This is a genomic window from Mariniphaga sp. (assembly GCF_041687215.1).
GTDB lineage: Bacteria > Bacteroidota > Bacteroidia > Bacteroidales > Prolixibacteraceae > Mariniphaga.
In genome coordinates this window covers 1-53,804 of record NZ_JAWLCI010000029.1, presented here as the reverse complement: position 1 = coordinate 53,804, position 53,804 = coordinate 1, and the positions used below count along the sequence as shown (strand labels likewise).

The 53,804-nt window shown below is 41.0% G+C and carries 33 protein-coding genes; 19 read left to right on the top strand and 14 right to left on the bottom strand.

Translation table 11 applies throughout. The features are described 5' to 3' along the window. From ACESMA_RS11685 to ACESMA_RS11665, 5 genes are all read right to left on the bottom strand, one after another. A partial coding sequence (locus ACESMA_RS11685) for a class I tRNA ligase family protein (RefSeq protein ID WP_372949001.1) occupies positions 1 to 380 on the bottom strand: 380 nt, incomplete at its 3' end. An 82-nt stretch (positions 381 to 462) separates the two neighbouring features. Beyond that, positions 463 to 1,152 (bottom strand): lipoprotein signal peptidase, encoded by a 690-nt coding sequence (locus ACESMA_RS11680; RefSeq protein WP_372949000.1) that lies wholly within the window; start codon positions 1,150 to 1,152, stop codon positions 463 to 465. Positions 1,153 to 1,228: 76 nt separating this feature from the next. Then, on the bottom strand, positions 1,229 to 1,606 hold the full coding sequence (locus tag ACESMA_RS11675; protein ID WP_372948999.1) for a TraR/DksA family transcriptional regulator: 378 nt from the start codon (positions 1,604 to 1,606) through the stop codon (positions 1,229 to 1,231). A gap of 90 nt (positions 1,607 to 1,696) precedes the next feature. Then, the gene (gene ileS / locus ACESMA_RS11670) at positions 1,697 to 5,560 is read right to left on the bottom strand and encodes an isoleucine--tRNA ligase (RefSeq protein WP_372948998.1); all 3,864 of its coding nucleotides are present in this window, start codon (positions 5,558 to 5,560) and stop codon (positions 1,697 to 1,699) included. Positions 5,561 to 5,659: 99 nt separating this feature from the next. Beyond that, positions 5,660 to 6,784, bottom strand: coding sequence for an aldose epimerase family protein (locus tag ACESMA_RS11665; protein WP_372948997.1), 1,125 nt, complete (start codon positions 6,782 to 6,784; stop codon positions 5,660 to 5,662). Between the two features lie 192 nt (positions 6,785 to 6,976). Between ACESMA_RS11665 and ACESMA_RS11660 the strand changes: the two genes are divergently transcribed. The 4 genes from ACESMA_RS11660 to ACESMA_RS11645 are packed head-to-tail and all read left to right on the top strand — an operon-like array spanning position 6,977 to position 11,110. Continuing rightward, positions 6,977 to 8,560, top strand: coding sequence for a sulfatase (locus ACESMA_RS11660; RefSeq protein ID WP_372948996.1), 1,584 nt, complete (start codon positions 6,977 to 6,979; stop codon positions 8,558 to 8,560). A gap of 24 nt (positions 8,561 to 8,584) precedes the next feature. Next, a complete protein-coding gene (locus tag ACESMA_RS11655; protein ID WP_372948995.1) occupies positions 8,585 to 9,193 on the top strand; it encodes a ribonuclease HII in 609 nt (202 codons plus the stop codon). A gap of 23 nt (positions 9,194 to 9,216) precedes the next feature. Then, positions 9,217 to 10,095 (top strand): energy transducer TonB, encoded by an 879-nt coding sequence (locus ACESMA_RS11650; RefSeq protein WP_372948994.1) that lies wholly within the window; start codon positions 9,217 to 9,219, stop codon positions 10,093 to 10,095. Between the two features lie 7 nt (positions 10,096 to 10,102). Then, positions 10,103 to 11,110 (top strand): 2-hydroxyacid dehydrogenase, encoded by a 1,008-nt coding sequence (locus ACESMA_RS11645; RefSeq protein ID WP_372948993.1) that lies wholly within the window; start codon positions 10,103 to 10,105, stop codon positions 11,108 to 11,110. Between the two features lie 16 nt (positions 11,111 to 11,126). On the opposite strand, the gene ACESMA_RS11640 is transcribed toward ACESMA_RS11645, so the two are convergent. The 6 genes from ACESMA_RS11640 to ACESMA_RS11615 all read right to left on the bottom strand — a co-directional run bounded on the left by ACESMA_RS11640 (position 11,127) and on the right by ACESMA_RS11615 (position 26,465). Further along, positions 11,127 to 12,017 carry a DUF4249 family protein gene (locus ACESMA_RS11640; protein WP_372948992.1) on the bottom strand — a complete coding sequence of 297 codons (891 nt, stop codon included), beginning with the start codon at positions 12,015 to 12,017 and terminating at the stop codon, positions 11,127 to 11,129. A gap of 11 nt (positions 12,018 to 12,028) precedes the next feature. Further along, positions 12,029 to 14,374: a TonB-dependent receptor gene (locus ACESMA_RS11635; RefSeq protein WP_372948991.1), complete on the bottom strand. Its 2,346-nt coding sequence runs from the start codon at positions 14,372 to 14,374 to the stop codon at positions 12,029 to 12,031. Between the two features lie 653 nt (positions 14,375 to 15,027). After that, the gene (locus ACESMA_RS11630; RefSeq protein ID WP_372948990.1) at positions 15,028 to 15,966 is read right to left on the bottom strand and encodes a helix-turn-helix domain-containing protein; all 939 of its coding nucleotides are present in this window, start codon (positions 15,964 to 15,966) and stop codon (positions 15,028 to 15,030) included. Between the two features lie 76 nt (positions 15,967 to 16,042). After that, entirely contained in the window at positions 16,043 to 17,656 is a 1,614-nt protein-coding gene (locus ACESMA_RS11625) for a glycoside hydrolase family 31 protein (RefSeq protein ID WP_372948989.1), read from the bottom strand. Between the two features lie 237 nt (positions 17,657 to 17,893). Then, positions 17,894 to 21,835: a T9SS type A sorting domain-containing protein gene (locus ACESMA_RS11620; RefSeq protein WP_372948988.1), complete on the bottom strand. Its 3,942-nt coding sequence runs from the start codon at positions 21,833 to 21,835 to the stop codon at positions 17,894 to 17,896. A gap of 532 nt (positions 21,836 to 22,367) precedes the next feature. Further along, positions 22,368 to 26,465, bottom strand: coding sequence for a two-component regulator propeller domain-containing protein (locus tag ACESMA_RS11615; RefSeq protein WP_372948987.1), 4,098 nt, complete (start codon positions 26,463 to 26,465; stop codon positions 22,368 to 22,370). Between the two features lie 288 nt (positions 26,466 to 26,753). On the opposite strand from ACESMA_RS11615, the gene ACESMA_RS11610 reads away from it, so the two are divergent. The 15 genes from ACESMA_RS11610 to ACESMA_RS11540 all read left to right on the top strand — a co-directional run bounded on the left by ACESMA_RS11610 (position 26,754) and on the right by ACESMA_RS11540 (position 48,662). Continuing rightward, positions 26,754 to 29,360 carry a DUF4832 domain-containing protein gene (locus ACESMA_RS11610; RefSeq protein WP_372948986.1) on the top strand — a complete coding sequence of 869 codons (2,607 nt, stop codon included), beginning with the start codon at positions 26,754 to 26,756 and terminating at the stop codon, positions 29,358 to 29,360. A 64-nt stretch (positions 29,361 to 29,424) separates the two neighbouring features. Continuing rightward, positions 29,425 to 30,882: a DUF4832 domain-containing protein gene (locus ACESMA_RS11605; protein WP_372948985.1), complete on the top strand. Its 1,458-nt coding sequence runs from the start codon at positions 29,425 to 29,427 to the stop codon at positions 30,880 to 30,882. Positions 30,883 to 30,909: 27 nt separating this feature from the next. After that, complete coding sequence (locus tag ACESMA_RS11600) at positions 30,910 to 32,343, top strand: glycoside hydrolase family 27 protein (protein WP_372948984.1); 1,434 nt, start codon at positions 30,910 to 30,912, stop codon at positions 32,341 to 32,343. 10 nt (positions 32,344 to 32,353) lie between these two features. Beyond that, positions 32,354 to 34,012, top strand: coding sequence for a hypothetical protein (locus ACESMA_RS11595; protein ID WP_372948983.1), 1,659 nt, complete (start codon positions 32,354 to 32,356; stop codon positions 34,010 to 34,012). A 9-nt stretch (positions 34,013 to 34,021) separates the two neighbouring features. Next, positions 34,022 to 35,332, top strand: coding sequence for a sulfatase (locus tag ACESMA_RS11590; protein WP_372948982.1), 1,311 nt, complete (start codon positions 34,022 to 34,024; stop codon positions 35,330 to 35,332). 141 nt (positions 35,333 to 35,473) lie between these two features. Further along, positions 35,474 to 36,853 carry a glycoside hydrolase family 27 protein gene (locus ACESMA_RS11585; RefSeq protein WP_372948981.1) on the top strand — a complete coding sequence of 460 codons (1,380 nt, stop codon included), beginning with the start codon at positions 35,474 to 35,476 and terminating at the stop codon, positions 36,851 to 36,853. Between the two features lie 2 nt (positions 36,854 to 36,855). After that, positions 36,856 to 38,442, top strand: a complete 1,587-nt coding sequence (locus ACESMA_RS11580; protein WP_372948980.1) for a sulfatase — start codon at positions 36,856 to 36,858, stop codon at positions 38,440 to 38,442. Positions 38,443 to 38,475: 33 nt separating this feature from the next. Then, positions 38,476 to 40,620 (top strand): glycoside hydrolase family 20 zincin-like fold domain-containing protein, encoded by a 2,145-nt coding sequence (locus ACESMA_RS11575; protein ID WP_372948979.1) that lies wholly within the window; start codon positions 38,476 to 38,478, stop codon positions 40,618 to 40,620. Continuing rightward, on the top strand, positions 40,617 to 42,635 hold the full coding sequence (locus tag ACESMA_RS11570; RefSeq protein WP_372948978.1) for a T9SS type A sorting domain-containing protein: 2,019 nt from the start codon (positions 40,617 to 40,619) through the stop codon (positions 42,633 to 42,635). The genes ACESMA_RS11575 and ACESMA_RS11570 overlap by 4 nt, the downstream gene beginning before the upstream one ends. 57 nt (positions 42,636 to 42,692) lie before the next feature. Further along, the gene (locus tag ACESMA_RS11565) at positions 42,693 to 44,366 is read left to right on the top strand and encodes a hypothetical protein (protein WP_372948977.1); all 1,674 of its coding nucleotides are present in this window, start codon (positions 42,693 to 42,695) and stop codon (positions 44,364 to 44,366) included. A gap of 7 nt (positions 44,367 to 44,373) precedes the next feature. Further along, positions 44,374 to 44,925, top strand: coding sequence for a hypothetical protein (locus ACESMA_RS11560; protein ID WP_372948976.1), 552 nt, complete (start codon positions 44,374 to 44,376; stop codon positions 44,923 to 44,925). Next, positions 44,918 to 46,102: a permease gene (locus ACESMA_RS11555; protein WP_372948975.1), complete on the top strand. Its 1,185-nt coding sequence runs from the start codon at positions 44,918 to 44,920 to the stop codon at positions 46,100 to 46,102. The genes ACESMA_RS11560 and ACESMA_RS11555 overlap by 8 nt, the downstream gene beginning before the upstream one ends. A gap of 65 nt (positions 46,103 to 46,167) precedes the next feature. Continuing rightward, complete coding sequence (locus ACESMA_RS11550; RefSeq protein ID WP_372948974.1) at positions 46,168 to 46,440, top strand: hypothetical protein; 273 nt, start codon at positions 46,168 to 46,170, stop codon at positions 46,438 to 46,440. Between the two features lie 384 nt (positions 46,441 to 46,824). Continuing rightward, positions 46,825 to 47,553: a DUF1080 domain-containing protein gene (locus ACESMA_RS11545; protein WP_372948973.1), complete on the top strand. Its 729-nt coding sequence runs from the start codon at positions 46,825 to 46,827 to the stop codon at positions 47,551 to 47,553. Between the two features lie 161 nt (positions 47,554 to 47,714). Next, a complete protein-coding gene (locus ACESMA_RS11540; protein WP_372948972.1) occupies positions 47,715 to 48,662 on the top strand; it encodes a CPBP family intramembrane glutamic endopeptidase in 948 nt (315 codons plus the stop codon). Positions 48,663 to 48,674: 12 nt separating this feature from the next. Here ACESMA_RS11540 and ACESMA_RS11535 read toward each other — a convergent pair whose 3' ends face one another. From ACESMA_RS11535 to ACESMA_RS11525, 3 genes are all read right to left on the bottom strand, one after another. Next, the gene (locus tag ACESMA_RS11535; protein WP_372948971.1) at positions 48,675 to 50,672 is read right to left on the bottom strand and encodes a T9SS type A sorting domain-containing protein; all 1,998 of its coding nucleotides are present in this window, start codon (positions 50,670 to 50,672) and stop codon (positions 48,675 to 48,677) included. A 37-nt stretch (positions 50,673 to 50,709) separates the two neighbouring features. Further along, complete coding sequence (locus ACESMA_RS11530) at positions 50,710 to 52,731, bottom strand: T9SS type A sorting domain-containing protein (protein WP_372948970.1); 2,022 nt, start codon at positions 52,729 to 52,731, stop codon at positions 50,710 to 50,712. A gap of 106 nt (positions 52,732 to 52,837) precedes the next feature. Continuing rightward, complete coding sequence (locus tag ACESMA_RS11525; protein WP_372948969.1) at positions 52,838 to 53,578, bottom strand: hypothetical protein; 741 nt, start codon at positions 53,576 to 53,578, stop codon at positions 52,838 to 52,840. Positions 53,579 to 53,804: the final 226 nt, after the last annotated feature.

Genomic DNA, 53,804 nt, shown 5'->3' with positions numbered 1-53,804 from the left:
CGTGGTTCTATATTTGGAGGTAAAACATTCAATTGCTGCATATTCCGGTGGAAGGTGTTCATGTATTTTTGCACCACTTCCATAGGCTCGAGCTGTTCTACCCGGGCCTTTTTTGAAATTTTGTCTTCACCCGATTCATCAGCTTCGTTTTCCAAGTGGCCAACATCAGTAATATTACGTACATAACGCACTTTGTAACCCAAAAAGGTTAGATACCGGAAAAGTAAATCGAATGTAACATTAGGCCGGGCGTGCCCCAAATGCGAGTCGCTGTAAACCGTAGGCCCGCAAACATACAAACCTACTTTGCCTTCAACCAGCGGTTTAAACAGTTCCTTTTTTCGCGTTAATGTATTGTAAATAACCAGTTGGTTCTTCATAGCGGTTGAAAATTGTACCAGGTGTTGCAAAGTTAAAATAAAATGGAGGAAAACAGTGAAATAATTGCTGCCTGCAAGTGACTTATTCCGGTTTGGGAAACTGATCTTCGGGTGTTTCTTCCGATACCAAAGATTCCTCTTCTGAATCTTGTTCTGTTTTATCGAGTGTATTAAACTGTTTTCTGTAAAAAAGCAAAATGGAAAAAATGCCAACAGTTATTGATGAATCGGCAATGTTAAAAACCGGACGGAAGAAAATAAAATCGTTTCCACCCCAAAATGGAAGCCATTCAGGCAGAGTGGTTTGAATAATTGGGAAATAGAACATATCGACCACCCGCCCATGCAGAAAAGTTTCATAACCGCCACCCTCGGGTAAAAAGTCAGCCACCTGCCCGTAACTGTGATTAAAAATCATTCCGTAAAACAGGCTGTCGATTATATTGCCGATGGCGCCTGAAAAAATGAGTGCAATGCAAACCAAAAATCCAAATGGAATTTCTTTATGCCTGGTTAGCCTGAATAGGTACCAGCCAATTGCAATTACAGCAATTATTCTGAAAATACTTAAAAACATTTTCCCGTATTCGCCGGCAAATTCAAAACCGAAAGCCATTCCGTTGTTTTCCACAAAATGGAGAATAAAAAAATCTTTTATAATTACTATTTCCTCACCCAGCGAAAGGTTGGTTTTAATCCACACCTTCAGCACCTGATCAATAATCAGCACCAAAAAAATTATTATAAGTAATCTGCTTGTACGATTCTTCATAACATGTCATAAAAAAACTCCCGGATATTTTCCTGATAAGAAAACTCCGGGAACCTGTAAATGTTTATTAGAACAATTATCCCAGGCTTCTCTTTGCGTCGATACACAAAGTTGCATGTGGAACTGCGCGCAACCGTTCCTTGGAAATTAGTTTTCCGGTTTCGCGGCAAATGCCGTAGGTTTTGTTCTCAATCCGTACCAGGGCAGCCTGCAAATGCTGAATGAATTTCAACTGTCTTTGCGCCAACTTTCCAGCCTCCTCTTTCGACAGCGTGGCAGCACCTTCTTCTAATACTTTAAACGTGGGTGAGGTATCCTGTGTATCGTTACCATCACCATGAGTAATGGAACTTTTGTACATGTCATAATCTTCCTGAGCTTTTTCAAGCTTCTTAAGTATGATTTGTTTAAATTCCTTCAACTCTTCATCCGAATATCTGGTTTTTTCTCCCATAACAAAAGGGTTTAAATTTATTTTCTTCTAATTCTAGTTTGGCCCAAAATAGTAAATTTTTATTACGCTTTTTAGGCCGAATAACATATCCTAAGCCTGTTTTTCAACAATAATTTTTACAGAAATATCTTTATCTATCTCCACCTCTTTGGCATTTTCAAGTTTTAACTCTTCAACCAACTGAAGATCAACTGCCAAAGTTTGGGCGCAAATATAGTCTTTAAAATTAAATACAGCTTCATTTATTGCATCGTGCTTTTGAATACTCAGCTTAATACGATCAGTAACCTCAAATCCACTTTCTTTCCGCAGGTTCTGAATTTTATTGATGAATTCGCGCGCATAACCTTCCTGCTTTAATTGTTCCGTAACATCAATATCGAGAGCAACAGTCATTTGTCCCTCGGTAGCTACTGTCCAGCCGGGAATGTCTTCTGTAAGAATCTCAACATCATCTTTCGAGATGGTAATGTTCTCTCCGCCGGCTACTATCTCAATCGCACCTGCATTTTCCAATTCAGCAATTTTATGCTGATCGAACTGTACGATTGCGCCCGCAATTTGTTTCATCAACTTCCCGTATTTGGGCCCCAGCGTTTTAAAATTGGGTTTTATTTTCTTTTTAATGATGCCTTCGGTATCGGTCAAAAATTCCACCTCTTTTACATTAACTTCGGCAAGAATGATGTCTTTTACTGCTTCGAACTGTTCTCGAAAATGCGGATTGAGCACCGGCACCATAATTTTAGCGAGTGGCTGACGCACTTTCAGTTTTTCTTTTCGACGAAGGGCCAGAATCATGGAAGAAGCCTTTTGGGCAATACCCATTTTTTCCTCCAAATCTTTATCAATCATTTTAACATCATAATCCGGGAAGTCAGCTAGATGAACACTCTGATCGGGTTCCTTTCCAGTAACTTTATTCAAATCGAAGTACAATAAATCCGCGTAAAATGGTGCAATGGGCGCCATCAGCTTGGCTACTGTTGCCAGGCAGTTGTATAATGTCTGGTAAGCCGAAATTTTATCGGTAGAATATTCCCCGCCCCAGTATCTTTTGCGGCTGAGGCGAACAAACCAGTTGCTCAGGTTTTCAGTAACAAATTCAGAAATGGAACGACCTGCACGGGTGGGCTCGTAAGTTTCGTAACTTTCGCCCACTTCTTTCACCAATGAGTTCAGCAGCGATAAAATCCAGCGGTCGAGTTCCGGGCGTTGATTCACCGGAATTTCTTCCTCTGCAAACCGGAAATTATCCACATTGGCATATAATGCGAAGAAATTATACGTATTGTAAAGCGTCCCGAAAAATTTTCGTTTCATTTCTTCCACGCCTTCCACATCGAATTTCAGGTTATCCCAGGGTTGAGCGTTCGTAATCATGTACCAGCGAAGCGGGTCAGAGCCGTACTTCTCTATGGTATCAAACGGATCGACTGCATTGCCCAATCGTTTCGACATTTTGTTGCCGCTCTTGTCGAGAACCAGGCCGTTGGAAATGATGTTTTTAAACGAAACCGAATCGCTGACCATAGTTGCAATGGCATGTAGCGTAAAAAACCAACCGCGGGTTTGATCAACACCTTCAGCAATAAAATCGGCAGGAAAAAGCCGAGCCCCACCCCAGCCCTCCCCTAAGGGGAGGGTGTTCAGGGCAGTGGTTATTTTGTGAAGTACTTCTTCAATATCATTGATAATTTTTTCATTTTTAAAACGAAGTACTTCAAAACCCAGTTGATTCAGAATTTTGGTTCTCTCATTATCGGAAATTTCAATTTCAGGTAATGTATGATAACCACCGTCCACCTCAAGAACTAAATGTTTTTCCAGACAAACAAAATCAACAATAAACTGATCAATTATATGCTGACGTCTGAATTGGTAGCCTTCTAATTGTTTTCCTTTTAAATTCTTCCACAAAAAAACTTCAGCATCCGTTGGATTTTCTTTTTGTTTTTTTGCCAGTTCTTTCAAAAGACCATAACTTGAATCTCTCGCAGTCTGCCACTTCGGAGTTCCAAATTCTCCCCCTTTGGGGGAGTTAGAGGGGGCTTTTGTTTCAAACGGGAAATGATGTTGCGCGTAAGGCATGGCGCCCGAGTCGAACCAAACGTCAATTAAATCGGGTTCGCGAAACATTTTTTTGCCCGAAGGCGAAACCAGCACCACATTGTCAATGTATGGTTTGTGCAGGTCAATATGTTCATAGTTTTCTTTCGAATTTTCTCCCGGTTTAAAATTTTCATAAGGATTTTCAGTCATAAAACCGGCCTCCCTGGCTTTTTCAATTTCAGCCATCAATTCTTTGGCTGAGCCGATACAGATTTCTTCGGAACCATCTTCGGTACGCCAGATGGGCAGCGGGGTTCCCCAGAACCGCGAACGGCTCAGGTTCCAGTCCACCAGATTTTCGAGCCAGTTGCCAAACCGCCCGGTACCGGTTGACTGCGGTTTCCAGTTGATGGTGTTGTTCAGTTCCACCATGCGCTCTTTTACCGCCGTGGTTTTTATGAACCATGAATCGAGCGGATAATAAAGCACCGGTTTGTCGGTCCGCCAGCAGTGCGGATAGTTGTGCGTTAATTTCTCAATTTTGAATGCTTTGTTCTGGAGTTTCAACATCACCGAAATGTCCACATCCACCGTGGGATCGTCTTCGGTTAGTTTTTCGCTGTAGTCGTTTTTCACATAACGACCGGAAAAATCGTGATATTTTTCAGTATTTACGAATTCTTTCACAAACGAATCGGCCAATTCCGAAATCAGGAAAAACCGTCCTTTTTTATCGACCAGTGCCTGGGTTTTTCCGTCGACATCTTCCACAATAAGCGGCGAAATTCCGTTTAGTTTGGCTACACGGTCATCATCGGCGCCAAATGTTGGGGCAATGTGCACAATTCCGGTACCATCTTCAATGGTCACAAAATCTCCGGTAATTACTTCAAACGCTTTCCCTTTGGGCTTTACCCACTCAATCAGTTGTTCGTACTGAACTCCGGCCAGTTCTTCGCCCGAATATTCAGTCAGAATTTTATACGGAATATTTTTATCTCCCTGAATGTATTCTTCAAATAGAGCATTTTCACTTTCAGCATTAAAATAAACATGTAGCAGGTCTTTGGCGAGAATAAGAGTTGCAGGAGTTCCGGTATATGGATTGAATGTTTTTATTTTCACGTATCGAATCTGCGCACCAACTGCCAGCGCCGTGTTCGACGGCAGTGTCCATGGTGTGGTGGTCCAGGCCAGGAAATACAAATCGGTGTCCACGTTATCAAAAAGAAATTCCGAACGTTCGTTGCGGATGGCTTTAAACTGGGCCACAATGGTGGTGTCTTTCACGTCGCGGTAGCAGCCCGGCTGGTTCAGTTCGTGCGAACTCAATCCGGTTCCGGCGGCAGGCGAATAGGGCTGAATAGTGTACCCTTTGTAAAGCAATCCTTTGTTGTATATTTGTTTCAGCAGCCACCATACGGTTTCAATATACCGGCTGTCGAAAGTAATGTATGGGTCGTCCATGTTTACCCAGTAGCCCATAATGCGGGTGAGTTCTTCCCATTCACGGGTATATTTCATCACCTCTCTGCGGCAGGCAGCATTGTATTCTTCAACCGAAATTTTCTTTCCAATGTCTTCTTTGGTAATATTCAGCGACTTTTCCACGCTCAATTCCACCGGCAAACCATGGGTGTCCCAGCCAGCCTTGCGGTGTACGCGGAAACCTTTCATGGTTTTGTAGCGACAGAAAATATCTTTGATAGCTCGGGCCATCACATGGTGAATTCCCGGCATCCCGTTGGCCGATGGTGGACCTTCGTAAAAAACAAATGTGGGTTTCCCTTCGCGGGTGGAAATACTTTTATGAAACGTATCGTCTTCTTCCCAGCGTTTTAGAACCTCTTTATTAATCTGAGAAAGGTCTAACTGCTTGTATTCCTGAAATTTATTCGTCATAAAACTCCTAACTCTGCTGCTTTCGTTAAAAAAATATGCAAATATAGGAATTTTTTAAGGTGGGTGTTTGAAATGGGTTGGTAAAACCAGATTCAAAAACTATTCTTCCACGCCAAACTTATACACGCAAACCGAATAATACTCTTGGCCGGGTTCCAGAATAGTTGATGGGAAATCGGGCTGGTTGGGACTGTCGGGAAAGTGCTGTGTTTCCAGGCAGAATGACGAACGGTGAGTGTAAACTTTTCCCGCCTTTCCGGTGTCACTTCCATCGAGGAAATTGCCGCCGTAAAACTGTAAACCGGGTTCGTTGGTGTAAACTTCCAGCGTTCGGCCCGAAACGGGTTCCACAACCCGTGCAGCAAATGTCAGTTCATTTTCAGCAGGAAAAAGAACCCAATTGTGGTCGTAGCCCAAACCGTATTTCAATTGTTCAAAATTATCGTCCACCCGGTCACCAATTGCAATTGGCGTGCGGAAATCCATAGGGGTACCTTCCACCGCAGCAATTTCGCCGGTGGGAATCAAACCCTCATCAACCGGAGTGTAAAAATCGGCATTGATTTGCAGAATATGGTCATTAATGGTTCCGCTTCCGTCGCCTTTCAGATTAAAAAAAGAATGGTGCGTCAAATTTACCGGAGTGGGCCGATCGGTGGTTGCCCAATATTCAATTTTCAATTCGTTTTCATCCGTTAATTGATACTGCACTTTCACATCCAGGTTTCCCGGATAACCTTCTTCCATGTGGGGCGAAGTGTAAGTTAAAACAAGGGTTTTTTCATCTGGTTGAGAGGCATTCCAAACCACGTCGTTAAATCCTTTGGTACCTCCGTGCAGGTGGTTTTCATCGTTGTTCTGTACCAGCGAATATAAGGTATCATTCAGTATAAACTGCCCTTTGGCTATGCGGTTTCCGTAGCGGCCAATCAGTGCACCGTAATAGATTTCATTGGAATTCAAATATCCTTCCAATGTTTCGTAACCGGTTACAATGTCGGCAAAATTTCCATTTTTATCAGGAACCCACAGATTTACTACGCGTCCGCCAAAATTAGTGATTTGGGTAACCACACCATTTGCATTCTCTAAAGTAAACATTTTCACCGCTTTGCCGTCAATTATCCCTGCAAAGGTTTCTGCATTTATTTTTTCGGGTTGTTTGGGTTGCGGAGTACAGGAAAATAAGGCAATAATTATAAAAAACAGGACTGTATTTTTCATCTCATTATAATTTAATATTTAAACGGTATTCGATGGAACTCGCTTTGTGATGTTCTATTTTTGTGGTAAAATTATACCATGCTCGTTTCATTTTAAGTTAATTTTGTTTTTTATGAATGATGCTGCTAATTTACGGGTAATTTTTACACCTGAAAATAAGTTTGAAAAAGTAAATCTAAAAAAAGATAAACCATGCAAAAGTTTCACACTTCTCCTATTTTTTTCCTTTTCATTTTAATTCTTCTGGCAGGTTGCCAGTCTCAAACTGAACAACCCCAGCGACCCAATATTTTATTTGCCATTGCCGACGACGCCTCGTGGAAACATTTTGGCGCTTATGGCTGCGACTGGGTAAAAACGCCCGCATTCGACCGCGTGGCCAGCGAAGGGATTCTGTTTACCCGCGCTTACACACCCAATGCCAAGTGCGCTCCTTCGCGTTCGTGCATTTTAACCGGCCGCAACAGTTGGCAACTGGAAGAAGCTGCCAACCACTCCCCGCTTTTCCCAGCAAAATTTAAAACCTATGCCGAGGCACTTGCAGAGCATGGTTACTGGGTGGGCAGCACGGCCAAAGGATGGGCTCCGGGCGATCCGGGTGAAATTAACGGGAAAAGGCGCGAACTCACCGGGCCTAAATTTGATGAGTTTAAAACCGAACCGCCGGCAAAGTTTATTTCGAATAACGACTACGCCAGAAATTTTGAAGCATTTCTGGAAAAACGACCCGAAGGACAGCCTTTCTGTTTTTGGTACGGAAGCACCGAACCGCACCGGGCTTATGAATACGAAGCCGGAATAAAATACGGCGGGAAAAACCTCGATGAAGTTGACGAGGTGCCAACTTTCTGGCCCGATGTGGATACCGTCCGCACCGACATGCTCGATTATGCTTTCGAAATTGAATATTTCGACCTCCATCTGCAGCGCATGTTGCAAAAACTGGAAGAACTGGGCGAACTGGAAAACACGCTGGTAATTGTAACTGCTGACAACGGCATGCCTTTCCCGCGCACAAAAGGGCAGGTATATGAATATTCCAACCACCTGCCACTGGCTGTGATGTGGCCCGACGGAATTAAAAATCCGGGGCGAATAGTGCATGATTTTGTGAATTTTATCGATTTCACTCCCACCTACCTCGAACTGGCCGGACTCACTGCTGAAGTTGCAGGAATGCAGCCCGTTACCGGGAAAAGTTTAACCGATATTTTCTTTGCCGAAAAGGATGGGAACGTGGTTACTGACCGCGACCATATTTTGGTGGGAAAAGAGCGCCACGATGTGGGGCGCCCGGACGACCAGGGCTATCCTGTGCGGGGAATTTTTAAAGGCGATTACCTTTACCTGCGTAATTTTAAACCCGAACGCTGGCCCAAAGGAAATCCGGAAACCGGGTATCTTAATTGCGATGGCAGTCCCACCAAAACTTACATTCTGGACACCCGGCGTAAAAAAGGCATCATGGAATACTGGCAACTCAACTTCGGGAAACGGGTGGCGGAAGAAATGTACAATGTGGTGGAAGACCCGTTTTGTATGAATAATCTGGCCGATGCTGAAGCTTATGCAGAACTGAAAACTGAAATGGAAACTGAAATGGCTGAGCAACTTACTGCTCAGGGCGATCCACGCATTCTGGGCAACGGCGATATTTTCGATAATTATCCTTACCAGGGTGCCGTTCAGAATTATTACAACCGTTACATGGCCGGGGAAAAAATACCGGCGGGCTGGGTAAACGAAACCGATTACGATGCTGATTTAATGGAGTAAAACAATCAGAATCATTTCAGAAGAATGAAACTTCATCTTTTACCTTTTTTTAAAGAAGGAATTTTGGAAGCCGGATGCGACGAAGCGGGCCGCGGATGCCTGGCCGGCCCGGTAGTGGCGGCTGCGGTTATTCTACCTCCGGATTTTGATTACGGAGTATTGAATGACTCCAAAAAACTTTCGGAAAAACAACGGAAAGAACTTCGGCCACTGATTGAAAACGGGGCGCTGGCATGGGCCGTGGAAATGGTTTCCAACGAGGAAATCGACAAGGTGAATATTCTGAATGCCTCATTTCTGGCCATGAACCGGGCGGTGCAAAAACTGAAAAAAAACCCGGAACACTTGCTCATCGATGGAAACCGGTTCAGGCCGCAAACCAAAATTCCCTTCACCTGCATGATAAAAGGCGACGGACGGTTTTACTCCATTGCAGCGGCTTCGGTGCTGGCCAAAACCTGGCGCGATGAGTATATGGAAAAAATCCACCTGGAATTTCCCCGGTACGATTGGGCCCGTAACAAAGGTTATCCGACATTAAAACACCGCGAAGCCATTATGAAATATGGTGTGACCAAATACCACCGTTTGTCGTTCAGGTTATTAAACGAGCAGTTAAAACTGAATTTCTGAGCGTTTTTTCTTAAATTAACCGCATGAAATATTTGGCACACATCTTATTTTTTTTTCTGCCGCTTTTTCTTTCGGGGCAAAACGATACGGTTTTATTTTTCGGACCGAATGGTAAAATGAACTCCGGGGAAAATCCGGTTTTAAAAAAAGAAATTAAATACCGTGGAAAAAACCGGGTGAGAATCAATACGGAAAAGCTTGCAGATGATGGTTCATGGACTTTTTTATTCACCGAGCGGGTCAGAAGAAAAAGTACTGAGCTGTTTCATATCCGGATTAAAGGACAGGAATTTTCGGAACAAATTGAACGCCGGTTTGAACCGCAATCCGACGGAACCCAGATATTTACGGACCTGCAAAATGATCAGATAAAACGTACGGGTTTAACCCAATCAAAAATTCCACTCATTTTCCACGGCAAACTTACCGAGTATTATCCCAACGGAAATGTAAAATCAATTTCGGTTTACGAAAACAATGAGCTTATTTCGAACCAAAACTGGAAGGAAAACGGAGATAATTACATCGACAATATTTTTTATTCGGTGGAACGCGAGCCGCGGTTTTTGCGGGGAACACAGGCATTACACCAACATGTTTTGAAAACGTTCAAAGAATCGGAGGTTGATCTCTCGCAAATGGAAGGCCGGCTAGTGGTGGGTTTTGTAGTAATGGAAAACGGAGAAATCGACGGCATTCGGATTGAACGTGGGTTGGGACTTGATTTGAACAATCTGGCGCTAACTGCATTTCATACCCTGAGAGGTGAGTGGCAGCCTGCCATGCTCAATGGCGAAAGTGTAAGATTTTACCAGTTGTTTCCCATCAATTTCATTTACAGGAAATTTGATTTCGACTACCTGGAAATGAGAGGGAGCATGTTGTACTGGGAGATAAATTAACGAAACAATGAAAGTAGCATTTTTTAGTTCAAAGTCTTACGACGAAGAATATTTCAATCAAATCAATAAAAAGTACGGACACGAATTGCAGTTTTTCGAAACCCGGCTCGACAGCCACACCGTGAAACTGACCAAAGAATTTGACGCGGTTTGCGCTTTTGTGAACGATAAGGTGGACGCCAAAACCTTGAAAGGACTCAGCAAAAGAAATATTAAGCTGCTCACGCTGCGTTGTGCCGGATTCAACAATGTGGATTTGGAAGCTGCTGAAAAACACGGCATCACCGTTTTGCGCGTGCCGGCCTATTCGCCCGAAGCTGTGGCCGAACATGCACTGGCGCTTATTCTTACCCTCAACCGTAAAACCCACAAGGCTTACAACCGCGTACGCGAGGGTAATTTTTCGCTGGAACGGCTCACCGGTTTTAACGTCAGCGGCAAAACCATCGGGGTGATTGGTACCGGCGCAATCGGCCGCGCATTTATTCAGTTGCTTAAAGGGTTCAAAACGAAAATTAAGGCTTATGATCCTTATCCAAACGAACAACTGAAAAAGGAAGGCGTGGAATATGTTTCGCTGGAAGAATTGCTGACTGAATCGGATATTATTTCGTTGCACTGTCCGCTCACCCCGGAAACCCACCGGATGATAAATGGCCAAACGCTGAAACATGTAAAACAGGGCGCTATGCTGATTAACACCAGCCGCGGAAAACTCATCGACACCGAAGCGGTTATTGACGCATTGCGGGAAAAAAAGCTGGGCTCGCTGGGCATTGATGTGTATGCCGAAGAAGAAAAACTGTTTTTTAAAGACCTCTCGGAAATGATTATTGACGACGATACCATTTCACGGCTCATTGCACTGCCCAATGTGCTGATTACCGCCCACCAGGCATTTCTTACCCGCGAAGCGCTGGAACAAATTGCCGAAACCACCCTACAAAATATTTCAGGTTTCGAAAAAGGACAAATAAACAAACAAAACCAGGTGGGAACGGAGAATTTGGGGTAAAGGAAACCGGGCATCTTTATTTTCGTAAGTTGTTTTCTATAGCCTGGTCAATCACAACAACATTCGAGTTTGAAACATCGTGTGCGGTGAACAGGCCCAAAACCGGTTTTCCGTCGGAGGCAGTAAAATTACCCTGAATGTTGGCGGGAGGAACACTGAACAAATTGCCGGTTTGCGCCTGGTTGAATAGCTGAAAATAAAAATCGTAGGCAAATGCCGAAATCGAAGTTTGTTTTACCAGTACCGTATCGCCCAAATTCAGTTTCCGGTCTTCCGGATTGGAAGGCTGGTGAAAATCGGTAAAAATTTCGAAACTGTAAATATAATTGCCGTCCACCAGTTCGTCGCTGGCAAAAACGAGGAAATCCGATTGGCTCAAAAGGATGTCGTTTATGTAAATATCCCATTTGTAATAGTTGCCCATTCCGGGGGGTTCGTTTCCGTAGGTAAAAATACCCAGAAACCGGTTATCGCCTCGCAACGATGGACGCACCTGAATAGAATCAATGGGTTCAACAGCCGACAGAAAATCACGGGCGGTAAGTTCAATGCCGTCCACGTTTATGGTAACTGTATATTCCTTTTCCGTTTCTCCTTTAAAATCCTGCCCATCGGGAGTGGTGTACCATCCCCGTTTTTCAGCGCTTTCAATTAGTTCGACTGATTTTGGCGGTTGGGCATCGTCTGAAACCGTCACCTTTGCCCCGCTGATCCCGATGTATTCGTTATCGTTACTCACTTTCTGACTTTTGTAGAGGTAAACAAAAGGATTGCTTTCGGTGGTTATTTTGGCTTCAACCGCGTAAAATTCAAATTCCTCTTCGCTCAGTTTCACATCTACAATATCTTCGCACGAGTTGAACAAAGCGGAAAATAATATCAGGATAACAGTTATTTTATTCTTCATGGCATTGCTTTTTAAAAATTAATGTTCCAGGTTATAGCCGGAATAACAGTTCCGATTATGGAAAGCCGCGTAGCTTCTGTTATCCGGGGATTTTCTTCGTTCTGTCTGAAATAGATGGAATAGGCATTGCGCCGGGCATACACGTTGTACAACGAAATATTCAGCGACCGTTTGACTTTCCGGGTTTCGTTTTTCCGCGGATTCCAGGTGGCTGAAAGGTCGAGCCGGTGATAGTCGGGAATGCGGTTGCTGTTCCGGTCGGCATAGTAAAACAGCGTATTCCCCTGAACATTGTATTTGGCCACCGGGTAAGTCACCGGGCTACCGGTTGAAAAAACCCAGTTGGCCGAAACCGTAAAGCGGGAATTCAAATCGTGGTTCAGCACCACCGAAACATCGTGGGTGCGGTCGTAAGTTGACGGATAGGCTTTGCCGTTGTTGATGCCCGGCACTTTTCGCATGGAGCGGGCCAGAGTGTAACTTACCCAGCCGGTAAACTGCCCTTCCTGCCTTTTCGCCATCAACTCCATTCCGTAGGCATAGCCGCTTCCGCGCAGCAACTCGGTTTCCAGGTTTTCGTTTAAAAACAGCTCGGCGCCGTCTTTGTAATCGATGATGTTTTGCATATCCTTGTAGTAAACTTCAACAGAAGTTTCAAATTCATTCCGGTTGAAATTGCGGAAATACCCGGCGGCCACCTGGTTCGAAATCAGCGGTTTGATGTATTTGTTTGAAGGCAGCCAAATGTCGAGCGGGGTGGGCGAATTGGTGTTGGAAATGAGGTGCAGGTTTTGGACCATCCGGTTGTACGAAGCTTTTACCGAGCTGGTGGAACCGGTAGTAAGCCTGGCCGAAAAACGCGGCTCAAGGTTTACAAACGGCGAACCAATCCGCTCCCCTTTTTCGTAACTGATTTCATTAATCACCTCATTGCCCCGGGGTGAATCAGGATTCAGGTATTCCCGAACCTTCCCCTCGCCCACCTGCTGAAACACACTTAACCTGAGGCCGTATTCCATCGAAAACAGGTCGCCAATTTTCTGTTCGTTGGAAATATAAGCCGAACCGTCGATGGCGTTGTAACGTGTAAGGTTCAGGGTTTGAAAAAAGGAATTTTCACTGGCCTTAATGTTTCCGGGCTCAAAACGGTGGCGAATCAGGTTCAGACCAAAATTTATACGATTGTCGGTATTCAGGAACCACGAAAAATTCTGCTTGAAATTGTAGTCGCGTACATGCGAACTCCAGTCGAACTGATCGGCTGTATTGCCCGGCACACCCAGGTTGTAGTCGTAATTAGAATAGATGAGCGACGTATTCGAAAAAAGTTTTCCGTTAAAAATATGATTCCAGCGAACGGTTCCGGTAATGTTTCCCCAGCGCATGTAAAGCGATTCGCCCAGCTTAAAATAATCGTCGCCCGTGTAGGCAGAAAAATAGAGTCTGTCTTTGTCCGAAAGCTTCACATTGGTTTTCAGGTTGAGGTCGTAAAAATACAACTGGTTTTCCTTCAGCTCCTCAATTCCGATAAGCCTTCCCACCACATCTGCATAAGTTCTACGGCCCGAAACGATAAAACTCCATTTATCCTGAATAATTGGACCTTCGAAGGTTAACCGGCTCGAAATGTTACCAATCCCCGCCTGCCCGCTGAAATGTTTGCTGTTTCCTTCCTTCATCCGGATATCGATAACCGAAGAAGCCTTTCCGCCGTATTCAGCCGGAATGCCGCCTTTATAGACATCGATATCTTTGATGGCATCGGAATTAAAAACCGAAAAGAAACCCAGCAGGTGGGAAGCATTGTACACCGGAGCTTCGTCGAGAATGAGCAGGTTTTGGTCGGGCCCGCCGCCGCGCACGTACAAACCTGAGCTGCCTTCCCCGCCGCTCTGAATTCCCGGCAGCAGGGTAATGGTTTTCAGCACATCGGTTTCGCCCATAAACGACGGTAGCTTTTCCACCATTTTTACCGACACGCGTTCCATGCTCATTTCCGTGCCGGTAATGTTCCGATCTCTCCGTTCGGCCATAACTACCACATCACCCAGTTGCGTGGATTCTTCCACCATAAAAACATCAAGGATTTGGTTTTCTTCAAGGTCAATTTCCACGATTTGCGTTTCATAACCAATAAACGAAAAACTGATCCGGTGGGTGCCCTGCGAAAGTGTAATGGAATAAAATCCGTATGCATTGGACGTTACGCCCTTCTGAATTTCGGGAACATAGCAGGTTGCCCCGGTAAGTGCCTCGCCGCTTTCCGCATCGCGAATGTACCCGCTCAGGGTAGCGGTTTGCGCATACGCTTCAAGATAAAGGCTTCCGAGAAGGACAACCAGAATAATTTGTTTCATGTTTCCTCGTTGAATTGTTTTCGTTGCTGTAATCCGCTTAATGCAAAGCATTAAATTGTTTAATGAAAGTTGAACAAATCTACAGCTAAAAAGGATTAAAAATCGATTAAAATTTCGTGAGAAATAGGTTTTTATCGGCAAACCCCCGGATATACCTTATCAAAATGGACTTGAAAAAAATGAGGGTAAGCTGGAAGTCTTTTCGTTAAGGTTACCAAGAAAAAAGGAGTACAATCACTTTTGCACTCCTCCTAACCGGGTTGTCCCAGCCGGCGAAGTATCGAACTTTTTGCTGGAGGATTTTGATGCGGTATTGAGCTTTATGGATGCTGAAATGCAAAAGAAAATGCGTTAGATATGAGTAGTGATCCCTGTTTGTTGCATTTGGTGAAAGTGAATGAATAACGGATTTGTTAAAATTTTCGCTAATAAATTCAGACTTTTCACCATCATTGTTTCTAACAGGTATGCTTCATTTGCTATTGGGTTATTGAAACAAGAATTTCTAACCTGAACTATTCATAAACTTTTAAAAATATGAATAAAGTTTAGGTTAACTTCGACTTAGATGAAGTTAAACTTTTTTCAAAAGATTTACTGAATCTTAGTCGCTGCAGGAGACAGGAATATCTCATGAATTATTCGGGCTAAATTTACCCCACACTTTTATAAAAGCTGTATTTGCTGTTTTTTATATTTTGGACCAGGGGCCTCGTTAAATTATCTTCATTATTAGCAAAGCTATTTACTATGTTGGCAGGTGTTGAACCAAACATTCTTTTAAAACATTTTATAAAATACGATACATTATTAAATCCCGATTGGTAACAAGCTTCAGTGACTGATATGTCTTTGTGGTTTAATAATATATGTGCATTTTGTAATCGTAAAATTCTGATAAATTCTACAGGAGAATGACCTGTAATTTCTTTCATATTACGGTACAATTGCGTGGTACTTGAGTTCATTTTCCCGGCCAGTTTTTGCACGTTGAAATCGGGATCAGCTATATTCTCCTTCAAAATTTTTCTTACAGTTTTTACAAATCGTTCCTCCTTCGATTCGTTATTGCCCTCAAGTTCAATCATATAATTTTGTGACAGGTATTTTTCTTTTATAAGAATCCTGTTTTGTATTAATCTGTTTACCTGGGCGGCAAGTAAGTTAATGTCAAATGGTTTGGGAATGATGCTGTCTGCACCAACTTCGTATCCTTTTATTTTTTGACTAATCGTGTTTTTTGATATGAATAAAATAAGCGGAATATGGCATAATTTTAAATCACTCTTTATTTGTCTGCATAATTCAAAACCGTTCAACCCTTGAATTGCAAAAGTTGTAAGGATTAATGATGGATTTATTTTCCATGCAATCTTCAGTGCATCCAATCCATTTGAAGCTGTAATAATATTGTAATTTTCTGAAAAATAATTACTTAAAGTGTTAAGTGAGCTTTTATTAACATCAATTATTAATAGTGTTGATTTTTCTTCTGAAATTGGAATATTCACAAAGTTTCTTTGAAATTCAGTAAAAAAAGGATTTAAAAAATTATTTTTTAAATCCTCATTATATTTTTCGAATCCTTTCATTTTTTCCTCTCCTTCTTTTCAAAACCCTTTGCTAATCTGCGATTTATATTCTTTCAAATCGTTTTTAATAATCTGGTTACATTTTTTTAAAGTAGGGCAATCGTTCCAGGGGTACCTGAATTTCCAAAGTTTTTCCACCTTTTATGATTCTGCCATCATCTCCTTCCCATTTACCTTTTGGAAACGCAACGGTACGGGAACGGGCTCCTTTTTCTACCACAGGCGCCACCAAAATTTCATCTCCCAGCATAAATTGATCTTTGATTGTTTCAAACCCACTTTCAGGAAAAGCCAGCGACATAGGCTTCACAATGGGTTCTCCGGTTTTTGATGCATGTTTTGCCAAATCCAGAATCATTGGACCCATTTTTTCATGAAGTTTAGCCATTTCAAGACATATTGCCTGATTTTCTTTTGAAAGAACTCTCCATGGAGCGACAGAAAATTGCATCATTGGCATTAAAGCATGAACCTGGGCAGACCTTACTACCAATTCTTCATCCATGGTAGATGCCTGTAGAAATGACTGATACTCACCCCCACCAATCATATCGGGGCAGGTATAAGTATATCCCATAACACTTTGTGACATCTGGTCGGGTATCAGTTTTTGCAAATCTTCCCAGTTGTGTGCTTTATCTCTCAACCGCTGAACCAAAGGCAGTCCGGCCATTTTCCATGATGCCCTGTATTCATTAAGGGGATATTTTAAGCCGATTTCAGCAAAATAGGTGGTGTGATCGTTTGGTGTACTTTTGTTAAATGAAATAATATCGCCGGTATAAAAGCGGGCGTCTCCGGCATCTAATTTAAACCCGTCAACTCCATATTCATCAACTAGATAATCCATTTGCTCCTGATACCATTTTTGCGTTTTCGGGTTGCTTAAGTCGAGACATGCGCTGGCCCCGTTCCACCATCGTATAATAGCCGCTTTGTTTTGGGTATTTTCCCAATGAACATCCGGTGTATTGTCTCCCTCCAAAAGCAGCATACCTTCTTTGGCAAGATACCTGAAAACTTCCGAGTCGGGACTAACAAACGGACATATCCATAACATAACCTTAAAACCCATGCTATGCAATTTATTAATCATTCCTTTGGGGTCAGTAAAACGACGGGTTGAAAACTTCCAGGTACCATAATTCTCCTGCCAGTTGTCGTCAATCATAATAACTCCCGGCGGATACCCCTTGCTGATTATATCTTCTGCATATTTCAGAATATCGTCTTCGTTCTGATCATACATTAATTCAATCCATGTATTGTATTGAGGATGAGTGAATAACATTTCGTCGGGTATTTCTCCGTTGGAAGGAAAAAACTTCTTGCAAACAAATTCGTATGCATCTCTCAGGTTATCTCCTTCTTTTCCATGATGAATTTTTCCTACTCGTCCGGTAACGGTTAGTTTCCCTTTTTCGAACGAATATTTAATGGGGTCTTCGCTCCAGATGTATCTTCCTTTGCTTGAAAGCAAAAGCGGCTGCGCCTGATTGCCCTGATTGTCGCCCCACAAATCGTAAGTAACATCAGATGTGGCATCATACGGGGTTTCATGACCTTTTGAACTAAGACCTCCCCACCAATACTCATCCTGGTCAATATTCAAAACTACTTCATCGCCCTTTTGAGCAAATAAATGGGTTGCAATTAATAGCAGGGTAATAAATAGAATTCCTTTATTCATTTGATTATAAAGTAAAAAAGTTTTTTTGTATGGTTGATTGTTTTAATTGGTACAGGCAAAATTTTAGTTTAAACACTTGCAGATTATACCAATAAAATATGGCTATTTATATTCTCTAACAACAATATTCCCCAGTTTAATTTATTGAAAGTTAGTCACTTTAACAAAACAGCTAATTTTAAGTGAAAAACCAGACCGCCGCGTTGGACGGTCTGGTAAACTTTTATTTGTTACTTGTTATTTTTTAATTGCTTTATACCTGCCAATCAGGCGGTTTTCTTTGCTGACAACAATCAGGTACATGCCTGAAGGCTCATTCTGGAGTGAAATAACCTCGCGGTTACTGCTCACATTTATATCCAAAACAGCCGTTCCAACGGCGTTGTAAACCTGAATCCGCTGTCCTTTTTCAACACCCGAAACATTCAGTATTCCGTTTGTTGGGTTCGGATAAAACTCTATCTGGTTTTGAACACGGAAGTCGTTTGCATCTGTTAACGGACCAAAAGTGTAAATAACTTCTATTTTACCATCAGCCGAAGTTACTTTTACCTTATCGTTTCTGTTAAGTGTTCCGCTTGTTTTCTCTGCTCCGTTTTCATCAACTACAACTGCTGTTGCACCCAAGGCTGTTCTGATTCTTGCATAGAACTCACTGATATCTGCAATACCGGATGCTCCGTGAATTTTATATTCCACCTGGTCTATTCCGTACACATTGGACAGAATATATGCCAGGTAAGTTGTTTCCTGAATGTATTGCGTTGCCAGTTTTGAAATATGATAGACTGTTGTAACCATCTCGTCTGGCGATGTTACCACCAGTTTATCATCGTCTGCAACAGTGCCATCAACCCTTTCAAATCCCCACTTATCTATAAGTTTCATACTGGCTCCCAATGATGGAACCAGGTTGGAAAGGAAACTCTGAACGTTTGTTCCGCGTGGCACATACTCAATCAGCAAATCACCTTGACTTACTGAATACAAATCAGATAACACAAATGCTGCTGATTCAGAAGCTCTTGGAAGCAACTGATACGTAATAGTGGTTATTCCATTTTCTGCAACAACTTCAAAATAAGTATCGGCATTTACCGTAACTGAAACGTAGGCAGTATCATAATTTAACTGTTTAAAAGGCACATACTCCCCGTCTCCGCTAATAACAGTCATTGTAGCGCCTGCCGGTACCGTTACATTGTTTACTACTGTTTGCAGCGTGGTACCATACTCGAATCCGGTAATTGACCCGGAGCCGGGAGTATGCTCATCGCCGGCGCTTTTGGGCTCGGCATCGATGGTAATTTCATAACGGGTTGAAGTGAGTAAAGCGTCTGAACTCAATCCTTCATCTGAAACCTCCAGAACATATTTTGTAACATTGATGCTGTCTGCTGACATGACGGTTAATGTGTCATTTAAACTCAACAAATCATCCATAGCCAGTACAGTTCCATCCTCATTACTGGTTAAATTAAGTGACTGGCCTTCATTTGCTTTGATAATATTGTCAAGAAAACCAGTTACGGTAGTTCCTGTTGTTATTCCTCTGATGGTTTGTGGCCCGTGTGGTGGATTGGACTGATATCCTTCGCTCACTTTATAAACGACTGAGCTTACCGTAGATATATAGTGATTTGGAGCGAACATAAAGTGTTTGCCAATATCGGAAACTATATTCAGCATTCTCCATGGCCAGCCCTGGCCCTGACCAGCGTAGTAGTCTAAATTATATGCACTATATTCAGCATCCTCAGGCGACGTACCCAATGCACCAAAATTCGGATTTCCTTGATAAATATGCGGTTTTCTTCTTAGTGAAAAAGGATTGTTTATACCCTCCTCTCCCAGCGTCCAGAGTGAGCCATCTTCTTTCCCTAAAACGTCAATCAATTCAAAGTCGAGTGGATCGGTTGCCGGTTTTAATCCTTGTTTTATCGAGTCATTAAGTATTTTGAACAGATAAATAATATTAGCATGCCATTTTCCAAAAGGAGTACCGTTATTGTCTATTTCTTCTCCCCACTGATTTTCCCAGAAGTTACATGAAGTTTCTCTGGTATAAAACTGTACATTGGCATTTTTTGCCGGATTAGTCCAGTCAGGCCTGCACATTGGTGCATTTTCATTATTTATAGCAGCCATTACAAATACTTCTCCCGGGTATACCATTGCATCAACCGAAAGATCAAGCTCAGCTTTGTAGGGATCTACAACCCAGGATCCCTCATTGGGAGCCCATTTGTAGCCCGGAATGTATTTTTCGTATCGCATTAACCAATTGTCTTCGTTGGTATTTGCTATAATGTCAGCAGGGTTGGCAGAACCACTCATTGCTATCATATAATTACTTAAATCAACCGGCTCATTACCAGGATTATAAATTTCCGCAAAATCGTTACCCATCCAGTATAAATTATGTGAAACTTCGGAAATAAATGGATCTGCCACAAAAGGCTGCAGGTTGTTAGGGTCTTTTTCTTTTGTGAGTAAAATATTATAATTATTAGTGGTTGAATCATCTTCTGCAGTAACCGTAAAATCAACAGTACGATCTGCCTCAGAACCTGAAAGGCTGGTTGCCCGTTTTACTTTCACTTTGGCATTGGGATCGGACTTGGTAGGTACCAAAGCCGGAATGCCCTGGGCCATTAGAGGAACTTCAATGTTGTAATTGAATACCTGCGGGCCAAAACCTGGAATAGTATCGCCAATCCAACCAAAAAGACCTTTGTAAAATTCCGGAATGTCGGGCCACTGGATAGCAGTTAAAGTGGCATCGCCATTTGCCCTGTAAGGTATTACAGAGATAAAGTATTCTTTTGCAGAGCCATCCTGGGCAGTTACCCTAAGTATATCGCCATCTGATAAATCGGGTTTTGCGACTCCGCTGGCATAAACAATTTCCCATTCTGCATTGGATGGTTTTTCCAAACGATCCAGTAATAAGGTATCCACACGGGTTGAATACGGAATTCCTCCGCGGGTCCCCCAAATAGTGTCATTTCCGGATTCATGCTGAGTAACTCTTGGGTATTCCAGATACCCGTTATCAATAGTTTCTCTCCAAAATCCCTCAGGGTCCTCATTTGTTAAAGGAACAACTATATTTGCATTTGCTGCAGGATCTTGCACTACAATGTCAAAAGCCTGCAGATCCAAATCATTTCCACATACGTAGATTAACAATTGATCTCCTGTTTGTGCCGCCCAGGTTAATGAATCTGCATCGGGAGCCATAATATATTCCCAGCCAACACCAGGTTTTTTTTCGAAATAGTTCATGATATCATCACCCCGGCGAACTCCCCATGGTACAGTTAGTGTTTTGTTTTCAAAATCAACATCAATAACGTCAGACACTAATGTATTTTCATCCAGGTTGTAATCACCATGATTGCCCATAGTCCACATGGGTGCTCTCCATTCTCCTCCGTGCATCGGAACTGGAATCCATTCTGAATCATCTAAACCAACTCCACGTGCTTCGGCGAAATTAAGGTTGCCTGTTTTAACATTAAACCTTCGCACCAAAATACTGTTTCCTGTTGCCTGAGGGACACCGGCAACATCGTAACCACTTCCACTCACCCTGTCCAGATTTGCACCATCTACACCAGTAAACATCCCAACTACCTGGTCAACAACCATACTGTCGCCGTCAGGAAAATGTTGTTCAATAAAAAACCCATTCATGCCGGGCCCCCATTGTTCATTGAAAGGCTGGTAAAAATTTTCTGTTACCAGGTCTGTTTCATCACCTTTTTCTTCGGGTAAATGAACAAGGAAGTCAGCATACTCCCAGGTTTTTGGATGGTTTACTCTTTCCGGGAAGCCTTCCAATCCTTTGGCAAACATTCTTGGGCCAAATTCTTTCACTGCTGCGAAAACAAAAGCTTCACCTGGTTGTAATACGATATCTCCCGGTATCCAATAACCGGGACTCGTATCTGTTACTTTTCCAGTTGCATAATCCAATTTGTCACCACCTCCCCAGTGTCCAATTTTAAATTGGTTCAACTCAACGGGTTTATCTCCCATGTTGGTTAATTCCAAATAGCACCTGTTGGTATTATCTCCGCGATATTCGGTGATAACCAAATAATTAATTGTATCCTGAGCGCTTACAACACCGCCCAGCAACAAAAAAGCAAAAAGTAAAAATTTTAATCTCATAACTGTAATTTTTATTGGTTACTACTACTACTATTGTTATTTATTTTTCCTTTTATATCATTTTTTTATTGCTACCGTTACTAAATGCCGGTGGTATTGACCACCGGCATTATATACTATGAAATTAAAACCTGAACTTTAGTCTTTTATTTATTATTACAAAAAGCATCAATTCATTTTTTTGGTGTTCATAAAAAATGTGTCTTATCATCTTAAAAAAATATTTTCGTAAATCAATTTTGTTACAATAAAGAGTAAAAGTAGACCAGCTATTAAATAGGGTATTGAACTGTAATTATTTTTCAGTACCCGCCGGGTTATTCTGGTTCTTTTAATTCGTATAAGAAGTGTTTTCATAAACAATGAATTGATACAAATTTAAGCACCGGAAAAATTATTCATGTGATTTTAATTGCTCATTTAAGTGTTGTGAATTGTTCGGTAGAACAAAAGTTGTTCATTCAGGTATAAAAAAATGTTCATTTGCATTAAAATATACTGTAAATGTATTGTTTACAGTATGGGTTAATGCTTATTTTATTAACGCTGAAGGTGCAAATCCGAACGTTTCCTTAAAACATTTACTGAAATATTTTGGGTTTGTAAATCCAACCATGTAAGCTACTTCTGCTATACGCAAACCTTTGTTCTCCGACAATATCTGATATGACCGTTTCATGCGCATACTAAGTAAAAGTTCCTGTCCGGACTGGCCGGTTAAACTTTTGATTTTCCGGTAAAATTTGGCATGGCTCATGGCTAGTTTTGATTCCAGTGTATGAATTGAAAAATCGGAATCGGAGATACCTTCATTTATGGCTTCCATAAGTGTAGTTAAAAATTTCTCGTCAACCGAAGTAACGGTTACGGCAGAAGGTTCCAAAACACTGCTTTTTTGAAATAACCTGCGCAGTTTTTCCCTGGATTCAAGCAAATTTTTTATCCTGATTTGCAGATATTCCATTTCAAATGGTTTGGGAATATAATCGTCTGCACCTGTTTCTATTCCTTCGTATTTTGTTTCCAGGTCAACTTTTGCAGTAAGAAGAATAAAAGGAATATGGCTGGTTTCAATATTGGATTTAATTTGTTCACACAGTTCAATGCCATCCATATTGGGCATCATCACATCGCAAACAATCAGGTCGGGCATAAATTTTTTAGCCTTTTTCAAACCTTCCATACCATCACCAGCTTCAATCACATTGTATTCCTTTTTAAGTTCGTTTCTAATGAAACTTCGCATATCTACATTGTCTTCTACAATTAAAACAGTTTTATCCAAATCTTTAACCTGGTCAGGTTCATCAGCAGCTACTGCATCACCATTAAAATACATATCTTCAGTGCTGGTTGTACTTTGGATTGCATTGCCGTTTGTGTTTTCAATGTTTGGCAGGAAAAACTGCATGGTGGTTCCAACTCCCTCCTTGCTTTTTGCTTCAATGTAACCACTATGGGCATCAATCAATTCTTTGGTGTGCGATAACCCAATTCCATAACCTTTTCCTTTTTGTTCTTGTCCCTGGTAAAAGCGGTCAAATATTTTTTCACATTGCTCCTTTGAAATCCCTCTGCCTGTATCACTTATTTCTACTTTCACAAACGAACTGAAAGAAGAATTTTTTAATACTTCTATTTTACTTGAATCTTTATCAACTATCTCAATATTAATATCAATTTTTCCTTTATCTGTAAATTTTATGGCATTCGAAATGATGTTAAAATATATTTTTGACATCATAGCCGGATCGAAGCAAACAATTATCTTTTCGGGGTTAGAGGTCAGGTTTAATTCCAGTCCTTTTTGCTTAACAGCATAGGTAAAATGAGCAATTTCTTCATTTGTAAAAGTAACTATATCTTCTTTGTTCAATTTTGCTGTTAGTTTCCCGCTTTCAGCTTTTCTTACATCGAGAAGCTGTTCAATTAAATAGTTCAGGCGTTTTACATTTCGCTTAATTAGGTCAAGCTTTTCTCTTACATCGATGTTTAATTTTTTATTTTGAAGCAGAACATCCAGTGGTTCCCTGATAAGTGTAAGAGGGGTTCGCAAATCATGGGAGATGTTAATAAAGAACTTTGTTCTCAGTAAGTCAAGTTCATGAACCTTTTCATTGTGATTCTTTTCAAGCAACAATTTCTTTTTTGTAGTGTACCGTATAATTGTGTAGTGCGAAAAATAAGTAAATATTAAAGTAATAATCAAAAAGTAAAGAATGTAAGCAAACCAGGTATAAACAAATGGAGTTTGAATATGAACAAATATTTGTGTGGGAGTGCCTTCCCAGATTCCGTCAGCGTTTGTTGACTTTACCTTAAAAATATATTTCCCGTGCCTCAGATTGGTGTAACTTGCCATTCTGTTGGTTGCATCGGTATATTGCCAGTCGTTGTCAAAACCTTCCAGCATGTAAGCATAACGTATTTTTTCTGCATTGGGGTAAATCATGGCTGAAAATTCAAAACCAATGTTTTTTTGTTTGGGAAGAAGAACAATAGAATCAGTTAATGTAATGCTTGATTTTAGCGGAGATTTTCTTCCTTTTTTTTCAAGTGCATTCACTTTTTCGTTAAACAAATAAAAACCAGTAACGGTTGTTCCGGGCATCAATGAGCTTAAATTGATTTGTTGGGGATAAAATGCATTTATTCCGTTAATACCACCCATAATAATTTCTCCGTCGGTTTTTTTATAAACAGTATGCTCCGAGAATTCATTGCTTTGAATTCCGTCGGTTACCGTATAATTTACAAACCTGTTTTCTACGGAAATAAATTGCGATAGTCCTCCATTGGTTCCAATCCAAAGATTCTGATTATCATCTTCAACGATTAACTGTATCATATTATTAGGTAGCCCGTCCTTTTTGGTATAACTTTTAAAAGAAATTTCCCCTGAAATGGAGTCGGTTATCATTTTGTTTAAACCTTCGTAGGTTCCAAGCCATATATTATGGTTGCTGTCTTTTATAATAGAACGGATGTAATTATTGCTTAACGAGTTCGATTCATTGTTTTTTTGATACACTTTAATCTTATCAGGATAGTGCCTGTCATCCAGTGAAATAATATTCAATCCTCCGCCTTCCGTGCCAACATAGAGGCTGTTGTCTTTTGGGTCATAAAAAAGTACCCTGCAATTGTTTGTTGAAATACCGGGCGTGGCGTTATGGGTGTATTTTTCTGCTGCAATAATTTTGTCATTCTCAATTTTTATCCGCGTTAATCCGGTAAGCGAAGCAACCCAATACACATCAGATTTACTTTTTTCAATATAAAAAACAGGACTGCCTTCATAGCCGCTAAGAATTTCTATCCCATTGTTGATCCATTCAACGAGGTAAGCACCCGAGCTGCAGCAAATAATTTTTTTGTTCCCCTCATAATTTGAAATGTAAAAAACAGACTGCGTTTCGAAGCCTAATTTTTGAAATTTATTTTTTTCTCTGATATAAAGAAATAGCCCGTTACCATGAGTACCTGTCCAGATTCGGTTTTCATCGTCAACGTAAACTGCCCGGATAAAATTCGAATTGGATAAATCATGGTTTGGATCGCGAAATTTATAGTGTGCAAACTTTTTTTGCTCCGGATTATAAATATTGACTCCGGCCCCAATGGTGCCAACCCACAGTAAATTGTCATTTGAAACATAAAGGGAATAAATGAGGTTGGAATTTAAACTGCTTGCGACAAAAGGGTCATTTTTAATGGGTTCAAAATGAATCTTAGTTTTATTAAGATCGTCAGATTTTATAAGGTTCAGCCCTCTGTCAAGGGTGCCTACCCATAAATTGCCCTCTTTGTCCAGCGCCAGTGACGAACATTTTCGCGAAGAAGGTCCGTAAGTTGTGCCATAAGCATTAAAATGATCAGTTACCCCGGTTTGCGGATTGTATCTGAATAGTCCGTCCTGTGCCGTAGCAATCCATAAATTTCTTGTTGAATCTTCAGCGGCAGCAACCTGATTGGAGTTGATGGTAAAATCTTCAATGATGACAGGTTCATTCGAATTTTGCTGGAAAATTACCCTTGAAATGTTGCTGGATGTAACTATCCAAATCCCTCCATGTTTTGATGTTACAATGGAGCGAATGAATTCATTTGCAGCTTCATTGTGTTTATACCCTCTGATTTGTTCAAAGCCCGATTCGATTTCGGTTATTTTGCTACTTTGCATTTTTGTTCTCCATAAACCCTGCGCAGAACCTATCAGCAAATATTCATTCTGAATGCATAAACTCCATATTGGAAATCTTTTTTCAACTGAATTTATTTTAATCTGATAAATGAGTTCAGTTTTAGGATCGTACATATTTAGTCCGTCGTCTGTGCCTATCCAAATACGTCCCGATTCATCTTCAACCAGACATCTTACGGTATTATTTGACAACGAATTTGGGTCATTTTTATTGGTATTATAAATATCAATATTGTACCCGTCGTACCTGTTCAAACCGTCCACCGTGCCAAACCAGATAAATCCCCTACTGTCTTCCAAAAAAGAATAGACTTCGCTTTGAGAAACACCATCTTCAGAAGTTAGCTGTTTAAACCGCCTTGGTTGAGAAAAGCCACTCAAACAAGTCATCATTACAATAAAAAGCAGGATAATTCGTGTAATCATTTGAAAACTCTCCTTTAAATCTTCTTTTGTCAGGAATCCGCTTTATCCAAATTGTCAACTTTGCAAAAGTTAGCAGAGCGATCCTTTATTTTATGGTAATAATACGAAAAAGTACAATTTTAAAAATTCCTGGTCTGACAAACTTAAATGAATGAACAATTCATAGGAGGTAAAAGAACAATTTTTTATCATTTTGGCTATACTTTATTCCTTTCTGAAACAATTGAATCATTTAGTGGTAAAATATTAAATGTATTTTTAAAAATCTGTTTGTTTAAAAAAATCAATATGGAAAAAACTTACTTAGTCACTATTTTAATTTTCATTTTCTATACATTTGAGGTAAGTGCACAAAACGATGAAGTAATTATTCAACCTGAAGAATACGATCGTGCTTTGCGAAATCCCCTGAAGGGTTTTACCACGAACAATATTAGCGACCATCCCTGGGGTACTCTTGCACACACCTATTTCAAATGGAATGAGCTTGAAAACCATGAATCAGATGGAATTGAAAAAATTATCAGTGTAAGTAATCAAAGATGGAATACAGTAGCAGCTAAAAATATAAAGGTTATTCCCAGGGTTTATTTGCACTGGGATGGCGATAAAAAATACTGGCCGGCTGATATGGAAGAAGACGATTATTCCAGCGAGCAGTTTCAGAAAAGGGTGGTTCGTTTAGTGAAAAGGCTCGGCGCCTGCTGGGACAATGATCCGCGGGTAGCTTTTGTTGAACTGGGAATTATCGGAAAATGGGGTGAACATCACTCCCCAGGTCCTTCAACAACTCAGCAAAAACTGTTAGGCGATGCGTTTGCCGAAGCCTTTAATAATAAAAAGGTCTCAGTCAGGCATTTCTGGAATCATTTTACCGATTACCCGTTTGGCGAATATTGGGATTCATGGGCACATTACGACCAAATGTGGGGGCATGGAAACAGTATAAAACAGGTAAACGACCAAACCGGCCGGTACAAAGAAACCTACATTGGGGGTGAAGTGGCATACGGTTGGGGCAATAACGACATTCAGGCGGGACCTTCTCCAACACACAGTGTTGCCATTGAAAAACACCGGAATTTCGTTATCAATTCAATCCGCTGGCTCCATTGCACGCAGTTACGTTGGATAAGCAATTATGACAAAAATAATGCACAGGCTCAGGCAGGCGCTGAGGAAATGCAAAAGGCTTTTGGATACCGGTATGTTTTGGATGAAGTAAGGTTCTCGCTGGAAGATTCATTAAATATCTCATTCGATGTGTCCAACACCGGTTCGGCACCATTTTATTACGACTGGCCGGTTGAATTGGCTTTGCTCGATTCATCCACACATGAACCGGTATGGAAAGCCACGATGGATAGCGCAGATATCAGAGTATGGATGCCCGGGGAAAACTGGACGGACCCGGAATGGAAATATGTCGGCTCATGGCAGGAGTATCATCCCAACGAAAACTGGAATTCCTCCGGGATTACCGGATGGGCCACTCCACCTGCAAAAAACAGGGTTGAAGGTAAATTTGAAATTGATCTGCCCGATGGCACATATATTCTTTCCCTTTCCATACTCGACCCGGCAGGTAATTTGCCCAGTGTTAAATTTGCAACAGGCAATTATTTAAAAGGGGGGAAACATCCGATGGGATTGGTGTATGTTGGCGAAAACAAATGCGACACACTGCCTTCCGGTTTTCAGTTCGATGACCCGAGAAACGACAATTCATTGAAATATGAAGTTGATTTTGAAATTGTGTATGAAGAAGATTCTGTTGAACGCGATCCGGTACGAACTCCGTATAAAGGAAATGTCTGGCGTTTCCCAACCGATAATGTTCCTGCCTGGCAATACGATTTTATGAACAACCATTCGGGCGATAAATATTTTTCTCTCGATACTGCCAACACCATTGGGATTTATGGTTGCAACGACACAATAGGATATAATATCCGTTCATATAAGGATTCCGTTCAAAATGCCGATGCGGCGCAATTTAAGTGGGATCAAACGTCCGAAACATTTCAAAAAAACGGGCAGTGGCTTGAATACACTGCCGGTTTTCAGCTCAATTTACCTTATCAGTTGCTTATAAGGGCAAGAAATGATGTGGATGCCAGGTTCAGATTAACCATCCTGACCAATAATCGCGATACCGTATTTTTTAATGATTTTAGCATTGAAGATGATTTTAAAAACGTCGGTGGCGGGAACGAACAAACCGATTGGTTTCGCTCAAAAAATCAAATGGATGGCCTTTGGGGAGCATATATTATTAGGTTCGACTGGTACGATAATGTAGGAGAACCCGGAATTTTCGGAGGCTTTTCCTTTGCTCAGTCAGAATTGGATTTTACACCCCCGGAATGGTACTATGTTAGTTTAGGCACTTTCAATCCGGGAACCAACATTGTAGTTATGACCACCGAAGACGCCACCGTTTACATGGTTCCGGAAGGAACCCCGGCAGATACCACATCCATCAAAGAAGCCGCTGTTTCAAATACTGAAACAACTGCATATAGTCAGGCAAATCTTTCTACAACCGGATTGAGTTCCGGAGAATATGTACTCTATGCAGTTGACAGCTCCGGTAATGTTTCGGTGGCAAGCAGTGCAATTCGGTTGGAAAATCCGGTAAATGCAGCTCTAATAACCGATAATTCAAAAACAACTGTGTTTTATGATAACGCCTACCGGTTAATTAAAATTAAGAGCAGCAACGAACTTGGGAGGATAGAAGTTTATAATATTCTGGGTAAAAAGGTTGGGAGTAAAAAATGCGATGGAAAAACGGATGAAATACAAACTGCCGGGTTGATTGCCGGTGTGTATCTGGTTCATGTATTTGATAAAAATGAAACATTAAATGTAAAAAAGGTTTTTTTGAAGTAATTCAAAATCAATTATGTAAAAAGTCAATTATCCAATTTGAACAATAATCAAACAATTCATTATAATGTCACTAAAAGTATTTGCAGCAAGCCTGATGTTTTTGTTGATATTTTCTTCCTGCAATGAAACAGAAGAAACTGTTACTATAAAGCCTTTAAAATATGAAAATGCCCTGCGCAATCCGCTGAAAGGTTTTACCACCCGGGGAATTTACGATCATCCCTGGGCAACAACTGCACAAACGTATATTCGTTGGAATGAGATTGAAAATCATGAATCCGACGGTATTGAAAAAATAAAAAACTTTTGCGACTCCATCTGGTCCGGAATTGAAGACAACAATGTGAAAGTAATTCCGCGGGTTTATCTGCACTGGAGCGGCGACAGAAAATTCTGGCCCGCCGACATGCAGGAGGACGATTATACCAGTGAGCAGTTTCAGCAAAGGGTACTTCGATTTATAAAAATGCTGGGAGAATGTTGGAACAATGATCCGCGCGTGGCTTTTGTTGAAATGGGTATTTTTGGAAAATGGGGAGAACACCACGGGCCGTCTCCAACAACAGAGATGCAAAAACTCGTGGGCGATGCATTTGCTGAAGCATTTAAAAATAAAAAGGTTTCAGTGCGGCATAACTGGGAGGAGTTTCAGGAACATCCGTTTGGGCAATACTGGGATTCGTGGGCACATTACGACCAGATGTGGCCGCATGGGAACAGTATTAAAAAAATGAACGATAGCGGGCGCTATCTGGAAAATTATGTGGGAGGCGAAGTGGCTTACGACTGGGGAAATGGTGATGTCCAGCCCGGTCCTTCACCAACAGAAAGTGTGGCCGAAGAAAAACACCGCAATTTTGTTATCAATTCAATCCGCTGGCTACATTGTACCCAACTACGCTGGATTGAAAACTATAATCAGAACAACGCAGAGGCAGTAAGGGGTGCAGAAGAAATCCAGAAAGTTTTTGGTTACCGGTTCGAACTGGATGAAGTAAGATTTTCATTGGGAGATTCATTAAATGTAGCTTTCGATGTAACCAACATCGGGTCGGCGCCTTTCTATTATGACTGGCCGGTTGAGGTGGTGCTGCTTGATGCACAAAACCGGGAGCCTGTGTGGAAAGCAACTTTTAATGATGCAGATATACGGGAATGGTTACCCGGAGAAAACTGGACCGACCCCGACTGGATCGAAGTTGGCGGGTGGTCTCAATATTTACCTGACCAAAACTGGGATGCAACAGGTAATTGCAAATGGGAAAAGCCACCCCAAAAGAATAGAGTAAAAGAAAGTTTTAAGGTGGACATTCCCAAAGGAACTTATATTCTTTCACTGGCAATTCTTGATCCGGCCGGTAATTTACCCAGTCTGAGATTTGCAACTGCCAATTATTTAAACGGGGGCAGGCATCCGGTTGGAATGGTCAATGTCAAAAAAAATCAATGTTACCCATTGCCTGCTGATTTTAACTTTGATGATCCTGGTTCTGACAACAGTTTGTATTATAAAATTCAATGAAAATAAAACTACATAAATAGTTAACATATGAAAATAAATTTTTTTCTAACAGGTACATTTTTAACCATTTTGTTAGCAAGCACAAACATTCTTAATTCCCAGGAGAATAATACAGAAAAATTGGCTCAAACTCCACCCATGGGCTGGAACAGTTTCGACAGTTACGGGGTTTACCTCTACGAAAAGGCGGCTATGCAAAACCTGGAGGCTTTTGCAGAAAAACTAAAACCGCATGGTTATGAATATTTTGTAATTGATGCCGGTTGGTTTGGCGAGTTCGAGCTTCAACCGGGTACGATTTATCCAGCGGAGAAACACGCAAAAAAAATGAATTTCAATGAATACGGACTGCTTCAGCCTTCGGAAACCTATTTCCCGAATGGTTTGCAGCCCATTATAGACCGTTGCCATGAACTGGGCTTAAAGTTCGGGTTGCATTTGATGCGCGGAATTCCCAGAGAAGTAGTTCATCTGGACCTTCCCATTAAAGGCACGAATTATACCGCGGCTGATATTGCCGACACAAAAAGTATTTGCGTGTGGAACGATCAGAATTATGGGATAGATATGAGCAAGCCCGGAGCCCAGGAATTTTACAACAGCCTGATAAACCAAATGGCAGAATGGGGTGTGGATTTTATTAAATACGACGATTTGGTTCCTTTTCCGGAAGAGATAAAAGGAATTGCAAAGGCAATAGAACAATGCGGCAGACCAATGGTGTACAGTCTTAGTCCGGGAAATGGTGCTGATCCAAATCATATTGAAGCATTCAAAACAGCTCACATGCTGCGGGTCACAGCCGATATTTGGGATGAACAAAAAGGAATTGATGAAGCGTTTGATGCCTGGCATAAATGGCAGGGTAAAGAAGAACCCGGCTTTTGGATTGATATGGATATGATTCCTTTTGGACAATTACAATTAATGTCACCCAAACCGGAAGGAGTGCGGGGCGACGAATCAAAGGCAGAACTTATAAAAAAAATGGAAGCCGGAGAACTTGAAAATTTTGAACTCCTTTCAGGAAAAGGTTTTACCCGCTGGTCTGATTTTACTAAAGACCAGATGTACACGTTTATTACCCTTCGTGCCCTGGCAGCTTCCCCGTTAATGATGGGTGGTGATTTGCCAACACTTGATGATTTTTCACTAAAATTGATTACTGACGATGAGATGATTGCCTGCAATCAAAACGGTGTAATGGGGCATCTCGTTTACGAAAAAGACGGTATTGAAATCTGGAACTCACCAAAGAAAAACAGCGAAGACGGCTGGATTGGAATATTTAATCGAACTCCTGAAATGAATAAAATTTCCCTTAAAGTTCAAGATTTGGGACTGGGTGCAACACAATCGTATGAACTTAAAAATGTTTGGGGAGACAGTAAAGTTTCTGACCTTGATTTTTCAATCAATCCGGATGGTGTTGTATTCTTAAAATACATTAACAACGAATAAATCTGATTTCATGAAATCAACTGTCTTTATCTGGATAATAATTACACTGCTTTTTGTAACAACCTACGGGCAGGAAACCGGGGGAAGAGCAAAATATCCGTTTTGGGGTGATTACCACAAGACTCCGGTTTCGGAAATTAAAAAGGCGGTCTGGATTGAAAAAGATACGGTTATTGATGGTTGGGACTGGTCGTTGCCGGATTTTGTTGAACCTTCCGCGAAATCAAATCTTTGTATTGCCAGAAATTTCGGATTGGGCAAAAATAAAATCGAACATCTGCCGGAAATTAACTTCCCGGCCAACCCGGTTATTTCGCATTGGGTGAAATGGCATGAATTAGAACCGGTTGAAGGAGAAATTAATTTTCAGCCGCTAATTGATAATATCAAATTAGCTTATGAAAAAGGTTACGGTTCAATAGTTCGCCTTCACTTTTCAGCGATTGATTTTGCCCCCGACTGGATAAAAAAGTACAACATTCCCATACGAAAGGAAAACAAAGAAAATCCCATCAAAACAAACTATGACCCGGGCCATCCTGAATTTCATAAAAGATATATCAAATTTATTAAGGCCTTGGGCGAGAGTGGCATTCCTCACATGAAAGAGGTAAAAGGTTTGTTTTTGGGGTATGCCTCTCCTTCAAACGGCGACGAGGGCATTGGCCCATTCCCGGAAAAAGAGGCTGATGCCAACGACACTATTCCTCATGTAATTGAACGAATTGACACCTGGGCTGAGGCGTGTAAAGGAGTGGAATACAAAGTTTTTATGGGGGGTTTGTCAAACTACGGATTTAGTAAAGGTTTTGGTATAAGACGAGGATTTGTCGAGATGTACCTGTATCACATACCTGATGAACATATTGGCCAAAAGCTGAACGAAAACAATTACCTGGTTGTGGATGAATCAAACCAGGTTATTTCCAACAATCTTTTTCAGGGAGAGGAAAATGAAGAGTACGAAGAAAAGTGGGCAACTGATTGGCGGGATTTCCGATTTGGACGTTCAACGGTTTCCTTTCCCTATCGTTACTTCACAGCCAACCTGAGATTGTTGCAGATGAGATGTAATTATTTGTTGAACAATGAATTTTCACTTCTTCCTGAAATGCTTGCCTGGGTGAGTCTTGAATTGGGAAGAACAAGAGAAGACACACCGGACGCGTGGTGTTTTCTGAGAGAAAGTTATATAAAAAATGACGGTGGACGGCCGGTAAAAAACTTTGAACGTTGGATTTACCAACGCGATGCACCGGGTTATGAAACCACCCCGGTAATTAAAATTGAACATCCCATTCAGATGTGGATGGTGGAGCCTGGGAAATATTATGATTTTGTAGCCAGAAAAGGGAAAAAAATTGGTTTTGATGTGGATGATAAAATATTTCCGGACAAAGAGCAGAAAGTAACGGTGAAAGTTTCATATTACGATGGCGTGAAAGGAAATTTAAAATTGGTGTATCAAAACAGTCAGGGGTTACAAAATCAATCGGTTGGAACTTCCGGAAAAGATGCGGTTAAAACGGCCACTTTTTTCGTGGATGCTGAATTTAATGAAAATGCGTTCCCTCATAATTTTGATTTTGAATTGCATTCGGAGGAAGAAGTGCCTGTGTTTTTTGTGCGTTTGGTAAATCTTAAAAATTATAACAATCAGAAACAATAAATAAGGAATATGAAAAAACGATCACTTCAATTATTTGTATTTTCGCTGCTCTTGCTTGTGTTATTTAAACCATTATTTGCAGTTGAAAAGAAAACCACCTCAAAACCAAATGTCCTTTTTATAGCCATTGAAGATTTTAGTCCCAAGCATTTCGGAAGTTACGGAGGCAAGGCAATAACCCCAAATATTGATGCTTTGGCAGGCGAAGGAGTAATTTTTAAGAATGCATTTTGTGCCGGGCCGGTTTGTAATCCAAGCCGCACATCGCTTTTTACAGGTTTAAGGCCGCCAACTTCAGGTGTGTTTGGCAATTCAGACAATTGGAAAGAAATGGTATTGCCGAAAATACCGGCTACCATGCCCAAACATTTTCAAAACAATGGGTATGAAGCCGTATGGGTTGGGAAAATGTTTCATCATCAAATGGAACATCCGGAAAGCTGGACCAGGGAACTTCATACACCCGTTAAAGGCCGGAAAATGATAAGTTCATATCACCCGGAAGTTATTGAAGTATTGAACGAGCTGGAACATGTGGAAGGCGGAGGATATTTTGAATCTGATTTGCAATGGGGACCGGTAGATTGCGACCCCGGCGAATTTCGTGATGGCCATTATGCCACTATTGTTTCCGATTATTTGGCAGAAGCGCATGAAAAGCCCTTTTTTCTCGCTGTTGGTTTTCATGCCCCTCACGTTAAATTTGCTGCACCCAAACAGTTTTTTGATCTTTATGATGTGAATGAAATCGAACTCCCCAATAATCCTTTAAACGATTTGGATGATATCCCGAAGATAAATGATAAAGCCCTCGTTTTTGATGTGATGGATTCAACAGAGTGGCGCGAAATAAAAAGAGCCCAGTTTGCCTGCATCAGTTATGTTGATTGGTGTATCGGACAAATACTTCAGTCGTTGAAAGACAACAATTTAGATGAAAATACTGCGGTGGTAATTTGGACAGACCATGGATTTCTACTTGGTGAACATTTTCAATTTTCAAAAGGGGGCAATAAGTTATTTGAAGAAACCGCCAACGTCGGGTTTATCTGGAAAGTTCCCGGGTTAACTCCAAAAGGTGCGATCTCAGAAAGTGTAGTGGAATCCATTGACTTATTCCCAACATTATTCGACCTGTGCGATATTTCCATTCCGAAGCATGTGGAAGGAAAAAGTTTTGTTCTCTTATTGAAAGATCCTTCAATGCCCTGGAAAAAAGCCGCGTATACATGGGGGACTCCCAAAAGGGTTTCAATTCAGACGGAGCGATACAGGCTGAATACCGACACAAACTTAAATCCTGAATATTTTGAATTGTAAGATCACAAGTACGATCCGGAAGAACATATTAACCTCAGCTGTAATCCGCAATATGCACCCGTAATTGATTCGCTAATCACATTATTTCAAAACCATAAAAAAGAATACGCATTAAAAGTAGATGAATAAAAATATCATATTATGCATAAACATTATTTTAATTCAGTTATCATACTTATTTCATTGATGCTCGCATTTGGCAGCTCAAACGCACAGTTCACCAATAAAACAACCGCCCCGTTGCTGGGCTGGAACAGCTACGATTGTTACGGCTCGCATATTAACGAACAACTAACTCATGAGAACCTGGATGCGTTTATTGAGAAATTAAAACCTTACGGATACGAATATTTTGTGCTTGACGCAGGTTGGTTCAGGCACTTCGATTTAAAACCGGGAGAAATCTGGCCCACCGATGGCGATAAGCCATATCTCAACATAGATGAATATGGTCGGTTTATGCCTTCCGAGGTTTTATTTCCAAATGGGTTAAAAGATATTATTGAAAAAGCCCACACACACGGCATAAAATTCGGATTGCACATGATGCGCGGAATTCCGCGTGAAGCGGTGGAAAAAGATCTTCCGGTAAAAGGAACGAATTACTCGGCCAAAGATATCGCCAATGTGAACGATACCTGCAACTGGAGTTCACTCATGTATGGTGTTGATATGGATAAGCCCGGCGCACAGGAATATTACAACAGCGTGTTGGAATTACTGGCCGGCTGGGGAGTTGATTTTATTAAATACGACGACATTGTGCACAAGCCACGCGAAATAAATGCCATTGCCGATGCTCTTGAAAAAACCGGCCGCGACATTGTTTTAAGTATTTCGCCCGGAGATGATATTAATCCTGAATACTATTCAACCTACGCAAGGGCTGAAATGATTCGTATTTCCCGCGATATTTGGGACTTGCAGGAAGACATCGATATTTCATTCGAACGCTGGGAACAAATATTACCGTTTGCTGACCACGGATTTTGGCTGGATATGGATATGATTCCTTTTGGCCACATCAGGGTAAACTATCCGCTCACCAAAAACAAGTTGAATTCAGGCCGGGGATACGAACGCACGGATAATTTCAGTTATGCACAGAAAAAGACCTTTATCACCCAACGTGCTATGGCGGCATCACCGCTGTTTATGGGCGGCACATTAACGTCTTCCCCAAAAATTGTTTTCGAACTGATTACCAACGAAGATATGTTGGCTTGCAACCAGAATGGAGTAACCGGAGAACTGGTTAAAAGAGTTAAAACTTATGCCGAGAAAGTGGATGTTTGGAAAACACCCCACAAAACCAATGAAAATGAAGGATGGATTGGTGTTTTCAACCGAAATGCATACATGGAATTAATTAAATTGGATAAAGAACAAATTGGATTGGACAAATCCGTTTCTTATCACCTTTACGATATCTGGGGAAAAAAAATTATTAATGATTCAGACGAAATCATTTTTGAGATTCCCGGGAATGATGTAATATTTATTAATTATAACAAAAAATAACAATGAAACTAAATTTATTTCTCTTAATTATGATTATGGTAGTTGGAGGTTGCGGGCAATCATCCGATGTAAAGGAAAATGAAAAACCAAACATTCTCTTTTGTATTATGGATGATGCGGGGATGCATTTTAGTGCTTACGGTTACGATTGGGTAGAAACACCTGCTTTTGACCGCCTGGCAGAAGAAGGCATTCTCTTTCAGAATGCCTATACACCCAATGCCAAATGCGCACCATCGCGATCGTCTGTTTTAACAGGCCGAAATTCATGGCAGCTCGAAGAAGCGGCAAACCACGTACTGAATTTTCCGGAAAAATTTAAAACCTTTCCCGAAGTGCTGCGCGAGAATGGATACCTGACAGCATCAACGGGTAAAGTCTGGGGGCCAGGTCATCCGGGATACATTGACGGTGAATTAAGAAAATTCATCGATCAGGAATTTGTTGATATTAAAATGCAACCCTGGGCAAAGGGGATGAGCAATGAGGATTACGCGTCGAACTTCGAAACATTTTTAGAAACTGTTGAAGAAGGTCAGCCCTGGTTTTTCTGGTTTGGTGCCCGCGAACCGCATCGCCGGTATGAATATGGCTCCGGAAACCGGGTAAAAAACAAACAAATTTCTGATATTGATTCGGTCCCCGCTTTCTGGCCCGATAATGAAATTGTGCGCAACGATATGCTTGACTATGCCCTCGAAATTGAATACGCCGACTGGCACCTGGGTCGAATGATTAAAGCGCTCGAAGACCGGGGATTGCTGGAAAATACAATCATAATACAAACGTCTGACCACGGAATGCCTTTCCCACGCGGCAAAGCACAGGAATACGAATATTCAAACCACGTTCCCATGGCCGTTATGTGGCCTGAAGGCATTCAAAACCCCGGCCGAACAGTAACCGACATGGTAAGTTTTATTGATTTTGCACCTACTTTTTTGGAATTGGCAGGCATTCCGTTTGAAGAATCAGGAATACACAGTTCGCCCGGAAAAAGTTTAACCGATATTTTATATTCTGAAAAAGAAGGACAAGTAAACCCGGAGCGCGATGTTTTATTAATCGGGAAAGAACGGCACGATTACAGCCGCCCCAAAAACCAGGGATATCCAATCCGGGGTATCGTTTCCAATGATTATCTGTATTTATACAATTATGATATTTCACTTTGGCCTGCCGGAAATCCGGAAATCGGGTACCTCGATATTGACGGTTCGCCCACCAAAACCGAAATTTTACGTCAGTTCAGGTCGGGAGAGAATGATTTCTACTGGAAACTTTCTATGGGCAAACGCGAAACAAATGAAGAACTTTTCAATGTTACCGAAGATGAGGAATGCATGGAAAACCTTGCCAGCGAGCCCGAATATGCAAATCTGAAGCAAATGATGAAAACCAGAATGGAGACGATGCTAAAAGAACAGGAAGACCCGCGCATGTTTGGTAATGGTGATATTTTCAATACCTATGGTTATTCAGAGAAAAGAGGATGGAACTTTTATGAACGTTTTATGGCCGGCGAATTTACGATGAAAGATTTAGGATGGGTTAATCCGGGCGATAAGGAAGAAGAACCTCTCGATTAAAAATGAATGGTTAAACTTTAATTACGGAATACCATGAGTTTTAAAAAACATTTCCTTTATCCAATAAACCTGGCAGCAATTTTATTTTTGCTGTTTTCGTTCAGCGAAAAAACTCCGACTGTTCGTTTGGAACTTCATTCTGAAATGCCACAGGTAATTTATGCAGCAGAAAAAATTAAAACGTTGCAGAAAACAAATGCAATTGTTTTTGATGAAAGTAATGCAGACCTGACAATCCAGACAAGGCTTGATTCGGTAAATCTTGTTAAAGAAGCTTACAGGATAACAGTGAATAACGATATCGTGGAAGTTACAGGTGGCGATGCCGTTGGATTAATGTACGGTTTGCTGGAAGTAAAAAATCAGCTCAAGGCAGGAAAAACTACAATCGAAAGTAAGGAAGAATCGCCCAACCTGTCGTTCAGGGCCATTAAATTCAACCTCCCTTGGGATTCATATCGCCGGAGTCCGGCACTACAGTTACACTACGAAACCTGTCGAGATACCAATTATTGGAAATCATTTTTGGATATGATGGTTGAAAACAGGTTTAACAAACTCACTTTGTGGAATCTGCACCCGTTCAGTTATATGGTAAAAACTGAAAAATATCCCGACGGTTGCAGTGTTAGTGATGAGGATTTGCCGCAGTGGCAAAAATTCTGGCGCACCCTTTTCCGCATGGCCAAAAACCGTGGAATTGAAACTTACCTGGTGAACTGGAATATTTTTGTTTCGCCTGAATTTGCAAAGGCGCACAATGTATGCGACTACTGCCTGGAAGGCAAACACTATGTACCACAGGGAGATACATCGGCAATTACAAAAGATTTTTATCGCGAAAGCATAAAAGCTGTAATTGATACCTATCCCGATTTAACCGGATTGGGAATTACGCTTGGCGAGGGGATGGGCAACATGACTGCGGAAGAACGCCAAAACTGGATTCTCGAAAATTATATCGGGGGTGTTCGCATGGCATCCCGAAAAATTAAATTCATCTACCGTGTTCCTCTCTCGGCGGGAACAAGCAGTGGTGGTGCCACTTCTGTTGAAACCGAACAATTGACCCGCAGTGCGCTGGACACGCTCACCTGCTTTGATGGCCCGATTAATATCGAACTGAAATTCAATTGGTCGCATGCTTTCTCAACACCGACACTGGTTAAAGTGCATGGTGGTAAACTAAACGATGTGTACTGGAATCCAATGCCAACAAGTTATTCCCTTTCGTGGATGATGCGGAACGAAGACTTTTTTATGCTCCGCTGGGGGCAGCCCGACTTTTTTCGCAAGCACATAGCCACCAATGTAAAACCCCATGTCAGCGGATATTATGTTGGTTCGGAAACTTACATTCCGGCAAAAGATTACATCACCTCGCTGCCGGGTTCAAGTTACAAATATGCTTTTGAAAGGCAGTGGATGTTTTATAAAGTGATGGGAAGGTTGATGTACAATCCAAATACACCTGATGAATTTTTTGCAAATGAGTTTGAGCAACGCTTCCCGAAACAAGGTGAAAAACTTTTTGAAGCTCAGACAAAAGTCAGCAAAGTTCCGTTGGTTATTGCCTCGTGGCAAAATGCTACATGGGATTTTTCGTTGTATTCAGAAGGAATGCTTCGTTCTGTTGTGAATGACAATATTAAAGTGCAAAAGCTGATATCGCTCGACGATATGGCCTTAAAAAAACCGATGGAGCCTGCTTATTTAAGTATTGCCGATTTTCTGGCAAACGAAAAAAATATTCCAAACGGAAAATTTTCACCATTGCATCTTGCCGATTCAGTGGAAGCTTTGTGCAATCAGGCGCTAAACGATGTAAAAAGAATAAACCCAGGTAAAAAAGTTGATTTACTGTACGAAGTTTCTGATGTAAAAGCATGGGCCAACCTGGGGTTCTATTTTTCGAATAAGTTGAGAGCGGCTGTTGAATACAAGAGGTATAAAACATCGAATGAAAAAAAAGACCTTGAAAATGCAATTGAATGGTTAACAAAAGCAACTAAAAACTGGCATTCGCTGATAGAAATTACCACTCCGGTTTATCAACCGGTTCCGCTTACCCATTTTTGTGAAAATTCCCCGGGATACGAAGAGGAATTGTTTCACTGGTCGATAGTTGAAAAAGAGGTAAAAACAGAACTGGAATGGTTACAAAGCATAAATAAATGATGACTGATTACAAAAATACCGTTGCATTAATTTCAGGGATACAAAAAGCAGTTTTAATTCTTTTTACAGTTATTGCAGTTGGTGTAACAGCTCAAAATCCCAATGTGCTGCCTGAAAGCGATTACCCCTACTGGCCTGCCTATCAATATCTGGAAATTGAAGATCTGGATACCATTCAGGCGCAAAAGTGGATAAATGAAGACCATGTCATTGAAGGCTGGGATTGGTCGCTGCCCAATTTTGTGGAGCCTTCTCCGCGTTCATTGGTGGGCTTGCAGAGAATAATTGGCTGGAACAAAGATTATATTCCGTTAAACCTTCATTTTAAATCAAACAGCACCGGCATCCTTTGGGTTAAGTGGCGCGATATTGAAACCACTATGGGAAATTTCAATTTTCAACCAATTATCGACAGGATTAACCAGGCAAACAGTGTTGGTTCCGATATTATCCTGCGTATTCTTTGTCATTCAAAATCGCGCGGAACAGATGATAATGCCTTAAACAAAGGCGAAGCTCCACTTTGGCTGGAAGAACTGGGTGTAAACTTCCTGCCTCAGGAACAACCCCAGCATAACCTGAACTTTGATCCGTCACACCCTGAATTTCATAAACATTATCTGATGCTAATTAATGAACTGGCAAAAACCGAAATCCCGAAAATGGTGAAAGCCGCCTATGTTGGCTATGCTTCGCACAGTTTTGGCGACGAAGGAATTGGGCCATACGGAGAAGCGAACAGCGCGGCAAACGACACCGTAATTCACGTGAGGCAGCGCCTGGATGCCTGGCAGAATGCATTTAAGGGAATGGAGTCGAAAATTTTTATGGGCGGTTCGTGCGATTATGGATTTGAAAAGGGATTTGGAGTGCGCCGCGGTTTTGTTGAAATGTACCTTTACAACATACCCAACCGCGACCTGGGGCAATACATCGACAACGACGGCTATTTGTCTGTTGACGAAAACGCCCCAATTATGAAATATAATTGTTTTAACGGTGAAGTGAATGAGGAATACGAAGAAGCCTGGGCAACGGCTGCGAGGAATTTTCGTTTCGGAAATACCACAAATTCTTATCCTTACCGCTACTTTACAAGTACGTTACGGGCGCTGCAAATGCGGTGCACTTACATTCACACAACCGGGCATTTAATGCCACAAATGTTGCCTTTTTTATCGCAGGAATTGGGAAGAACCGTGGAAGATGCCCCCGATGTTTGGGCGTTTCTGAGAACAAGTTATCTCAGGGCATCCAATTACAGCAATAACGATTATCTAAATCGCACCATAACAGCAACCGAAAAAACCGAAGGGATTGAAACGAAAAACTTCGAGCGGTGGCTGCACCAAAGAGATGCACCGGGCTATGAAACAAAACCGGCTGTAAAAATTCAGCATGCTATTAAAATGTGGATGGTACAGAACAACAAATATTACGATTACATCGCACGCGCGGGTAAAAAAATCGGGTTCGATATTGACGACCGCATTTTTCAAAACGGAGAACAGCCCATGGCCATTAAAGTTTCTTTTTACGACGGGGTTAACGGGATTTTAAAGCTTGTTTATAAAAATAACGAGGGTATTCAGTCCGATTCCGTTGTAACAACGGGTCAGGACGCTGTTAGAACAGCCACATTCTTTATCAATGCCCGGATTGATGATGCAGGATTTGATTATGGTTTCGACTTTCTGCTGGAATCGGAAGAAGAGGTTCCGGTATTTTTTGTGCGCGCTATAAAAACGAAAGCTGTTTATACTTCGGTTGAAGAAAATACGGGTTACGATAAGGCAATTAATGTGTACCCAAATCCTTTTTCAACCTGGTTAAAGTTCAACCCTTCAGGTTTTTCTGAAATTAATTTCGAAATTATCGATGTTTTTGGAAGAACAGCAATAAATGGGAACCTGAACCAATCATCTGTAATTTATACAAACAATTGGAAAATAGGAATATATTTTATGAAAGTTGACGGACAAAATAAAACTTTGAAATTGATTAAAAGGTATTAAGTAAAATTTTAAATGATTAACAATTTTAACAATTTTGAAACTTTAAAACAATTCAAAATGAAACTATTATTATCGCTGATTTTATCGACATTGTATCTTTTTACAAATGCCCAGGTGGGTGAACCCCCCGTAAAAGCACCATTTGAAAAACTTGATATTTATTGCGTTAACGACTGGTGGAACCATGCAAAACAAATTAAAAATGATCCAAATAAGATCATTGACGTGGATGTGCCACGCGACGAAGTAATTTGTTTTGGAATTTACACTACCCAAAATAACGTGATGAAAATGACCGCCCAGCTTTTCCCTCTTTATCCCGATGAAACGCGTGAAGTTCGGCTGGAGCTGAAAACAAACGGGGAATGGCAGGAGGTTGCTAAAGAAATAATGAATGATATCGGTTGGTCGGCATTGTTCAGGATTGAAAACTGGGACGACACCAAAGATGTCCCCTACCGTTTACGACATGGGGAAAATGCCGAATTTCAGGGATTAATTCGCAAAAACCCCGTTGGCAAAGAAGAAATTGTAGTTGCTTCTCTCAACTGCAATTCAAACAAAGACCGTGGCTTGCGCGAGCAATACACACGCAACGTAAACCATTTTAATCCGGATATGGTGTTCTTTGCGGGCGACCAAAGTTATGATCATATTGAACACACAGCAGCCTGGTTGCTTTTTGGGCTTCAGTTTCGCGATCTATTCAGGGAACGACCGGCTATAACGATTCCCGACGACCATGACATCGGGCAGGGAAACCTTTGGGGCGAAGGGGGTAAAATTGCTTCTTCGCCGGCTGGCGACGATGGCGGTTATTTCTATCACCACGAATACGTAAAAATGGTTGAACGGTGCCAGACAGCGCATTTGCCTGATCCTTACGATCCAACCCCGCTTGAACAGGGAATTGGAGTTTATTATACCAATTTAACTATTGGCGGAGTGGATTTTGCCATCATCGAAGATCGAAAGTTTAAAAGCGGACCAGCCGGAAAAATTCCGCAACAGGGGCCGCGGCCCGACCATATCCGGAATCTGGAATACGACCCGAATTCTATTGATTTGGAAGGGTTAAAACTGTTAGGCGATCGCCAGCTTACTTTTTTAAAAGCCTGGGGAAAACAATACGATGGCGTTTCGATGAAAGCGGTTCTTTCTCAAACCGGTTTTAGCGGCGCTGCCCACAGACATGGTCAGTTTGAAAACTATTTACATGCTGATTTAGATTGCAACGGCTGGCCACAAACGGGAAGGAAAAAGGCGTTACGGATGATAAAGGATGCAGGTGCAGTGCATCTGGCCGGCGATCAGCATTTAGCAACTTTGGTTCAACATGGAATTGATGAGTTCCGTGACGGTCCGTTTGCATTTGTTGCGCCCGCAATTGTAAATAATTATTACAGAAGATGGTGGCACCCGCTCGACGAACAGCCGGGTAAAAACAAAGACCCTAAAAATCCGCTTCCTTTTACCGGAGATTATGTGGATGGTTTGGGCAATAAAATTACCATGCACGCATACGCCAATATCGAAAGCCAGGATAAACTCCGCGACGGTTTCGGACTAGTCCGGTTCAATAAAAAGGAGAAAAGCGTAACATTTGAAAGTTGGGACCGTTTTACCGATGTAACCAAAAGTGGTGCAAAACAAATGCCCGGCTGGCCGCGTACCATTCGCCAAACCGGTTCGGGCGATAATGTGACCTGGAAACTCGACCCGATTCAATAGCCCGAAAATGAAAAAAAACTGGCTGATTGCACTGTTAATTATTGGCTTACTGTCTGTTTTATACTTTATTGAAATGAGTAAGGTAAAGCCGGAGATGGAAAACAATATGCCAACGCTTGACCACCTGAAAACCGATGAAGCAGCCAAAAGCTGGGCGCCTTTTTATAAAGTAAGGGCAACATTAATTGACGGACAATCAGCCAGTTTTTCCATTCCCAAAGAATTAAGAAACAAAAACGGAAAGGAAATTAAACTTACCGGTGCAGTGGTTTTTAGGGGCAATGGATGTGAAATAATCGACAACAACACTACCCGGGTAAACTATTTCTTTCTGCTGCCTTCTTTGGGTTTGGCGCAGGCATGCGTTTTACAACCCGATGTGGCCATGCGGTGGACGATACGGGTAAACCTCAGAAATGCCTGGATTTTAAACCGATATGAAATGATAGATACTGAAGTAACAGTCTCCGGAATGCTAAACATTGATACCTCAAAACCTTATGAAGCGGCTTTCATAATTGAAAATGCCACCGCAGAATTAAAGCCGGAAAATGATTAACACGCTTTTTAATATTTTGCTTGAATCTGCCCCTTATGTGGTTCTGGGATTTATTATTGCAGGAATAATGAGGTATTGGGTTCCACAGAATATTCTTCAAAAACATTTGGGTGGAAAATCTTCCGGGTCATTATTTAAATCGGTGGGAATTGGCAGCATTCTGCCATTGTGTTCGTGCGGAACAATACCGCTTGGAATTGGATTGTACAGAAGCGGGGCATCTGTTGGAAATATGCTGGCTTTTATGACTTCCACACCAGTTCTTTCGCCTGTTCTGGTGGCTTTGGCGTTATCCATGCTTGGCGTAAAGCTAACGGTTACCTTGGTTGCCGCAGCAATTTTGGGAGCTTTGCTTATGGGATTTACAGGAAACCGAATTCTGAAAAAAGCCAATGCTGCCAATCAGCCTGAAAACTGCAGTAAACAATATGTTCAGAAAAAGCAAAACGAGGAAAACCCAAAAAGCAAATTGTCGCAAACCCTGCGGTGGTCGTTTTTTGAATTGGGTTCCGATGTAAGTGTTGACATTACTATCGGTCTCAGCATTGCAGCCTTGTTGCTAACATTTCTTCCGCTGGAATGGATTTCCACCTGGCTGGGACAACAGGATGTTTATACGCTTATTTATGTCATCATTCTGGGAATTCCGGTTTATGCCTGCAGTATTCCCTCGGTTCCTGTTGTGCAGGGATTGTTATTGCTCGGGGCCACTCCGGGAGCCGCAATTGCCTATATGATTGCAGGCCCGGCAACCAATCTGGGAGAATTGAATGCTATCCGAAAATCGATGGGATTAAATTCGGCCGTTTTTTATGGTTTGTCATTAATAGTAATGGCTCTGGTTGCCGGGCTCATAACGGATCAGTTCGTTTTTCCAGATTACCATTATCATGCATACAGGGTTCAGGGCGAATTGGTTGTCAGCCAGTGCTGTGTGCCGTTAATATTTGGCGAAGGAATAGGGTCATCAGGCATGTCGCCTCAAATTCCGTTATGGCACTGGCCCTTTGGTATCGTTTTATTCGGAATAATCGGTTATGGTATATTTATTAAAACCAGGCACTTTTTTATAAATCCATGTAAAACCTGCACCTGGAAAGGCTACGGGAAAGATGGATTTTGTGGTTCCAAATGCCACGTGAGAAGAAAGTATGAATATTTACGCAGATTTCAATAACAGTTAAATCCTATGCTATCAATAGAAAAGATTAAGAAAATGCAAAGAAAAATAAAGTTGCTATAATGCGTGTCCCTGTTGCTTATTGCCTGGAACTTCCAAAGGAAGAAGACGGAGAGGAAACATTAACAAACGGAGTTTTCATTCCTGAAAACATAGAGCTGAAACCGGATTATCGCAGTGATTTTTTGGGCGGAGTTACAGTACTGAAAGGACAAACACTTAACCGGGAAGAAAAAGAAAAGGTTGTAGTAAATAATCCGCAGCTTCCCGAAAAACACACTTCTTCTGACTGGAAAGAAGGTGAACTTTATCTCCCTTATAAACAAATGAAATAACCAATCCTGTTGAAGGTTCTGTGGAGCTGGAACTGATTCCATATTACGCATGAGCAAACCGCGGACTGGCATACATGGATGGATGGATGGATGGATTCCCTTGGCAAAATAACTCTGTACCAGGATTTATAATTCATTACAGCGTTAAAAAATGGTATTTGTCCTTCCTGCCAGGAATTTGTTTACTGTGAAAATATTAGAATTTCAAGGTTAGTTTTTGCTTTTTACTGTGAAAATCTAAAGTTGAACTTTAGAATTTCATGAAACTGAAAGAAAATCCAGCGTGGTATCTCCAATAATATTTCCGATTTTTAGCTCTTTCCTTTATCAATTCTCCCGAAATCCCTAATTTTAGCCTGAAAATCGAACTCAAAAAAAAGCAAAATGAAACACCTGATTTATTCCATACTAACTGTTTTCCTGTTTGGTGCAACAGGCTGTGCATCAAAAGATTTCAAAACAAATACCCTTACCAAAAAAGAAATTAAACAGGGCTGGGAACTGCTGTTCGACGGAAAATCGCTGGAAAACTGGAAAACATTTAACGGTGGAGCAGTTACCGGATGGAAAATTGTGGACGGTGTGTTGCACAATTCCGGCGTGGGTTCCGACCATGGCGGAGACATCATCACAAAAAAAGAGTACCAGAATTTTGAGCTCTATCTGGAGTGGAAAATTGCGCCGAAAAGCAACTCCGGGATATTTTTTCATGTGCAGGAGGGAATTGCAAACGCCATTTACGAAACAGGGCCGGAATACCAACTCATTGACGACAACGGCTGGCCTACCCAACTGAAAGACAGTCAGTACTCCGGCGCCAACTACGACATGCATGCACCCAAAAATGCAAAAGTGGTTCCGCCGGATGAATGGAACAAAACCCGGCTGATTGTGAACGGTCCGCATGTGGAGCACTGGCTGAACGGCAAAAAAGTGGTGGAATACGAGCTCTGGAGCGATGAATGGAATGAACTGAAAGCCAACAGCAAATGGAAAGATATGCCTTATTACGGCGCTGCAAAATCGGGCCACATCGGTCTGCAGGACCACGGCGGACTGACCATGTTCCGGAATATGAAAATCAGGGAGTTGGGAGAAGGAAAGGGTGATTAGGTGGTGAATACGAAGTGATTGGTGGTGATAAAATAGTGATTAGGTGGTGATTTCTTCAACATTAAATCTCTACAATTCACAACAAATCTCCATCAATCTCCACAAATCTCTTGGTTCCCTAATTCCCCGATTCCATTATATTTGCACAAAAATACTCTGACATGGGATTCACTGCTTTTCAGGGAATGAAACCGTTTCCGCAACTGATGTTCTCGGCGTTTGTTATTTTGGTGAGTTTTCTGGCTTTTTTGCTGATTGCCATGGGACTGGCCATTCCGCTTTTTGGCATCAGCTCCATGATGAGCATTCCCACCATCGGCGATTTAGGCGACCCCGAAAACATTCGCATACTGAAATATTTCCAGGTGGTGCAATCCATCGGACTGTTTATTGTGCCGCCGGTTATTCTGGCCTGGCTGTTTCACGGAAAAATTGCTGAATACCTTTATTTGAAACGAAATGCAACTTCTACCTCCATTTTTCTGGTGGCAGTTTTGGTGTTTATCTCCCTTCCACTCATCAATTTTATCGGCGAATGGAACACGCGCATGGAATTCCCTGAATTTCTGGCGGGTTTGGAGCGCTGGATGAAAAATGCCGAGGAAAACGCAGCCGAACTCACCGAAGCTTTTTTAAAGGTGGATGGTACCAGCGGACTGCTGTTCAACTTGTTTATGATTGCCTTTTTACCGGCCATTGGCGAAGAGTTGCTGTTTCGTGGAGTGATTCAGCGTATTTTTACCAGGTGGACCCGCAGCCACCACTGGGGAATCTGGATTTCGGCCATTTTGTTCAGCGCCCTGCACATTCAGTTTTACGGGTTTGTGCCGCGTATGCTGCTGGGTGTTTTGTTCGGGTACCTGCTGGTTTGGAGCGGCTCCATGTGGTTGCCCGTTGTAGCCCACTTTTTTAACAACGGTTTTGCGGTAGTGGCCATGTATCTCATAGATAAAAATGTATTAAATCCTGGGATGGAAGAAATCGGCGCAACATCCGACAGTTATTATGCAGCCATACTCAGTCTGGCTTTGGTTTTCCTGCTGATGTTCCTGATAAAAAGAGAGAACCGGGGAAATGAACTGCAACCTGCTGAAATTTCTTCAGAATAGCCTGTTTTAAAATTACTGCACCAAAACCTTTTGTGTTTCCTGTTTTTCCGGAGTGGTTAGCTGTAAGTAATGCAACCCGCGGGGCATTCCGTTCAGGTTCATTTGAATAAGCTGTTCAGTAACAAGAATATGTTTCATTTTGATTCCCGAAGAATTGAAAACTTCGATTTGATAATCTTTATCTGCTGCAAATTCTTTCAATGCGATGTTTAAAATTCCCTCGCTGTTTGGATTGGGATAAGCAACAAACATTTTTTCACCGGAATCGGGAATTTCGAAGACTGACTGGGTTACACTTTTTTGCCAGGCATAATCGTAAATTTTTGTGGGATAAAGACAGTGAATATTTACCCAACCGTAAATGGTGTCGTTTACCGAGTTTTTTCGGAAGCCGACAATTCCTTCATAAAAAAACTCGCCTTTCTTTGTGTTTGCACTCCAACCGGACGAATATTCATAAGCCAGATAAAATGTACCACTGCCCCAGTTTCCCAAATGATTGATTGAAGAATGGAGCGAATGATTGGTTGCAATATCATTTTCTGTGAAAATAATCTCGGTACTGTCTTCAGTTGTGACAGTCCAGTAATCAAAAATCACAGATGGCCTCCAGTCCGAAAAATTTGTAAAAGTAAGTTCATTTTTCCCGTCATGGTCAAAATCAAACCGTATCGTATCTTCCGCTAAATCAGGCTCAAAATCATGATAGTTTAATCCTTTCCCTTCTGTTTGCCCGGCAAACAAATAATTAGGTGTACCCAAACAAAAAACATTTGAGCCAGATGAAAGAGATGCAACATTTGAATTTATCCCATCAGGTACAGAAAGTATAAATGCCTCGTACAATTGGTCTTGCTGAACCGGATTCCCAAAAATGTCCTTCAATAGTTTATTTTCTGCTAAATAAACAGAATCATCAGCCGATTCAATACCCAAATAATACTCGTATGGAATCTGAATGGCTTTTTGGAGTGTGAAGAATTTTACCGAATCTTTTGGAACAATCAGCAAACGGTACTCCTTCATCATGTCCTCCCGGGTGTTTTTAACAAAAGTGATTTTTAAATCCTCACTTGTACCTTCATCACCAACGTCCTCAGCAGTTGGGTTCGCAACTTCAGGTAAAACTGTGTTTATTTGAAAAGCCGATGAGAGATTATAATCATGCGGAAATATTTGGATGCTGTCTGAAACTGAAAGCACACCAATTCTGTATTCCTTGGTGATATCCATTTCGTCACCATTCACATCCAAAAAATCAGAATTTAGCACAACATGATTTTCCACTTCTTCATTTTTAACAACCTGGTACCTGGATTCAGGTAATTCCATCAGATCTTCAACTGAAAGCTCTTGAGCATCATCAGCTTTAACTGCAAAAACACGGAATTCCTCAACATAAGAATTAAAATAAGGAGAGAAAAAATCGACGGAAATATCGCTCCAGTTTCCATTATTTCGCAAATCAGAAACTTTCATATCCAAAGGTTTGATTGTATTTATTCCTTCACCTGCAAGAATTGGGATTCCCGCTGTTTCCTGAATCGCACCATCATGTACGCGGCAATCAAAAGTAGTTGTTATTCGCAGCCAACCGTATCGGAACGAATCGCCTTTTTTAATTCGGATGCCGATAAAAGCAGAACTTTCATTTTTCCAATTTTCTACATAATTTGTGTTTTCATAAAAATAAAGCGTTTTGGGTTCAGATGACCATTGCCGGTTTGTACCAATGGTATCTCCGAAATTGTTAAACTCAACCAAACTATATACACCAACAGTCTGTGTACCAAATTGTATCTGCAGTTCATCCTGTGGAGAGAAAGTTCCGATGTACGTATACATAATGTAATCTAATCCGTAATAGCTGGAATTTGAATTTTTAATGTCAAAATCTGCAATTCCGTTCCCATCAATATCATTACTCTCACCGGTAAAATATTTAATCTGGGCACTCATTAGTGACGGAATAAAAATCACCAGAAAAAGTAAAATTGGCCGGAATAACATGATTCAAGATTTTGGATTAAAGGTAAAAAATTAAAAATTACTGAACCAAAACTTTTTGTGTTTCCTGTTTTTCCGGAGTGGTTAGCTGCACAAAATACAATCCGCGGGGTAATGCGTTTAGGTTAAACTGAGTAAGCTTTTCAGTAACAAGGATGTGTTTCATTTTTATTCCCGAAGAATTGAAAACATCAATATGGTAATCTTTACCTGCTGCAAATTCTTTCAATGCGATGTTTAAAATTCCATCGTTATTTGGATTGGGGTATGTAACAAATAACGATTTAATTGTATCCGGGAAATTTGGACTTAAGGTTGAATCAGAAAAAGTTAACTCTGATTTTTTTTGATATGCATATTCATCGAATCTGGTACCGTCTCCATAAATATGTATATTCACCCAGCCAAATAAAGTATCATTTTGACTAATTTTTCTGAATCCCAGGATTCCTTTACTAAAGTAATCTGCACTAAAATTTCCTGTTCCGATAATACTTCCATTTTCTGATTTTCCTGAGGTCAACAAAATTTTCCCAGCTCCCCAATCCCGGGATTCAAAAATGGGGTCTCCAATAAGGTTGTTTTGAGCATGATTATTCATTTCAGCATCAATTAAAACTTCTGTACTGTCAATAGTATGAACCCAATACTTAAAATCATAATCGTATTTATACCACCAGGCATCAACGTGTGCGGTCATTTTTAAATCATCTTTTCCATCCCAATCAATGTCCAAGTAACTTGTCTGAATTCTTTTATTACTGTCATTAACAAAAAATTCAATACCCGTGCCCTCAGTTTGGCCAGTATAAAATTGATTCGGCTTTGAGAGATAAAATAAATTTGAGACTGCAGAGATTGCTCCTACTGATGATTGAACACCATCAGGAACAGCATAAACAAATGCCTTGTAAAACGTATTGTTTTCAACCGGATTTCCGTAAATATCTTCAAGCAAAGCTTCTTCAACAATGTATTCAAAGTCTTTATTTGGTTCAATTATGTAGCTATTCTGCGGAGAAACATCTGCTGCCTTTTGTAAATTAAAAGTATCTGCCTCCTGTTCCGGAACAATTATCAGCCTGTAAGATTCGGTAAATTCTTCATTGGTGTTCGAAGAAAATCTTAAAAAAATATCTTTACTGGTACCTGTATTCCCAAAATCAAGCACTAACGGAGCACCTGGTTTCGAAAGTATGGTTCTGACTTTAAATGGTTGAGTAAGATTGTAAGTATGAGAAAATGCAGTAGTGTCATTTGAAATACTTAATACGATAACCCGGTATTCTTCTCCCTGTTTAATTTCCTCGTCGTCCAAATCCTTCAAATCATTATTTAAGGTGATTTCAAAAACCTTTGAACCGGACATAATTTTTTGGTAGTTCGTTTTTGATATCGCTCTTAATTTTTCGACGGTTATTTCATCAGTGTCATTTGCTTTGGAAATAAATAGTCGGTATTCATTTATATACTCTTCTCTATATGGTGGAAAAAACCTTACCATGTAATCACTCCAACTATTATTGTTGTGCTGATGTATTACAGTGTCAACAATTGTTTTGATAGAATTTATTCCTTCACCGGCAAGTACAGGAATATCCGGAGTTAGTTGAATAGCAGCATCCCTCATGCCACCATCATCACCACCTCGAAAACGAATCCATCCGTAGTGATAAGAATTTTCCATTTTAATGCGTACCCCAAAAAAATAATCACTGTTGATTTTATATTGTTCAGGAAAATTAAAATATCCGTGATAGATATAAATACTTTCAGTTGACCAATTAAGATTTTTGGAGATAGTATCACCAAATTCAAAAAAAACAGTTGTTAACAAGGAATTCTCCTGAAAAACTATTTCACCCTCTTTTTGGGGTATAATTTTGGAATAATAATGATACACATGATTATAAGGATCATAAGATAATCCATCTTCAATTATAAAATCTTCAAATCCGTCACCATCCAGGTCGTAATTTGTTTCAGGGAAATGCTTTACCTGGGAAAACCCACTGAAATGAATTGCAATCAGCAGAAAAAATAAAATTGGCCGGAATAACATGATTCAAGATTTTGGACTAAAGGTAACCCTTTCAATTCAAAAAGTAAAAAGACCGGGGTAAAAAAAGGGGCAGAATTTCTTCCCCATTTTCGGTAATAATATTATTTTAATTGAATTCAAACATTAAATCCACCTGCATGCCTTCCACCCTTATTTTTTTCTTTTCGTTGCGACGGAAAACGTAAACCACACCATACTCCTGGGCGCGCTGGCGTTTCATTTTTGGAGGCACATCTCCAACATGCTCTTCAATCTCGGTCCAGAGCTTACTGATAAAATCGTTGGTTTCTTTCCGCACCTGCTGCATTTTTTCGTAACTGCGAAGCGTATTTCTTTTCAACGTGCGCTGAAAAACAGCGACTTCATTAAAATTTTCCACATTCACTTTAACTAATGCGATGGAAGGATTGTAGATGGGACTGCCGCCGTTTTGCATTCTTTTTTGTTCACCCTGAATTATTTTTTTACCCCACTCCAAAACTTCTTCCTCACTGTTCAATGATGGAATTTTATTTCCAAAATCTTCAAGTCCGTAAAACCGGAGAACCTCATTTTTCAACTCCTCCCGTTCAATATTCATAAAAAGCACCTGCATAAAATGAGAAACATAAAGTCTTGCTTTTTCAAAAGCTGCTTTGTAGTCCGCACTTTTTTCGGATTCTGTTTTTAAATCGAATTCGTAATGTTTCAAGTGATTATCAAAGTTCGATTTAACACTCTTCAACTCAAATAGTGTATTTTTTGAATAAGCAAGTTTCCCTGCATCCCTGTCATCGGCAATAAGAAGTGCGGCTTCCAGCGCACGAAGGCGTGCTTTATCTGTGGTAGGTAATCGGCGATACGGCATAATTTACAATTTTAACGTTGTGCGAAGTTATGGAATTCACAATTCTATTTAACGTGTTCGCAGAATAAATTTATGCACAACAGGATGTGAATAAAGTTTGTAATCTGTGTTGCCAGATACAAATCAGACTAATTCTACTTTGACAGATTAAAAATCTTCAATTTTAATGTGTATTTATTTTGTTAAAACCATTGAATAATAGTATATTAGATGCATAAAATAACAA

Coding starts and splice junctions, on each gene's coding strand:
- ACESMA_RS11680 (WP_372949000.1), bottom strand. CDS start 1,152: ATGAAGAATCGTACAAGCAGATTACTTATAATAATTTTTTTGGTGCTG.
- ACESMA_RS11675 (WP_372948999.1), bottom strand. CDS start 1,606: ATGGGAGAAAAAACCAGATATTCGGATGAAGAGTTGAAGGAATTTAAA.
- ileS (WP_372948998.1), bottom strand. CDS start 5,560: ATGACGAATAAATTTCAGGAATACAAGCAGTTAGACCTTTCTCAGATT.
- ACESMA_RS11665 (WP_372948997.1), bottom strand. CDS start 6,784: ATGAAAAATACAGTCCTGTTTTTTATAATTATTGCCTTATTTTCCTGT.
- ACESMA_RS11660 (WP_372948996.1), top strand. CDS start 6,977: ATGCAAAAGTTTCACACTTCTCCTATTTTTTTCCTTTTCATTTTAATT.
- ACESMA_RS11655 (WP_372948995.1), top strand. CDS start 8,585: ATGAAACTTCATCTTTTACCTTTTTTTAAAGAAGGAATTTTGGAAGCC.
- ACESMA_RS11650 (WP_372948994.1), top strand. CDS start 9,217: ATGAAATATTTGGCACACATCTTATTTTTTTTTCTGCCGCTTTTTCTT.
- ACESMA_RS11645 (WP_372948993.1), top strand. CDS start 10,103: ATGAAAGTAGCATTTTTTAGTTCAAAGTCTTACGACGAAGAATATTTC.
- ACESMA_RS11640 (WP_372948992.1), bottom strand. CDS start 12,017: ATGAAGAATAAAATAACTGTTATCCTGATATTATTTTCCGCTTTGTTC.
- ACESMA_RS11635 (WP_372948991.1), bottom strand. CDS start 14,374: ATGAAACAAATTATTCTGGTTGTCCTTCTCGGAAGCCTTTATCTTGAA.
- ACESMA_RS11630 (WP_372948990.1), bottom strand. CDS start 15,966: ATGAAAGGATTCGAAAAATATAATGAGGATTTAAAAAATAATTTTTTA.
- ACESMA_RS11625 (WP_372948989.1), bottom strand. CDS start 17,656: ATGAATAAAGGAATTCTATTTATTACCCTGCTATTAATTGCAACCCAT.
- ACESMA_RS11620 (WP_372948988.1), bottom strand. CDS start 21,835: ATGAGATTAAAATTTTTACTTTTTGCTTTTTTGTTGCTGGGCGGTGTT.
- ACESMA_RS11615 (WP_372948987.1), bottom strand. CDS start 26,465: ATGATTACACGAATTATCCTGCTTTTTATTGTAATGATGACTTGTTTG.
- ACESMA_RS11610 (WP_372948986.1), top strand. CDS start 26,754: ATGGAAAAAACTTACTTAGTCACTATTTTAATTTTCATTTTCTATACA.
- ACESMA_RS11605 (WP_372948985.1), top strand. CDS start 29,425: ATGTCACTAAAAGTATTTGCAGCAAGCCTGATGTTTTTGTTGATATTT.
- ACESMA_RS11600 (WP_372948984.1), top strand. CDS start 30,910: ATGAAAATAAATTTTTTTCTAACAGGTACATTTTTAACCATTTTGTTA.
- ACESMA_RS11595 (WP_372948983.1), top strand. CDS start 32,354: ATGAAATCAACTGTCTTTATCTGGATAATAATTACACTGCTTTTTGTA.
- ACESMA_RS11590 (WP_372948982.1), top strand. CDS start 34,022: ATGAAAAAACGATCACTTCAATTATTTGTATTTTCGCTGCTCTTGCTT.
- ACESMA_RS11585 (WP_372948981.1), top strand. CDS start 35,474: ATGCATAAACATTATTTTAATTCAGTTATCATACTTATTTCATTGATG.
- ACESMA_RS11580 (WP_372948980.1), top strand. CDS start 36,856: ATGAAACTAAATTTATTTCTCTTAATTATGATTATGGTAGTTGGAGGT.
- ACESMA_RS11575 (WP_372948979.1), top strand. CDS start 38,476: ATGAGTTTTAAAAAACATTTCCTTTATCCAATAAACCTGGCAGCAATT.
- ACESMA_RS11570 (WP_372948978.1), top strand. CDS start 40,617: ATGATGACTGATTACAAAAATACCGTTGCATTAATTTCAGGGATACAA.
- ACESMA_RS11565 (WP_372948977.1), top strand. CDS start 42,693: ATGAAACTATTATTATCGCTGATTTTATCGACATTGTATCTTTTTACA.
- ACESMA_RS11560 (WP_372948976.1), top strand. CDS start 44,374: ATGAAAAAAAACTGGCTGATTGCACTGTTAATTATTGGCTTACTGTCT.
- ACESMA_RS11555 (WP_372948975.1), top strand. CDS start 44,918: ATGATTAACACGCTTTTTAATATTTTGCTTGAATCTGCCCCTTATGTG.
- ACESMA_RS11550 (WP_372948974.1), top strand. CDS start 46,168: ATGCGTGTCCCTGTTGCTTATTGCCTGGAACTTCCAAAGGAAGAAGAC.
- ACESMA_RS11545 (WP_372948973.1), top strand. CDS start 46,825: ATGAAACACCTGATTTATTCCATACTAACTGTTTTCCTGTTTGGTGCA.
- ACESMA_RS11540 (WP_372948972.1), top strand. CDS start 47,715: ATGGGATTCACTGCTTTTCAGGGAATGAAACCGTTTCCGCAACTGATG.
- ACESMA_RS11535 (WP_372948971.1), bottom strand. CDS start 50,672: ATGTTATTCCGGCCAATTTTACTTTTTCTGGTGATTTTTATTCCGTCA.
- ACESMA_RS11530 (WP_372948970.1), bottom strand. CDS start 52,731: ATGTTATTCCGGCCAATTTTATTTTTTCTGCTGATTGCAATTCATTTC.
- ACESMA_RS11525 (WP_372948969.1), bottom strand. CDS start 53,578: ATGCCGTATCGCCGATTACCTACCACAGATAAAGCACGCCTTCGTGCG.